The organism is Vibrio sp. V10_P2A27P122 (assembly GCF_963874335.1).
In the GTDB taxonomy this organism is placed as follows: domain Bacteria; phylum Pseudomonadota; class Gammaproteobacteria; order Enterobacterales; family Vibrionaceae; genus Vibrio; species Vibrio anguillarum.
The window spans coordinates 1-47,114 of the sequence record NZ_CAWNHY010000011.1; the positions used below are offsets into that span (position 1 = coordinate 1).

The 47,114-nt window shown below is 45.5% G+C and carries 41 protein-coding genes and 1 other RNA gene; 29 read left to right on the forward strand and 13 right to left on the reverse strand.

What is annotated here, in order from left to right; translation table 11 throughout:
• Window positions 1–209 precede the first annotated feature (209 nt).
• From leuO to ilvN, 4 genes are all read left to right on the forward strand, one after another.
• Window positions 210–1,169, forward strand: coding sequence for a transcriptional regulator LeuO (leuO, locus tag AACQ17_RS00630; RefSeq protein ID WP_026027287.1), 960 nt, complete (start codon window positions 210–212; stop codon window positions 1,167–1,169).
• Window positions 1,170–1,366: 197 nt separating this feature from the next.
• Window positions 1,367–3,175, forward strand: coding sequence for an AMP-dependent synthetase/ligase (locus tag AACQ17_RS00635; protein WP_029189879.1), 1,809 nt, complete (start codon window positions 1,367–1,369; stop codon window positions 3,173–3,175).
• A 431-nt stretch (window positions 3,176–3,606) separates the two neighbouring features.
• Window positions 3,607–5,346 carry an acetolactate synthase 3 large subunit gene (locus AACQ17_RS00640; protein ID WP_013856017.1) on the forward strand — a complete coding sequence of 580 codons (1,740 nt, stop codon included), beginning with the start codon at window positions 3,607–3,609 and terminating at the stop codon, window positions 5,344–5,346.
• Window position 5,347: 1 nt separating this feature from the next.
• On the forward strand, window positions 5,348–5,842 hold the full coding sequence (gene ilvN / locus AACQ17_RS00645) for an acetolactate synthase small subunit (RefSeq protein ID WP_010319822.1): 495 nt from the start codon (window positions 5,348–5,350) through the stop codon (window positions 5,840–5,842).
• 82 nt (window positions 5,843–5,924) lie between these two features.
• Here the strand turns inward: ilvN and serA are convergent, their stop codons facing one another.
• The 5 genes from serA to AACQ17_RS00670 all read right to left on the reverse strand — a co-directional run bounded on the left by serA (window position 5,925) and on the right by AACQ17_RS00670 (window position 9,245).
• Complete coding sequence (gene serA / locus AACQ17_RS00650) at window positions 5,925–7,154, reverse strand: phosphoglycerate dehydrogenase (protein ID WP_026028313.1); 1,230 nt, start codon at window positions 7,152–7,154, stop codon at window positions 5,925–5,927.
• Window positions 7,155–7,417: 263 nt separating this feature from the next.
• The gene (gene rpiA / locus AACQ17_RS00655; protein WP_094147882.1) at window positions 7,418–8,074 is read right to left on the reverse strand and encodes a ribose-5-phosphate isomerase RpiA; all 657 of its coding nucleotides are present in this window, start codon (window positions 8,072–8,074) and stop codon (window positions 7,418–7,420) included.
• Window positions 8,075–8,138: 64 nt separating this feature from the next.
• Window positions 8,139–8,729: a 5-formyltetrahydrofolate cyclo-ligase gene (locus tag AACQ17_RS00660; RefSeq protein ID WP_094147883.1), complete on the reverse strand. Its 591-nt coding sequence runs from the start codon at window positions 8,727–8,729 to the stop codon at window positions 8,139–8,141.
• A 2-nt stretch (window positions 8,730–8,731) separates the two neighbouring features.
• Window positions 8,732–8,916, reverse strand: a non-coding RNA gene (ssrS, locus tag AACQ17_RS00665) — 6S RNA.
• 20 nt (window positions 8,917–8,936) lie between these two features.
• Entirely contained in the window at window positions 8,937–9,245 is a 309-nt protein-coding gene (locus AACQ17_RS00670; RefSeq protein ID WP_010319818.1) for a cell division protein ZapA, read from the reverse strand.
• Window positions 9,246–9,488: 243 nt separating this feature from the next.
• On the opposite strand from AACQ17_RS00670, the gene AACQ17_RS00675 reads away from it, so the two are divergent.
• From AACQ17_RS00675 to AACQ17_RS00685, 3 genes are read left to right on the forward strand one after another with little or no spacing between them, the layout of a single operon-like run.
• Window positions 9,489–10,064 (forward strand): YecA/YgfB family protein, encoded by a 576-nt coding sequence (locus AACQ17_RS00675; protein ID WP_017046479.1) that lies wholly within the window; start codon window positions 9,489–9,491, stop codon window positions 10,062–10,064.
• A 12-nt stretch (window positions 10,065–10,076) separates the two neighbouring features.
• Window positions 10,077–11,258 carry a 2-octaprenyl-6-methoxyphenyl hydroxylase gene (ubiH, locus tag AACQ17_RS00680; protein WP_170935148.1) on the forward strand — a complete coding sequence of 394 codons (1,182 nt, stop codon included), beginning with the start codon at window positions 10,077–10,079 and terminating at the stop codon, window positions 11,256–11,258.
• A gap of 12 nt (window positions 11,259–11,270) precedes the next feature.
• Window positions 11,271–12,500 carry an FAD-dependent 2-octaprenylphenol hydroxylase gene (locus AACQ17_RS00685; RefSeq protein ID WP_094147885.1) on the forward strand — a complete coding sequence of 410 codons (1,230 nt, stop codon included), beginning with the start codon at window positions 11,271–11,273 and terminating at the stop codon, window positions 12,498–12,500.
• 74 nt (window positions 12,501–12,574) lie between these two features.
• On the opposite strand, the gene AACQ17_RS00690 is transcribed toward AACQ17_RS00685, so the two are convergent.
• Window positions 12,575–12,781: a DUF1107 domain-containing protein gene (locus AACQ17_RS00690; RefSeq protein WP_010319814.1), complete on the reverse strand. Its 207-nt coding sequence runs from the start codon at window positions 12,779–12,781 to the stop codon at window positions 12,575–12,577.
• A 638-nt stretch (window positions 12,782–13,419) separates the two neighbouring features.
• Entirely contained in the window at window positions 13,420–14,391 is a 972-nt protein-coding gene (gene ygfZ / locus AACQ17_RS00695; protein ID WP_094147225.1) for a tRNA-modifying protein YgfZ, read from the reverse strand.
• 147 nt (window positions 14,392–14,538) lie between these two features.
• Here ygfZ and AACQ17_RS00700 point away from each other — a divergent pair, with 147 nt between their 5' ends.
• Together AACQ17_RS00700 and AACQ17_RS00705 are read left to right on the forward strand one after the other, a co-directional pair.
• Window positions 14,539–14,799: an FAD assembly factor SdhE gene (locus tag AACQ17_RS00700; protein WP_010319812.1), complete on the forward strand. Its 261-nt coding sequence runs from the start codon at window positions 14,539–14,541 to the stop codon at window positions 14,797–14,799.
• Window positions 14,747–15,196 carry a protein YgfX gene (locus tag AACQ17_RS00705; RefSeq protein ID WP_308507428.1) on the forward strand — a complete coding sequence of 150 codons (450 nt, stop codon included), beginning with the start codon at window positions 14,747–14,749 and terminating at the stop codon, window positions 15,194–15,196. Before AACQ17_RS00700 ends, AACQ17_RS00705 begins: the two co-directional genes overlap by 53 nt.
• 54 nt (window positions 15,197–15,250) lie before the next feature.
• On the opposite strand, the gene nadB is transcribed toward AACQ17_RS00705, so the two are convergent.
• Window positions 15,251–16,858 (reverse strand): L-aspartate oxidase, encoded by a 1,608-nt coding sequence (gene nadB / locus AACQ17_RS00710; RefSeq protein WP_017046483.1) that lies wholly within the window; start codon window positions 16,856–16,858, stop codon window positions 15,251–15,253.
• Window positions 16,859–17,263: 405 nt separating this feature from the next.
• Between nadB and rpoE the strand changes: the two genes are divergently transcribed.
• The 11 genes from rpoE (at window position 17,264) to acpS (ending at window position 26,407) form a co-directional block, all read left to right on the forward strand.
• Entirely contained in the window at window positions 17,264–17,836 is a 573-nt protein-coding gene (gene rpoE / locus AACQ17_RS00715; RefSeq protein WP_026027282.1) for an RNA polymerase sigma factor RpoE, read from the forward strand.
• Window positions 17,837–17,870: 34 nt separating this feature from the next.
• Window positions 17,871–18,494 carry a sigma-E factor negative regulatory protein gene (locus tag AACQ17_RS00720; RefSeq protein ID WP_017046484.1) on the forward strand — a complete coding sequence of 208 codons (624 nt, stop codon included), beginning with the start codon at window positions 17,871–17,873 and terminating at the stop codon, window positions 18,492–18,494.
• Window positions 18,491–19,471 (forward strand): sigma-E factor regulatory protein RseB, encoded by a 981-nt coding sequence (rseB, locus tag AACQ17_RS00725; RefSeq protein ID WP_094147223.1) that lies wholly within the window; start codon window positions 18,491–18,493, stop codon window positions 19,469–19,471. The genes AACQ17_RS00720 and rseB overlap by 4 nt, the downstream gene beginning before the upstream one ends.
• Entirely contained in the window at window positions 19,468–19,938 is a 471-nt protein-coding gene (locus tag AACQ17_RS00730; protein ID WP_017046485.1) for a SoxR reducing system RseC family protein, read from the forward strand. The genes rseB and AACQ17_RS00730 overlap by 4 nt, the downstream gene beginning before the upstream one ends.
• Window positions 19,939–20,050: 112 nt before the next feature.
• On the forward strand, window positions 20,051–21,844 hold the full coding sequence (gene lepA, locus AACQ17_RS00735; protein WP_026027281.1) for a translation elongation factor 4: 1,794 nt from the start codon (window positions 20,051–20,053) through the stop codon (window positions 21,842–21,844).
• 91 nt (window positions 21,845–21,935) lie between these two features.
• On the forward strand, window positions 21,936–22,832 hold the full coding sequence (lepB, locus tag AACQ17_RS00740) for a signal peptidase I (protein ID WP_013856032.1): 897 nt from the start codon (window positions 21,936–21,938) through the stop codon (window positions 22,830–22,832).
• Between the two features lie 36 nt (window positions 22,833–22,868).
• Complete coding sequence (rnc, locus tag AACQ17_RS00745) at window positions 22,869–23,546, forward strand: ribonuclease III (protein WP_010319803.1); 678 nt, start codon at window positions 22,869–22,871, stop codon at window positions 23,544–23,546.
• Window positions 23,539–24,513, forward strand: coding sequence for a GTPase Era (gene era, locus AACQ17_RS00750; RefSeq protein WP_010319802.1), 975 nt, complete (start codon window positions 23,539–23,541; stop codon window positions 24,511–24,513). The genes rnc and era overlap by 8 nt, the downstream gene beginning before the upstream one ends.
• Window positions 24,514–24,560: 47 nt before the next feature.
• Complete coding sequence (gene recO, locus AACQ17_RS00755; protein WP_166537981.1) at window positions 24,561–25,289, forward strand: DNA repair protein RecO; 729 nt, start codon at window positions 24,561–24,563, stop codon at window positions 25,287–25,289.
• Window positions 25,286–26,017, forward strand: coding sequence for a pyridoxine 5'-phosphate synthase (pdxJ, locus tag AACQ17_RS00760; RefSeq protein ID WP_013856034.1), 732 nt, complete (start codon window positions 25,286–25,288; stop codon window positions 26,015–26,017). The genes recO and pdxJ overlap by 4 nt, the downstream gene beginning before the upstream one ends.
• Window positions 26,018–26,026: 9 nt before the next feature.
• Complete coding sequence (gene acpS, locus AACQ17_RS00765; RefSeq protein ID WP_013856035.1) at window positions 26,027–26,407, forward strand: holo-ACP synthase; 381 nt, start codon at window positions 26,027–26,029, stop codon at window positions 26,405–26,407.
• Between the two features lie 93 nt (window positions 26,408–26,500).
• Here acpS and barA read toward each other — a convergent pair whose 3' ends face one another.
• Window positions 26,501–29,281, reverse strand: coding sequence for a two-component sensor histidine kinase BarA (gene barA, locus AACQ17_RS00770; protein ID WP_094124176.1), 2,781 nt, complete (start codon window positions 29,279–29,281; stop codon window positions 26,501–26,503).
• 183 nt (window positions 29,282–29,464) lie between these two features.
• On the opposite strand from barA, the gene rlmD reads away from it, so the two are divergent.
• The 5 genes from rlmD to eno all read left to right on the forward strand — a co-directional run bounded on the left by rlmD (window position 29,465) and on the right by eno (window position 37,250).
• On the forward strand, window positions 29,465–30,787 hold the full coding sequence (rlmD, locus tag AACQ17_RS00775; RefSeq protein ID WP_094145835.1) for a 23S rRNA (uracil(1939)-C(5))-methyltransferase RlmD: 1,323 nt from the start codon (window positions 29,465–29,467) through the stop codon (window positions 30,785–30,787).
• Between the two features lie 63 nt (window positions 30,788–30,850).
• On the forward strand, window positions 30,851–33,073 hold the full coding sequence (gene relA / locus AACQ17_RS00780) for a GTP diphosphokinase (RefSeq protein WP_017046490.1): 2,223 nt from the start codon (window positions 30,851–30,853) through the stop codon (window positions 33,071–33,073).
• Between the two features lie 134 nt (window positions 33,074–33,207).
• Complete coding sequence (gene mazG / locus AACQ17_RS00785; RefSeq protein WP_094147221.1) at window positions 33,208–34,005, forward strand: nucleoside triphosphate pyrophosphohydrolase; 798 nt, start codon at window positions 33,208–33,210, stop codon at window positions 34,003–34,005.
• 223 nt (window positions 34,006–34,228) lie between these two features.
• Window positions 34,229–35,869, forward strand: a complete 1,641-nt coding sequence (locus AACQ17_RS00790; protein WP_013856040.1) for a CTP synthase — start codon at window positions 34,229–34,231, stop codon at window positions 35,867–35,869.
• 79 nt (window positions 35,870–35,948) lie between these two features.
• Window positions 35,949–37,250 (forward strand): phosphopyruvate hydratase, encoded by a 1,302-nt coding sequence (gene eno, locus AACQ17_RS00795; RefSeq protein WP_013856041.1) that lies wholly within the window; start codon window positions 35,949–35,951, stop codon window positions 37,248–37,250.
• A 116-nt stretch (window positions 37,251–37,366) separates the two neighbouring features.
• On the opposite strand, the gene AACQ17_RS00800 is transcribed toward eno, so the two are convergent.
• On the reverse strand, window positions 37,367–38,578 hold the full coding sequence (locus tag AACQ17_RS00800; protein WP_094147220.1) for a multifunctional CCA addition/repair protein: 1,212 nt from the start codon (window positions 38,576–38,578) through the stop codon (window positions 37,367–37,369).
• Between the two features lie 88 nt (window positions 38,579–38,666).
• On the opposite strand from AACQ17_RS00800, the gene AACQ17_RS00805 reads away from it, so the two are divergent.
• Together AACQ17_RS00805 and AACQ17_RS00810 are read left to right on the forward strand one after the other, a co-directional pair.
• Window positions 38,667–40,265: an ExeA family protein gene (locus AACQ17_RS00805; protein ID WP_094147219.1), complete on the forward strand. Its 1,599-nt coding sequence runs from the start codon at window positions 38,667–38,669 to the stop codon at window positions 40,263–40,265.
• Window positions 40,265–40,999, forward strand: coding sequence for a general secretion pathway protein GspB (locus tag AACQ17_RS00810; protein WP_017050467.1), 735 nt, complete (start codon window positions 40,265–40,267; stop codon window positions 40,997–40,999). Before AACQ17_RS00805 ends, AACQ17_RS00810 begins: the two co-directional genes overlap by 1 nt.
• 62 nt (window positions 41,000–41,061) lie before the next feature.
• Here AACQ17_RS00810 and AACQ17_RS00815 read toward each other — a convergent pair whose 3' ends face one another.
• The 3 genes from AACQ17_RS00815 to AACQ17_RS00825 form a co-directional block, all read right to left on the reverse strand.
• Complete coding sequence (locus AACQ17_RS00815) at window positions 41,062–41,670, reverse strand: TIGR04211 family SH3 domain-containing protein (protein WP_026029138.1); 609 nt, start codon at window positions 41,668–41,670, stop codon at window positions 41,062–41,064.
• Window positions 41,671–41,828: 158 nt separating this feature from the next.
• On the reverse strand, window positions 41,829–43,088 hold the full coding sequence (locus AACQ17_RS00820; RefSeq protein WP_026027278.1) for an inorganic phosphate transporter: 1,260 nt from the start codon (window positions 43,086–43,088) through the stop codon (window positions 41,829–41,831).
• 144 nt (window positions 43,089–43,232) lie between these two features.
• Complete coding sequence (locus AACQ17_RS00825; protein WP_013856047.1) at window positions 43,233–43,913, reverse strand: TIGR00153 family protein; 681 nt, start codon at window positions 43,911–43,913, stop codon at window positions 43,233–43,235.
• A gap of 204 nt (window positions 43,914–44,117) precedes the next feature.
• On the opposite strand from AACQ17_RS00825, the gene AACQ17_RS00830 reads away from it, so the two are divergent.
• Complete coding sequence (locus tag AACQ17_RS00830; RefSeq protein WP_029189885.1) at window positions 44,118–45,641, forward strand: CYTH and CHAD domain-containing protein; 1,524 nt, start codon at window positions 44,118–44,120, stop codon at window positions 45,639–45,641.
• 137 nt (window positions 45,642–45,778) lie between these two features.
• A complete protein-coding gene (locus tag AACQ17_RS00835; RefSeq protein ID WP_017047321.1) occupies window positions 45,779–47,104 on the forward strand; it encodes an IS4 family transposase in 1,326 nt (441 codons plus the stop codon).
• The last annotated feature ends 10 nt before the right edge of the window (window positions 47,105–47,114 follow it).

Below are 47,114 nucleotides of genomic sequence, written 5' to 3' on the forward strand. Positions count from 1 at the left end.
AAAAATACATCGTACTGATAAATAAGGACAATCTTCTTGTTTGGATAAAAAAAACTGATATTTTATCAATCTTGTTGCCAATCGATAAATGCTTAGCAGATAGTAGCCTCCACCCAGTTGTGTCTGGGTAAATATAATAAATGGCAGGTTATCTATTCTAAAAAATTACTTTTACGGTATTGACGATAACAACAAGAGGCGTCCCCAAAATGTTAGATAAAAAAGATGCAATGAGCGCTATTGCTAGTTACCGCATGGAAAGCACATTACGTGGTGTAGATTTAAACCTGCTTACGGTTTTTGATGCAGTAATGCAAGAGCAAAATATTACCCGTGCCGCTCATAATTTGGGTATGTCTCAGCCAGCAGTCAGCAATGCTGTAGCGCGTTTGAAGGTAATGTTTAATGATGAACTGTTTATGCGACAAGGGCGAGGTATTCAACCTACTCAACGTGCACGTCAACTGTTCGGTCCGATGCGTCAAGCACTGCAATTAATCCGTAATGAACTGCCAAGTTCGGTGTTTTCTCCTGAAACATCAACCCGCTTATTTAAATTAGCGATTTGCAGTCCTTGTGATATGCGTTTCGCGCCGAAAATTATGTCATCAGTTCATGAACAAGCGCCTTTGGTCCAACTTCATCTTGATGCGGAATTTAACCGTTTGTTAGCCGAGCGTATGCGTTACCAAGAGATCGATTTTGTGATTGATTACGCGCGTTTTGATGAACAAGGGTTCTCCAGTACGGAAATTTTCCAAGATGAATTAGTAGTGGTGGCATCTAAGTCTCATCCACGCATCAATGGCTCTGTTAACGCTGATAGCCTAACAGCTGAAAAGCATGCGAAGTTATCTCGCATCCATGGGCAACGTAGCTTTTCTGAGCAAGCATATCGCGAATTAGACTGTGTTCCTTATTATGAAGGGACCAGTTTGAGCAATGTGCTTTATGTGGTCGGACAATCTGAGTTGGTGACGATTGCACCTCGTTGGATGGTTGAGAATGCGGCTAACCGAGATCAGTTACAAATCCTCGATTTCCCATTTGCAAATGGTCAAATCAGTGGTTATCTCAGTTGGCATGAGTCTAGTGAAAAAGACAAAGGCCATATTTGGCTGCGTGATCAGTTAATGATGATTTGCGGCGAAGTTGTTGCATTAAACTAACGTGTACCCGTTAATTTGTACTGTGATCTAAACTTAGTGATACTCCTCTTTGAGCCTTGAATTGGTTATATCCATTCAGGGCTTTTTTGTCTGTAGAATTAATTGATAACTTTGACATCCGTCAGTTGCCTTTTTTGCTTCTAAATGTACACTTGTGCGCTCAAAAAGCTTACATGTGTAAGCTACAGGTAAAAAAGATGCCCAATTTAAATTTCCATATCGTAAAAAGAATTCGTGAACAGATTGTCAAAGGTGGCGAGTGCATTGCTCTAAAACACAAAATAGAGAAAGAGTGGCATGGGATCAGCTGGAAGCAATTTGGTCAACGTATTGATGCGATGTCACTTGCACTTTTAACGCAAGGTATAAAAATCCAAGATAAAGTCGGGGTTTTTTCGAATAACATGCCGCAGTGGACAATAGCTGACTTGGCTACTTTGCAGTTAAGAGCCGTTACGGTACCTATTTATCCAACTAATACGCCAGCGCAGGCCAGTTATATTATTCAAGATGCTGATGTCAAAGTGCTCTTTGTCGGTGAACAGGCACAATACGATGCGGCACTGGATTTTTTTGATGAGTGCGAACAGCTTGAATTAATTGTCGCCATGAGTGATGGCATTGATCTAAAAAGTTTTCAACATGGCATCCATTGGCAGACTTTTATTGAACAAAATACAGATGGCCAGCAAGCGGAATTAGAGTCTCGCCTTGAACAGGCGAATATGGATGATCTGCTGACGCTCATCTATACCTCTGGCACCACAGGTCAACCTAAAGGCGTGATGCTTGATTACCGTAATATTGGCGCTCAGCTTGAAGGGCATGATGAGCGGTTAAATATCTCTAAGGATGATGTGTCACTCTGTTTTTTACCATTGTCACACGTGTTTGAACGGGCGTGGACTTTTTACATTCTTTACAGCGGTGCAACTAACTGTTATTTGCAGGATACGATGCAAGTACGTGATGCATTGAGTGAGCTAAAGCCAACGGTAATGTGCGCGGTTCCTCGCTTCTACGAGAAAATTTTCTCCGCTATTCACGAAAAAGTCTCGAAAGCGCCGTTGCATCGAAAAGTGCTATTTACTTGGGCGGTCAATATGGGGGCTAAGATGGCTCTTTGTCACCAAGAAAAGCGCCAACCATCCTTCATGCTGAAAAAGAGTTACGCGTTAGCGGATAAAATCGTGTTGTCTAAATTGCGTGCATTGCTTGGTGGGCGGATTAATTTCATGCCTTGCGGTGGCGCGAAATTAGATGAAACCATCGGCCGATTTTTCCATGCCATTGGCATTAACGTGAAGTTGGGCTATGGCATGACGGAAACCACTGCAACGGTTTCTTGTTGGGATGATCGGTGTTTTAATCCTGATTCAATAGGCATGTCGATGCCAGGAGCTCAGGTCAAAATCGGTGACAACAATGAAATTCTTGTTCGCGGACCAATGGTTATGCGCGGCTACTATAAAATGGCAGAAGAAACGGCGTTAGCATTCGATGAACAAGGTTTTCTCAAAACAGGAGATGCTGGGCACATTGATGAGCAAGGTAATGTCTTCATCACTGATCGTATCAAAGAGCTGATGAAAACCTCCGGTGGTAAATACATTGCGCCACAAGTTATTGAGGGAGCGATTGGTAAAGATCACTTTATTGAACAGATTGCGGTGATTGCTGACACACGTAAATTTGTATCGGCTTTAATTGTACCTTGTTATGACAGCTTGGAGGTTTACGCCAAGGAGCTCAACATCAAATATCATGACAGATTAGATCTTATCAAGAACAACCAAGTGGTTGAGATGCTGGAAAAACGAGTCAATGATTTGCAAAAAGAGCTAGCCAAATTTGAGCAAGTGAAAAAGTTTAAATTATTACCTAAGGCTTTTTCAATGGACAAAGGTGAGCTGACGCCGACTCAGAAACTGCGTAGAAAAGTCATTAGTGATCGTTACCAAGATGAAATCGAGGAAATGTACAAAGAAAAGACTAAAGGTGAGTAAGATTATCTTAAGATAGTTTTTTCATTGTTTAAAAATCCTCCACTTGCTTTTCAGATAAAGCGTGGGGGATTTTTTATATTACGACGGAAGTTAAACCTCGCTTCCTCATAACGCTACATTGCTGCATGGTAATATTTTTTGCTTTATTTTTGCTAATTACTCATGGATTGAGCTGTTTTTAATGCCGGTTTTACGATAGTTACCTAATAAAATTCCATTTAACCAAACATTTGCCAAAGTGTGCGCTATTTGGCGTTCGACCCGATGATAAGAAAGAGTTACAGTTGTTGCGTTACCTTGTTTTTTGTTATGACAAAAGCAAGACATAGCCGAAAGTGGAAAGTTTTCGAATTAGGCTACAAATAAGCCCTAAACTATGTAAAACCAGGCCCATTGACTGACCATGTGTTGGGTACTGGTAAGGAGAAAAAATGGCAACGCAATCCAATCAACAGATGTTATCTGGCGCAGAGATGGTGGTTCAATCTCTGATCGAAGAAGGTGTAGAGCAAATATTTGGATACCCAGGTGGTTCCGTTCTTGATATTTACGATGCGCTGCACGCAAAAACCGACCAAATTAAACATGTCCTTGTTCGCCACGAGCAAGCGGCCACGCACATGGCAGATGGCTATGCTCGAGCAACCGGAAAAACGGGTGTGGTACTTGTTTGTTCTGGCCCAGGGGCGACGAATACCGTCACAGGGATTGCTACCGCTTACATGGACTCAATTCCAATGATTGTTATTTCAGGCAACGTGCCAAATAACCTCATTGGTAACGATGCGTTTCAAGAATGTGACATCGTTGGGGTTTCTCGTCCGATCGTCAAACACAGTTTTCTTGTAAAAAAAGCTGAAGATATTCCTGAAACCATTAAGAAAGCCTTTTATATTGCCTCAACAGGGCGCCCGGGGCCGGTCGTGATCGATCTGCCTAAAGATGTGATGAATCCTCAGATTAAACTCCCTTACACGTATCCTGAGTCGATCAAACTGCGCTCATACAACCCAACTACTTCTGGTCATAAAGGGCAAATTAAAAAGGCGCTAAAAGCGTTGTTAGAAGCCAAAAAACCCGTATTGTACATTGGTGGTGGCGCTGTGATTTCAGGCGCAGATCAGCACATTTTACAACTGGCTGAAACGCTAAATTTACCCGTAGTCAGCACGTTAATGGGGCTTGGTGCTTTCCCTGGGACGCATAAAAATGCGTTAGGCATGCTTGGAATGCATGGCATGTATGAAGCCAATATGGCGATGCACAATGCGGATTTGATTTTCGGTATTGGCGTGCGTTTTGATGACCGTACAACCAATAATCTAGAAAAGTATTGCCCGAACGCTAAGATCATGCACATTGACATTGATCCTTCGTCGATCTCTAAAAATGTGCCAGTCGATCTGCCGATAGTGGGATCAGCTGAACAAGTACTGGAAACTATGCTGCAATTGCTCTCTGAGCAAGGTGGCTGTAATGATTCGCAGGCGCTTGAACTATGGTGGCAAGATATCCAAAGCTGGCGCGACCGCCAATGCCTAGCTTATGAGAAATCCAGCGAACGCATTAAGCCGCAGCAAGTGATTGAAACTTTACATAAACTGACTAATGGAGACGCATATGTGGCCTCCGATGTTGGTCAGCACCAAATGTTCGCTGCACTTTATTATCCATTCAATAAGCCTCGTCGTTGGATCAACTCTGGCGGTTTGGGCACCATGGGTTTTGGTTTACCCGCTGGAATGGGGGTTAAATTTGCCATGCCAGAAGAAGAGGTAGTGATTGTCACTGGGGATGGCAGTATTCAAATGAATATCCAAGAGCTTTCCACCGCGTTGCAATATGATATTCCAGTGAAAATTATTAACTTAAACAACCGTTTTCTTGGCATGGTAAAACAGTGGCAAGATATTATTTACCAAGGACGTCACTCTAATTCTTATATGAGTTCTGTTCCCGATTTTGCAGCAATTGCAGAAGCTTATGGCCACGTTGGCATCCGTATCTCACAGCCTGATGAACTTGAAGCCGGGCTTAAAAAAGCACTCGATATGAAAGATCGATTGGTTTTTGTTGATATTAATGTGGATGAAACGGAGCACGTCTACCCAATGCAAATTAAAGGCGAAGGGATGGACAAAATGTGGTTAAGCAAAACAGAGAGAACATAATATGAGACACATTATTTCAATATTAATGGAAAACCAATCGGGTGCTTTGTCTCGCGTTGTTGGTCTATTTTCTCAACGTGGTTATAACATTGAATCACTAACGGTTTCGCCAACCGATGATGCAACATTGTCACGCTTAAACATCACCACTAAGACCGATGAAATGCAACTTGAACAAATTCAAAAGCAACTGCATAAGTTGATTGATGTGCTTAAAGTGCAAGAAGTGTCAGAGTGTGAACACATTGAACGTGAGCTGATGATGGTGAAAGTCAAAGCTAGCGGTTTTGCGCGCGCCGAAGTGAAACGTACGGCTGATATTTTCCGTGGGCAGATCGTAGATGTCACTGCGGCGCAATATACTGTGCAGCTTGCTGGAACCAGCGAAAAACTCGATGCCTTTATTCAAGCGTTGTCGGAAGTCACTGAAGTAATCGAAGTCGCGCGAAGTGGCGTGGTAGGTATTGCTCGCGGGGAGCGAGCGCTTAAAGCTTAATTTACTGAGCTCCCTATCGAAATAAGGAAGGCCACATTTTATGTGGCCTTTTTGTCGTTTGGTGCTTTTACTAGAGAAGTGCTTAGTGAAGAATACGCGCACGAATGGTGCCGCTGATGCTTTTCAGCTTAGTAAGAGCTTCCGCAGAGCGAGCGGTTTCTACGTCAATCACTACATAACCGATATCCGCTGACGTTTGTAAATATTGAGCGGCGATATTGATCCCTTCTTCGGCGAAGATGGTGTTGATTTGTGTCAGAATACCCGGACGGTTTTCGTGAATATGCAGTAAACGCGAACTATCACGGTGAATTGGCAGCGATACTTCAGGGAAGTTCACGCTTGACAAGGTTGAGCCGTTATCTGAATATTTTGCCAACTTACCGGCTACTTCAATACCGATATTTTCTTGTGCTTCTTGAGTTGAGCCACCAATGTGCGGTGTCAGAATGACATTATCAAAATGCATCAGTGGGGATTCAAAAGGTTCAGAGTTTGTGGCGGGTTCTTCTGGAAATACATCTATTGCCGCGCCAGCTAGATGGTTTGATGCCAATGCATCGCAGAGTGCGGGAATGTCGACTACCGTTCCGCGTGCTGCGTTGATAAAGATAGAGCCAGGCTTCATGCGTGCAAACTCTTCTTTACCCATCATATTTTTAGTATCTGGAGTTTCAGGCACATGCAGAGAAATGACATCACATTTATTCAGTAGCTCACTCATGGTATGTATTTGCGTTGCATTACCGAGTGAGAGTTTGTTTTCTATGTCATAGAAATAGACTTGCATACCGAGGTTTTCGGCAATGATACCGAGCTGGGTGCCAATGTGGCCATAGCCAATAATACCTAAGCGTTTACCGCGAGCCTCATAAGAGTTATCAGCACTTTTTTTCCAAATACCACGATGCGCCAATGCATTTTTTTCAGGAATCCCACGCAGTAGTAGCAGTGTTTGGCCTAAAACGAGTTCAGCAACACTGCGAGTATTCGAAAATGGTGCATTAAAGACAGGAATACCGCGTTTTGCGGCTGCATTCAGGTCAACTTGGTTGGTGCCAATGCAGAAGCAGCCGATAGCAACTAACTTCTCTGCCGCGTTGATTACCGCTTCGGTCAAATTAGTGCGCGAACGAATTCCGATGAAGTGAGCATCTTTCACCGCTTCGAGCAGTTGTTCATCACCCAGAGAACCTTTGTGATACTCAATATTGCTGTAACCGGCAGATTGCAGTACTTCAACCGTTGAAGGGTGTAGCCCTTCGAGGAGTAAGATTTTGATTTTGTCTTTTTCGAGTGAAACTTTGGCCATTATTCTCGTCCTTAAAAATGGGAAGGTGGGCAAACACGGCGCACATAAAGCAAAAGGGCTAATGTAAAGAGGAAGATTAACCATTTTGTTGGAAGACAAACGTTTTCCTTGTGCGTCTTCTGACCAATAAAGTAACAAACTTTTTTTGTTTTGGGTAAGAAAATTACGAAATAAGGCATGATTTTCTAGGGCATAGCGAAGAAAAACGGCACCCATGGGTGCCGTTTGTAATGAAATAACGGAAAGTAGCCTTATTTTGTGACTTACTCTTCGATTTTGGCACCATCTTCCGTGCCAGTGATGACGACATCAGCACCTCGGTGAGCGAATAAACCGACGGTTACTACGCCGACAATCCCATTAATTTTATCTTCTAACGCTTTAGCATCAGTAATTTTTAATCCGTGCACATCCAAGATAACGTTACCGTTATCCGTTATTACGCCATGGCGATAGGCTGGATCACCACCAAGTTTAACCAGTTGACGTGCCACATAAGAGCGCGCCATTGGGATCACTTCAACTGGAAGTGGGAATTGACCTAGAATATCGACCGCTTTTGTACCATCAACGATACAAATGAATTTATCCGCAATAGCGGCAACGATTTTTTCTCGAGTGAGCGCAGCGCCGCCGCCTTTGATCATATCGCGCGCAGGGTTGATTTCATCTGCGCCATCAACATAAATATCGAGTTGATCAACATCATTGCAGTCGAACACTTCAATACCTAGGCCTTTTAGCTTCTCTGTTGAGGCGATAGAACTTGAAACCGCACCCTTAATATCATCTTTAATCGAACCCAGTGCATCAATGAAGTGATTCACCGTTGAACCCGTACCCACACCAACGATGCTGCCTTTTTCTACATATTTGAGTGCGGCCCAGCCGGCGGCTTTTTTCATTTCATCTTGAGTCATGCCAATCTCCTGATATCGATTTATAGTGACGGTAATGTTGCGGGGCGATTATAGCCTCAATAATTTATGATTCCCATTGCCAGATTTGGCTTGGAGTCACTATTTGAGGTAAAGGTATATCCCATGCTTCGCTCGGCAGATGAGTCACTTGTTGGCAATCATGAGCTAAACCTATGGGTAGGGCACCTTTACCCGTTTTAAACCAAGTTTCTAACGTACGATCATAATAGCCGCCGCCCATCCCGAGCCTTTGCCCTGTTTGATCAAAGGCCACCAATGGTGTGCAGATGATATCTAGCTCATTTACTGGTTTGATCAATGTTTGGTTGAGCTTGGGTTCGGCAATGCCGTATTTATTTCGCGTCATTATGGTTTGAGCATCATAGCGCAAGAACAATAAATTCCCACTCGAGAAGGGGTGTAAAACGGGAAGATAGGTCTGTTTGCCTTGTTGCCATAACCACGCTATGAGCGGTTGTGTTTCAAGCTCACCATCGGTTGCCAAGTAGAGGGCAATGTGCTGACTCGTTAAAACTTCAGGCAGTGTTGAAAAACGAGAGATAAGTTCAATTGAAGCGTGTTTTTGCTGCGTAGGTGATAGCTGTTTACGCCGCTGGCGGATGACTTGACGAAGTATGTGTCGAGTGTTTTGCATAAGGATACCCCAGAGTGCCGTTGCGGATTTTGGCCCTTGAACCAGCTGGTTCAAGGCGGATCAGCAATGGTAACCGCAGGCTTCTCGGTACGAGCCGAGCTTGCTCAATAGCTACCAAGTACTAACCCTTTGGTGTTGCTTATCGGCTCAGGGACTTAAATCCGGCTGACAAACACTCTAGGGTAAATTTGGTTACGCTGGTAAAGACTATTGCTGTCCTAGCTTCACTTTACTGATGGCATCTTCAAGAGATGCTGCGAGCTGTTCCATGCGCTCGGTTAATTGATTTTGTTGGCCTAGGCTCTCATTGTTTTTGGTTTGCAATTCATAACAAATGTTGAGCGCAGCAATCGTGAGTAGCTTTACCTCATTGGTAACTTTAGTACGCTCTGCCATCTCTTTCAATCGGTTATCAAGATCTTGCGCCGCTTGGATTAAAGACTGCTCTTGTCCCGCAGGGCAATTCACACGAGTCAATTTTCCTAAAATTTCTACGTCTACCGCTTGATTACTCATGATGGATGAACTCTTATCGCGCTGTCTAAGATGGTGCCACTCACATGCCCATCGAGGTGGAAACTATAGGTAAAGCGGCCCTAAGATTCAAGCTTTTCAAAGCGAGCAGTAAAAAATGAGGGACTAAAAACACAGTTATTAGGCAAATTGAGTAAAAGCTACCCACAATTAACGCTTTGAGCATTTTCGCATTGGAAGCTAAGTGGTAGGATCGCGCTTATTTGATTTTATTACGAGCTTCCCATGAGCGAAAAAAAACTACCGGATTATCTTTCTCTTGCCACTGCCCTTCAATCTGCAGCACTTGCGGTTAACCCTGCTGAGTTGCATGGGTTGCTAACGGGCATGCTGGCCGGTGGTCTGGGCTTAAATGATAAGAGCTGGCAGCCACTTATTTTTGATTACACTAACGAAGGTATGGGTTGGCCAGATCGTCCGTTGACATTGGCTGAACAAGTACTCACCTTTACAATCGAAGAGCTCACTGGTAGCGGGATGGAGTTGTCACTACTGTTGCCAGATGAAGAGGCGAGTGCCAGTGTATTTGATTTGGCTGATGGCGTAGCCGACTGGGTAAATCACTTTATTTCTGGGCTTGGCTTGATTGGGGTTGTTTTGAAAAAAGCGTCCGCAGAGACTAAAGAGGCCTTGGCTGATCTAGAAGAAATTGCCAAGCTCGGTATCGATGAAGAGGATGACTTGGATGAGCAAGCTCAACTTTTGGAACACGTCATCGAGCATATAAAAGCTTGTGTGTTAACAATTCATGCTGAATTTGGTATCAAACCTCTACAAGAAACTCAGCCGACCGTGCATTAAAGAGAGATGACTGTGAAGCAATTTGATGTGATTATCGCTGGTGGGGCGATGGCCGGTGCAACACTGGCGTTGGCCTTAGATACGCTTTCTCAAGGAAAGCTTGCGATTGCTGTGGTCGAAGCGCATCCGCTGGATGATAAGCTCGCCCATCCCGGCTTTGATTCGCGTTCAATTGCTTTATCCTACGGTAGCGTGCAAATTTTGCAAAATCTCTCCTTGTGGCAGTCGCTGCAAGAGGTCGCCACCCCAATTACACATATTCATGTGTCGGATCGGTCTCATATTGGGATGACCGATATCACTTGTCAGCAACTCGATTTAGAAGCATTAGGTTACGTGGTTGAATTAGCCGATGTTGGGCAGATTTACGCGCAAAAAATGCAGCAGAGCCCGCATATTGAGTTATTTTGCCCAAGCGCGGTTCAGCAAGTGGAACGCAGTATGGATAAGGTCACTGTCACCCTTAACGATCAACGAACGATCCAAGCTAAGTTATTGGTCGCAGCCGATGGGGCGATATCGATCTGCTGCGAGCAAATCGGCCTCATCCAACAAGAGCATGATTTTGAACAGGTCGCGGTTATTGCTAATGTTGTGAGCTCAAAAGCTCACCAAGGACGAGCGTTTGAACGATTTACCGCCGATGGTCCTGTCGCGTTATTACCAATGAGTGATAATCGACTCTCTTTAGTTTGGTGTTTACCTCCCGCGAAAGCCGAGCGAGTTTTTTCACTCAGTGATGAGGGTTTTTTAGCACAGCTTCAAGATGCGTTTGGTTGGCGTTTAGGGCGAATGAATAAAGTGGGCACTCGTGCCTGCTATCCATTACAACTGCGTTATCGAGAGCAGAACATTTCACATCGTTTTGCCATTGTGGGCAATGCTGCTCAGACATTACATCCGATTGCGGGACAAGGTTTTAACTTAGGTATTCGAGATGTAGCAAGCTTGGCGGATGAGCTTATCAAGCAGCAAGCCGATGTTGGCTGCTATCACGGCTTACAGGCTTTTTCCCAACGCCGAGAAGCGGATCGTGATGCCACCATTAAGCTGACATCATCCCTGGTGCATCTCTTTTCCAATGATTGGCTAACCACTCGTATTGGTCGCAATGTAGGCCTCATGATGATGGATAATTTACCGTGGCTGAAAATGCCGCTACTGCGCCGAACGCTTGGCGTAGTGAATAGATAAAAGGGTCTGTATATGATGCAAAGTGTCGATATTGTCATTGTGGGTGGCGGAATGGTTGGCCTTGCACTGGCCGCCGCATTAAAGCATAGCGAACTGCGCATCGCCGTGATTGAGGGCCGAGTACCCAGCCTTGAACTTGCAGAGCTGCCGGATGTGCGAGTCTCCGCCTTAAGCCGTTCCAGTGAAATCATGTTGCGAAACCTTGGTGCATGGCAAGGTATTACTTCTCGTCGCGCTGCGCCTTATTCGGCGATGGAAGTGTGGGAACGCGATAGTTTTGCGCGGATCGAATTTAGTGCCAATCAAATGACTCAGCCGGATCTGGGACACATTGTTGAGAACCGCGTCATTCAATTAGCCTTACTCGAACAAGTACAAAAGCAAGCGAATGTGACACTCTTTATGCCCGCTCAATGCCAATCGTTGGCTGTCGGAGAAAGTGAAGCGTGGCTAACGCTCGATAACGGTCAATCACTCACCGCAAAATTGATAGTAGGAGCCGATGGCGCAAACTCTTGGGTTCGTCAGCAGCAAGACATTCCATTAACCCATTGGGATTATGGACACAGTGCGCTGGTGGCAAATGTCCGCACGGTGGAACCACATCAATCGACGGCAAGGCAAGTGTTTACACCACAAGGTCCGCTGGCCTTTTTACCTATGTCTGATCCTCATATGAGCTCAATCGTTTGGTCTACAGAGCACAACCGAGCGCAGCGCTTGCTCAGTCTGTCTGAGCTCGAATTCAATAAGATACTGACCGCTGAGTTTGATCATCGTTTAGGTTTGTGTGAGGTGGTCGGTGAACGTGCTGCTTTCCCACTTAAAATGCGTTATGCCCGAGATTTTGCTTTACAACGAATCGCACTCGTTGGTGATGCGGCGCACACCATCCATCCGCTAGCCGGGCAAGGTGTTAATTTAGGTTTACTTGATGCTGCAAGCTTAGCTCAAGAACTACTCGCGTTGTGGCATCAAGGTGAAGATATTGGCTTGCTCAAAAATTTGCGAGGTTATGAACGTTGGCGAAAAACAGAAGCCGCCAAAATGATTGCCGCGATGCAAGGTTTCAAAGATCTTTTTGAAGGTGATAACCCGGCGAAGAAACTGATCCGTGGCATTGGCATGCAGTTGGCTGGACAACTTCCTGGAGCCAAAGATGAGATTATGAAAAGAGCACTGGGTTTAAAAGGTGATTTACCTGATATTGCCAAGAGTAAAATGGTGCTGCTTGAGCCCTAACAGTGATTAACCTAATGATGGCAAAAGGGCTGGCTTATGGCCAACCCTTTTAAAATTCTTTAATGAAACTCGTATTATGCGTAGGCGCAGCGTAGTCTCATGATTTCCTGATTCACTTCCTTCACCGTCTGAAAGTGGCGCTTGTCTGCGCGCTCTGGCAAGATCAGTTTGCCATTATCGAATTCAAATTTTCCAACCCCGTAAATATAGATTCTTCCTTTAAAAAGCCGACTTACGTGTTTAGCTATCATACCTGGCGTATAGCGCTTAAACAGTCTCATACTTCGATCCTTCTGTTATTCTAACACTGCAAATTATAAATAAATTGCGCCTCTAATAGTGTGATTGCCATAGAGGAATATGCAGTTATTGGTGACTCTTTTGGATATTTGTGCTGCCGTAGGCAAAATGTTGGATAAATACCCATGTTTGCGTGATTATCTCCTCAAAATAGTGCTAACAAAAAATGCTCAGTGCACCATTCACTTGGTGCATATTAAGCACGACAAATATTACACTTTAAAGAATAGCTGCTGTTTATGGAAAGTGTTAAATTTTGGTTAAGAATAGCCTAAAAAAAGCCCGCTTAAATAATAGGCGGGCGAATAGTCACAGATGCATTACACAAAAAGTGGATGTCCTGAAACAATCAGTGGATTCACTTTTTTGCTGGTCAGGGCAACTTCTCGTTTGTCCTGACCAGCATTGTTAAGAGTACGTCAAAATAAACCTTGTGACTATTTATGTTTCAGTAATGACTAAAAATTCACCTCTAATATTGTGTGATTTAGAGAGCGATCACGTGCCAATGTAATGGATTACATTGTTGCATTCTTTTTCCTGAAATTTATTCGAGATAGGCGAGTGTTACAAAGCATACGCCTCGTAAAGAGGCGCATGGTCAATATGAGGAAGAAGCTTATTCGTCAGTAAGAGAGTAGGGGAGAGCTTGCATAAACCAACGAGTGTTTGGTTGGCTTGCAAGACGAAACTCAGTTTCTGGCTCGAGATTGTTTGGTAAGACGATTAAACCGATAGCGGTATTATCAGCAAACGTGTAATGAACCATTAATTGCCCAGCACTACGCCAGTTTTCTCCAACTGAGCGTTCGATCATGATTGGTTGATCATTACTTAGCGGTTGCTCAATGTTGCCTTGAAGGATGTACATTGCACGCTTATTAATACCTCGATATTTAGCGCGAGCGACGGTTTCTTGGCCTGTATAACACCCTTTATTAAAGCTGATACCATTAAAGGCCTGAAGATTAACGGCTTGCGGTATGTGCTCATTTTGATCCGCTTGACCAAGGACGGGGACTGCTTCTTCGATATCAAAGCGAGTCCACGTTTCCTCGGTGACTTTCAGTGCTTCACTTTGCGTCATGAGCTGTTGCGCGGTTTGCTCTGAAACAAGTAATAGCCAACGTTGGGATGAAATTTTGATGGCGCTACCGCCGTCAATCAAACGCACCTCACCTTCATCCGCCGTTAATGTATTGATATATTGCTCAGCTTGTTCGCCCATAACACCCAGAGCGATGTCTTGGCTCTGGCTGATATTGACCTTAGAAAAAATAGCGTATTTTTTCAGCTCTCTTAATTCAGCCTCTATCGCTGATAAAGGCTGGAACATCGCATAACCATCGTGATGATGGAACAGGCGAAAGACGGACCACACTTTGCCTTTCGCATCACAATGGGCGCCTAAGGTTGACTGTGTTGGTTCAAGAGTGACGACATTACAGGTCACTTGGCCTTGCAAATAGGCTTTTTTATCATTGCCTGAAATGATGATAGCGCCCCAGGATGCAAGATGAGTCAGCATAAGTGGTGGAAGTGAGTCATTGGCGGTTACTGCGAGAGGTGTCAATGTGTTTTGCCAGTCCATAGTCGTTACCTAAAGAGAATCTTGAGCCCCATGTTAATCCGGAAATTTTTTTTTGTCAGCTTGAACAGGGACTGTGACTCATCTACTAGTTGTATCTTCATCCAGTTGATACACTCAACGCAAATAAACATAAGGTGAGGAAAACCGATGTACACCACTGAAGAAAAAGCAAGAATCAAGTGGGCATGCCGTCGTGGAATGTTAGAGCTCGATGTGGTTGTGATGCCGTTCTTTGAAGAGTGCTTTGATTCTCTGAATGAAAATGAGCAACGAGATTTCGTTTCCCTACTTGAGTCTGACGACCCTGATCTATTTACTTGGATTATGGGGCATGGTCGTAGCGAAAATCTTGGGCATGCGGCCATGGTGGATAAAATTGTTGCCCACAACCTCAGCAAAGTGCGTTAATTTCGTATTATTTCCTTCCCATTTTGCCCGCATTACTAACTTCATTTTTTTGATGATAGCCGTGTGGGCATTATTGATATCGCCGATTCCACTTGTAACGCTCCCCTTATTTTACGCACCTCTTATCACGGCGCAAAAGAGTACCTCACTGTTAGTCCCTAGCTTAATCGGCCAATTCAAGCTCACGAGTCACGGTGAGTGGCAATGTGCCGACCAGAACCTGTCCATTGAAAAGGTTTCTACACAGTTTGCGTTTATGGTGTTGATCATTTATGCACAACAAGGTAAGCGCTATCTGTTGTGGCGCGACAGTTGTGTGGAAGCGGATTATCGCCGCTTATTGGTGCAGCTTCGGCAGGTTACCCATAGCCAATCACCAACAATAAAGGAGCGATAAACGCTCCTTTATTCATTCGGTCAACTTGACGCTAACAGATGATCGTTGGCGAGCTTACTCGTCTGGCGTTAAGATCGTTGGACCACTATTTTCGGCTAACTCTGGATAATCGAGCGTGTAGTGCAAACCGCGGCTCTCTTTGCGTTGCATAGCACAACGCACCATCAACTCTGCCACTTGCAGTAAGTTACGCAGCTCAAGCAGGTTATTTGAAACGCGGAAATGACTATAGTATTCGTGGGTTTCTTGTTGCAGTAATTGAATGCGGCGTAGTGCTCGCTCTAAGCGCTTATCTGTGCGGACAATCCCCATGTAATCCCACATAAATAGGCGCAGTTCATGCCAGTTATGTTGGATTACGACCTCTTCATCAGAGTTATTGACCTTACTTTCATCCCAACCGGGTAAGCTTGGTGGGAGCTGAGCCGTTGGTAATCCTTTTAAAATATCCTTTGCCGCTGACCAGGCATAAACGACGCATTCTAATAGAGAGTTCGACGCCATTCGGTTAGCACCGTGCAAACCGGTGTAGCTAACTTCGCCGATCGCATACAGGTTATGCAGATCCGTTTTACCTTGTTTATTGACAATAACGCCACCACAAGTGTAGTGCGCCGCAGGAACAATCGGAATCGGCTCTTTGGTCATATCAATGCCCAAATCCATCAAGCGTGTATAAATGGTTGGGAAATGTTTTTCAATAAAATCGGCCGGTTTGTGGCTGATGTCCAGATACATACAATCAGCACCTAAACGCTTCATCTCATAGTCGATGGCGCGAGCCACGATATCACGAGGAGCCAGTTCGGCACGTTCATCAAAATCGAGCATGAATCGTGAACCGTCTGGGCGTCTTAAAAAAGCGCCTTCGCCACGTAATGCTTCTGTCAGTAGGAAATTACGTGCTTCAGGGTGGAAAAGACAAGTTGGATGGAATTGATTGAACTCAAGGTTCGCCACTCGGCATCCTGCACGCCACGCCATTGCGATACCATCACCTGAGGAAACATCAGGGTTAGAGGTATATTGATACACTTTTGAGGCGCCGCCCGTGGCTAAAACGACAAACTTAGCGCGGATCGTTTCAACGTGTTCCTCATTGCGGTTCCAAATATAAGCGCCAACCACTCTTTTTTTATCACCACCGATTTTATCTTCGGTGATTAAATCCAGTGCATTGTGACGTTCAAGGATAGTAATGTTGGGGTGATTATGAACATTGTCTTGCAAGGAGGTTTGCATTGCCATGCCAGTGGCGTCAGCCGCGTGCAAGATGCGGCGATGACTATGGCCGCCTTCACGAGTTAAGTGATAGCGAGGTGCTTCATCACTGTCATTCTCTTCTCTGTCAAAAGGAACGCCGCCATCGATAAGCCACTGAACACACTCTTTAGCATGCTCGGCGATGAAACGGACAGTATCCTCTTCACAGATCCCTGCGCCCGCAATTTGAGTGTCTTCGACGTGTGACTCAATACTGTCTGATTCGTCAAAAACAGCGGCAATCCCCCCTTGGGCGTAATAAGTGGCACCTTCACTGCGTGGTCCCTTACTCAGTACAATGACTTTACTGTGTTTTGCTACGCGTAGTGCGAGCGATAAACCCGCTGCGCCACTGCCTACGACTAATACATCGCATAGATGTTCACGGTTTGCGTTCATAAAACTTTTAAATTCCCGAACTAGAGTAGAGTTGTCCAACTCTCATTTTAAATATGCATTGCATGTATCTATACTCTTGAAGTGATTCAGCCGCAAGGTTTATCCACTAACGGTATCGCTATGGCTTCAAGCCAATAGCAGTAGAGAAAGATTTGATGCAATACTTTGTAAATGCCATTGTCTTTCGTCTTATCGACCCTCACTATATTGGGGATCCCCTATAGTGAAATTAGATCACATTTATTGAATAATGCTTGGCAAATATTTTTAGACAGAATGGAACTTTCTATTCTCCCTTGAGTCACAATAGTGCTCATGTAAGCGGTGGTGTCAATACTACATTTTGCATAATGAATGCCCATATCTGAGAAGGTAAGGGGAATAACAATAGGAGTACAGGCTCGAATGAACGAGCAACTGACCGATCAAGTATTGATTGAGCGAGTTCAGAGTGGAGATAAGCAAGCGTTTAACCTTTTGGTTTTAAGGTACCAAAATAAAGTCTGCAACCTTATTTCTCGGTATGTGAGCAATTCCGGAGATGTAGCCGATGTCGCACAAGAAGCGTTCATCAAAGCGTATCGGGCTATCCCAAGTTTTCGCGGAGAGAGTGCCTTTTACACTTGGCTATACCGTATTGCTGTTAATACCGCTAAGAATCACATTGTAGCCCAAAGTCGTAGACCGCCCGCTAGCGATGTTGATGCTGAAGATGCTGAATATTACGAAAGTGGCAACGCATTAAAAGAAATATCGAACCCTGAGAACATTACGTTGTCGAAAGAATTGCAGCGGGTCGTTTTTGGTGCGATAGAAGCGTTGCCTGAAGATTTGAAAACTGCGATGACCTTGCGTGAACTGGATGGTTTAAGTTACGAGGAAATAGCAGAAGTCATGGATTGTCCTGTAGGAACGGTGCGTTCTCGCATCTTCCGTGCTCGTGAAGCGGTAGAAAAGAAAATTAAACCTCTTTTATAGCGCTCAAACTGGTAACGAAAATGGTGAATAAATAATGGCTGACAAAGAAAGACTTTCAGCACTCATGGATGGGGAAATGGTCGATAAAGCGCTCATTCAAGAATTAGAGCTCGACCAAGAAAGTTTGCAAACGTGGAAAAATTACCATTTGGTTGGTGATGTGATGCGTGGAGATGCCCCAGTCCGAGCTGAGTGGGATATTGCACAGAGCGTTGCATTAGCATTGGATGACGAGCCCGCACACAGTCGTTTACAATCTGCTTCGGTTATTGATTTTCGTGATGCAAGCCGTGAGTCTCAGCCGACGCCAGCTCAAGCTCGTCGGCAGTTACCGGCTTGGCTTTCCCAATTTGGCCAGGTTGCGGTTGCTGCGTGTGTGTCGTTTGTGGTGATTTTAGGTGTTCAACAATACGGTGGCCGTGATTCAGGAGTGAATCAAAACGACCAATTACCCGTACTGCAAACCATTCCGTTGGCTGGCAGCGCAGAGCCAGTGAGCTTAACGCGTGATTCAGTAGAGCGCCAAACCAGCGAAAGCCGCGTGCAAGAACAACGTCGCCGCGTAAACGCATTATTGCAAGACTACGAGCTGCAACTTCGCCTGAACAGTGAAAGTGCAAGCCCACATAACGATGTACTTGAATCGGTAGTTGAATGAATAAATTCCTGATCAGTGCACTGGCGCTGTTCAGTTTGAACTCTACATTAGCCTTTGCAGAAGACCAACCTGCAGAGGCTTTGTTGCTTCAAATGAACGAGGCCAGTCAGCATTTAAATTATGAGCTGTCTTACATTCTGATTAAGAAAAACAGCATCGATCCACTGCTGTATCGTCATGCAAGTCAAGGCGATCAGCAATTTGCGCATCTCGTTTATCTCAGCGGCCCGATCCGTGAAGTGATTCGCCGTGGCAATGAAGTGAGTTACATTGAACCTGGGGTAGAACCGTTCACCATTGAGTCAAGCACTATGGTTGCGCCTACGATTCCGATGCTAACCAGCAATGTCACCGAATTAGGCCGTTACTACGATTTCGTCAAAGTTGGCCGTGCACGTGAAGCGGGTACGGCTTGCCAAGTGGTGCGAGTGGTGCCGAAAGATGGCTTACGCTATTCCTATATTTTGTGGGTAGATGAAACCAGTAACTTGCCATTGCGAGCTGATTTAGTCGATCGCGACGGCGAGGTGCTTGAGCAATATCGCACTATCTCTTACGCCATTAGCGACAAATTAGCACAGGCAATGCAAGGGCTAAATGACGTTGAGTTACCCGAGGTATTGACGTTACCGAAAGGCAACCTTACGGAAAGTTTTTGGCAAGTGAGTTGGAAACCTGAAGGCTTTGAACCCAAAGAGCTTAACCGTTATCGTATGGCGATTACTGAGCGTTTGGTAGAGAGCCAGATGTTCAGTGATGGGCTATTTAGTTTTTCTGTCTATATTTCCGATAGTGACAACCATTCGCTGAAAGGCCAACTGGTTCGTCAAGGTCGCCGTACCCTGCATAGTGTGGTGAAAGGAAACAATGAAATCTCAGTGGTCGGTGATATTCCACCGGCAACGGCGCAGCGCATTGCTCAATCGGTGACGTTTGTCCAGCCTGCGGCGACCTCAACAGAGGCAACCAAACCATGATGACGGCGTTAGCAACAGTCACCGCTGTTCAACCTGATGCTAAAGGGTTTCACGTTGAACTCAGTTGTCAGCAGCAGACAAGTTGCAGCAGTTGTTCGTCCTCCAAAAGTTGTGGTACTGGGATCGTATCGAAAGCGATTGGTAACAAAGCGCTGTTATGGCAACTCGATACGAAAAAACCAGTGAAGCAAGGCCAGACGGTTGAAATCGGTTTCCCCGAAAAAAGCTTGCTTCAATCGGCAGCCTTAGTGTATTTGGTGCCGCTTTTTATGATGATGTTTGGCGCTTGGCTGGGTGAGAGCCTCTTGGCCCCTTGGCTCGGTTTAGGTGAGGGCATCGTGATCATCACGGCCGCTGTTTTTATCGCGCTGGGGATCGGAATTGCCAAACGTTGCTCTGTGGTTCTTGAAAAACGATCGCAGCAAGAGGTGGTTTTGGTCCGAGTCCTTGGTGAACCTATCGCCTAATTTATGATGCGAACCCTACCGAAATTGGGTAGAATCGGCCAACTTTATGGAAACGCCGCTTGATGTGGCTTTCTTATGTCCCTTTTTTCAAGAGTTTAGTCATCCCAAATCTATGAAGCACATTCGTAACTTTTCGATTATCGCCCACATCGACCATGGTAAGTCGACCCTATCTGACCGTTTGATCCAAGTTTGTGGTGGATTAAGTGATCGTGAAATGGAATCTCAAGTTCTAGACTCTATGGACCTTGAGCGTGAGCGTGGCATCACCATCAAAGCACAGAGTGTGACGCTCGATTACAAAGCAAACGATGGCGAGACATACCAGCTCAACTTTATCGATACTCCTGGACACGTTGACTTTTCTTATGAAGTTTCCCGTTCTTTAGCCGCCTGTGAAGGTGCTCTATTGGTGGTGGATGCTGGTCAAGGCGTTGAAGCGCAAACATTGGCTAACTGTTATACCGCCATTGAAATGGACCTTGAAGTTGTCCCAATCCTAAATAAGATTGATTTGCCAGCCGCAGAGCCTGAACGCGTAGCGGAAGAAATTGAAGATATTGTCGGCATCGATGCTATTGACGCAGTGCGCTGCTCTGCGAAAACAGGCCTTGGCGTGGATGAAGTGCTAGAAAAAATCGTTTCTGGTATTCCGGCTCCTGAGGGCGATCCTGCTGCGCCGCTGCAAGCGTTAATCATCGATTCTTGGTTTGATAACTACTTAGGTGTTGTCTCTTTAGTGCGAGTGAAAAATGGTGCGCTGAAGAAAAATGACAAGATTAAAGTGATGAGCACAGGCCAAACTTGGGGTATTGACCGTTTAGGTATTTTTACGCCAAAACAAGTCGACAAAACCATGTTGAACACTGGTGAAGTGGGCTGGGTGGTTTGTGGTATTAAAGACATTCTCGGCGCTCCTGTAGGTGATACTCTGACCAGCGCGAAAGATCCGTGTGAAAAAGCATTGCCAGGCTTTAAAAAAGTGAAACCGCAGGTGTATGCGGGGCTTTTCCCTGTCTCTTCTGATGATTACGAAAACTTTCGTGATGCGTTAGGTAAACTGAGCCTAAACGATGCCTCGTTATTCTATGAGCCAGAAAGTTCGGCCGCCCTTGGTTTTGGTTTCCGTTGTGGTTTCTTGGGTATGCTCCACATGGAGATTATTCAAGAGCGTTTAGAGCGCGAATACGATCTTGACCTTATCACCACTGCGCCAACGGTAGTCTATGAAGTGAAGAAGACCGATGGCACGATGCTTTATGTTGATAGCCCTGCTAAATTGCCTGCGGTGAACGACATTGAAGAGATTCGTGAACCGATTGCGCGTTGTAACATTTTGACCCCTTCTGAATATTTGGGTAACGTCATTATGTTGTGCGTTGAAAAACGTGGCGTGCAGGTTGATATGGTCTATCACGGTAACCAAGTAGCCTTGACTTATGATGTGCCGATGGCCGAAGTGGTGCTTGATTTCTTTGACCGCTTGAAGTCAACTTCTCGTGGTTATGCATCACTTGATTATGGTTTCCAACGCTTTGAAGCTTCAAGCATGGTCCGTGTGGATATCTTGCTGAATGGTGACAAAGTGGATGCGCTAGCCATCATCACTCACAAAGACAATTCGCAAACGCGTGGTCGTCAAGTGGTTGAGAAAATGAAAGAGTTTATCCCTCGCCAAATGTTTGATATTGCGATTCAAGCGGCGATCGGTAACCACATTATTGCTCGTTCAACCGTGAAGCAGCTGCGTAAAAACGTACTGGCGAAATGTTACGGTGGCGATATTAGCCGTAAGAAGAAACTGCTTAAGAAGCAGAAAGAAGGTAAGAAGCGCATGAAGCAAATTGGTAATGTTGAGTTGCCACAAGAAGCCTTCCTTGCCATTTTGCACGTAGGTAAAGATTAAGCATTGCTTTGTTCTTATGCATGCAGCAGTCACCATTTAAGTGAAAGAGTTTCGGCTCTTTCACTTTCGTATTTTTAGATAAGGGAACTCCATGGCGAATACATTTTCACTCATCTTGGTGATCGTCACATTAGTGACTGGCATAGTTTGGGTGCTGGAGAAGTTGGTGTGGGCGAAAAAACGCCAACAGAAGATGGCCGCTATTGAAGCGCAAACCAACGGCTTGGATGACAAACTCAGTGCCAAAATTTCCGCGCAACCTTGGTGGATTGAAAACAGTGTTTCCATCTTCCCTGTGATTGCTTTTGTGCTGGTGCTACGCTCTTTTGTGTACGAACCTTTTCAGATTCCATCTGGCTCAATGATGCCAACGTTGCTGGTGGGCGATTTCATCTTAGTTGAGAAATACGCTTACGGTTTGAAAGACCCAGTATGGCGTACTCAACTGGTCGAAACTGGTAAACCAGAGCGTGGTGATGTCGTGGTCTTTAAATACCCACCGCAACCAAGCATTGACTACATCAAGCGCGTGGTCGGCATGCCGGGCGACACAGTTCGTTATAGCAGCAACAAAGAGATTTGTATTCAAGCTCAAGGTTCAACAGAATGTAAACAGGTCAAACTGTCCAATGTTGAAGAGAGTGAGTTCAACCAAAATGGCATCCCTTTAATTCAAGTGAATGAAAAGTTAGGTCAGGTTGAACACCAGATTTTGATCAATCCATTGCGTCGTGATCGTGTTGATGCTTATCAGCCACGCCATGGCGTTAATGAATGGGTTGTTCCTCAAGGTCAGTATTTTGTGATGGGTGATAACCGTGACAACAGTGCTGATAGCCGTTACTGGGGCTTTGTTCCAGAAGCAAACTTAGTCGGTAAAGCGGTCGGTATTTGGATAAGTTTTGAGTTTGAACGTGGTGCCGATAGCGTTTTACCTTCGTGGATCCCAACTGGTGTGCGTTTTAACCGCATTGGTGGCATTAACTAGGCTAGCTTTGGCTAGCCATCACTACATCGAGAGAGCATGAATTCTCCAATTAGTAAATTAGAAACTAAACTCGGTTATTCATTTAATGATCCCGAGTTTATTTCCTTAGCACTGACACATCGCAGTGCAAATGGTAAGCACAATGAACGTCTTGAGTTTCTGGGCGATTCAATTTTAAGTTTTGTCATCGCTGATGAGCTGTACCACCGTTTCCCTAAAATTAACGAAGGGGATATGAGTCGTATGCGCGCTACGCTTGTGCGTGGTCACACATTGGCTGAACTGGGCAGAGAATTTTGCCTAGGAGATTACTTAAAATTAGGTCCAGGTGAGTTGAAAAGTGGTGGTTTCCGCCGTGATTCAATCCTTGCTGATGCCGTAGAAGCCATCATTGGTGCGATTTATTTAGACAGCGATACCGAAGTAGTACGACGTATTATTTTGAGCTGGTATCAAGAGCGCCTTGACGCCATTGAGCCGGGCGTATCGCAAAAAGACCCAAAAACTCGCCTACAAGAGTTTCTGCAAGGTAGAAGAAAGCAACTGCCTATCTACACAGTGACTAATATTAAAGGTGAAGCACACAACCAAGAATTTACGGTATCGTGTGATGTAGCAGGAATGGGAACGCCTGTAATTGGTAAAGGCACCAGTCGTCGTAAAGCTGAACAATCGGCGGCTGAAATTGCACTAGAGCAACTGACAAATGGCTGATAACGAATTTGATTTGGATGCGTACTTCGCATCAAACACCAACAGCAATGAAGCAACTCCCGAAAGTGGTGAGCAGCACTGTGGTTTTATCGCCATTGTGGGTCGCCCCAATGTCGGGAAATCAACCCTGCTGAATAACTTACTGGGACAAAAGATATCCATCACATCGCGCAAGCCTCAAACCACTCGTCACCGCATTATGGGTGTCGATACAGAGGGACCGTACCAAGCGATTTACGTTGATACTCCGGGGTTACACATCGAAGAAAAGCGTGCGATTAACCGCTTGATGAACCGTGCGGCAAGTAGTTCACTCAGTGATGTTAACTTAGTGCTGTTCTTAGTCGATGGCACTCAGTGGACCGCCGATGATGAAATGGTGCTCAACAAACTACGTAATGCTAATTTCCCTGTAGTGTTGTGTGTCAATAAAGTCGATAACGTGAAAGATCGTAACGATGTAATGATGCATATGCTAGAGCTATCGAAGAAAATGGAATTTGTTGATGTCGTGCCGATTGCGGCAAAACATGGCAAAAACGTCGATGTATTGCGTAAACATGTGCGTGAGCATTTACCTCAAGCCACGCATCACTTCCCTGAAGAGTATGTGACTGATCGCTCGCAGCGCTTCATGGCTTCCGAGATTGTGCGTGAAAAACTGATGCGCTTTACTGGTGAAGAGCTGCCGTATTCAGTAACCGTTGAAATTGAACGTTTTGACTATAACCCTGAAACCGATGGTTTTCATATCAACGCGTTGATCCTCGTTGAACGCAGCGGCCAGAAAAAAATGGTGATCGGCAAAGGTGGTGAAAAAATCAAAACCATCGGCCGTGAAGCGCGTTTAGATATGGAAGAGTTGTTTGGTCGCAAGGTTTACCTAGAAACTTGGGTGAAAGTGAAATCCGGGTGGGCAGATGATGAACGTGCCCTTCGTAGCCTTGGTTATATTGACGATCTATAACCTCTATTCGAGGTGGGCGAGAACATCGCTCACCTTTGAGTGCTGATATGTCAGACGGTTTACAGCGCTGTTTTGTCCTTCATCGACGTCCTTATAGCGAGTCGAGCCTAATCCTTGATGTGTTTAGCGAGGAGTATGGCCGCGTCACCTTAATGTCCAAAGGCGCACGCAGTAAACGATCGAACTTAAAAGGTGCACTGCAACCTTTTACCCCCTTATTGCTCAAATGGTCAGGCTACGGTTCAATGAAAACCTTGCGCCAAGCAGAACCGATTAGCCTTGGCTTACCGCTCAGTGGTATTCATCTCTATTCTGCAATGTACGTCAATGAGCTGATTGGCCGCGTGCTTGCGCAAGAAGTGCCTTGCCCAGGTCTGTTCCATGATTATCTGCATGCACTCACCGAGTTAGCTCAGTGTGAAAATCCAGAACCAGCACTGCGCCGTTTTGAACTCGCGTTGCTAGCTTCAATGGGTTATGGCGTTGATTTCTTGCATTGCGCCGGAACGGGAGAAGCCATCGATCCTCGCATGACTTATCGCTATCGCGAGCAAAAAGGTTTTATCGCTTCTGTTAGGCGCGATAACCTCACGTTTATGGGCGATGAGTTGATTGCCATTAGTGAGCGGCGCTTTGTCAGTAAAGAGCAGCTTCAAGCGGCAAAACGCTTTACACGCATAGCGTTAAAGCCGTATCTTGGCGGCAAACCTTTAAAAAGCAGGGAGCTTTTCCTGCCCATGTCTAGTTTTTCCAGAGTACGGAGTATAGGAAAATGAGCGCAATTTACTTAGGCGTTAATATCGATCACATCGCCACGTTACGAAATGCCCGCGGTACCAAATACCCAGATCCCGTGCATGCTGCTGAAATGGCAGAGCGTGCCGGAGCCGATGGCATTACCATTCACCTACGTGAAGACCGACGCCATATCAAGGATCGCGATGTGCGTATTTTACGCGAGACGTTGCAAACTCGAATGAACCTTGAGATGGCCGTTACCGACGAAATGATTGATATTGCTCTGCAAACTCAGCCTGAATTTGTGTGTTTAGTGCCTGAAAAGCGTGAAGAACTAACGACGGAAGGTGGGCTGGACGTATTAGGACAGCTTGACAAAGTGAAAGCGGCAACCGAAAAACTGACCGCTGCAGGCATCAAAGTCTCTCTGTTTATTGATGCTGATCGTGAGCAGATTAACGCGGCTAAAACTTGCGGTGCACCGTTTATTGAATTGCATACTGGTCATTACGCCGATGCAACAACCGAAGCGGATCAGCAAGATGAGTTAAAGAAAATTGCGGCGGCTGCGAGCTATGCGAGTGATTTGGGCATTACGGTGAACGCTGGTCACGGTTTGACTTACCACAACGTAGCTGCCATTGCTGCACTGCCTGAAATTTACGAACTCAACATTGGGCACTCGATTATCGGGCGTGCTGTATTTGATGGTTTGGAAAAATCGGTCGCCGATATGAAAGCCATCATGCAAGCGGCTCGCAAATAAGGTCTACCGATGGCGATTATCGGCTTAGGGACTGATATTGCGGAAATTGAACGCATAGAAAAAGCATTGTCACGCAGTGGCGATGCTTTTGCCGAGCGGGTGCTAACCCAAGATGAATTGGCGGTGTTCTATTCGCTCAAGAAAAAAGGGCGCTATTTAGCGAAACGTTTTGCCGCTAAAGAAGCGGCATCTAAAGCGCTTGGTACGGGTATTGCGCATGGCGTTAGCTTTCAGGATTTTACCGTCACCAACGACGCCAACGGAAAACCCGTGCTAACACTATCAGGTAAGGCTAAGCAGTTGGCTGCCACAGCCAGTGTGAATCACATTCACCTAACCATTTCTGATGAGCGCCATTATGCGGTGGCGACGGTGATTTTAGAGTCTTAATCTGTCAATCTTCTCTGCTTGCTGACAAGCAAATACTGCTGAGCGGCAAGCCCCTTTTTTCATTCGGTTAAATTGTTTCTTGGGTTAAATTGCTCATTCGCTTAAATACGGTTTAGCGGTAGCGACCACTTTGTCCATCTCATCTTGTAATTCAAATAACTCCGGTTCGACATCGCTGATGGATTTGCCCGATCGCAATGCCTGTTCGAGCGCTGCGCACACTTTTTTCAAGCGGGGTACGCCACTGTATGAGCAACTGCCGTGCAGTTTATGAATATGGTGCAGTAGATCTTGGGTAGGGTATTCATCATCTTCCAACGCCATGCTGACGACTTGGCTCACCTGTGGAATCGAATCAACTAGCATCTGTAGCAGCTCTTTGGCCAAATCTTCCTTGTTGGCTGATTGTTTGAGTGCATTTTGCCAGTCAATGATAATGGTGTGATTAGGCTGCTCAGCTTCCTGTGACGGCGACGGTATAACTTGTTCTGTGAGTTGTAATTTCTCCAACTGTTTACGGTTGGCGTAGGGGTTCCAGTGTGCTAACACTTGCTGCAAGATGTGCTCTTCAATTGGCTTAGTGAGGTAATCATCCATTCCTTCTTTCAGCAGACGATCGCGCTCTCCGATCATTGCATGAGCCGTTACCGCAATCACGGGCGTTTGGTGATTGAGTACCGTTTTCTTAATTTCTTGGCAAGCGGTGACCCCATCCATCTGTGGCATTTGGATGTCCATCAAAATCATATCAAATTTCTGTCGGCTTGCTTGTTCGACCGCTTCTTGGCCATTCGTACAAGCGATGACGGTTTCAACACGTTCTTGCAGCAGGGCCATGATCAGTTTGAGGTTGGCAGGGTTATCATCCACCGCCATTACTTTCAGGGGCAGTGTATCGAGTGTGATCGGTAGATCTTGAATGGCAGGCTGTACCGGTTGGTGCGCGATTAACAGTTGCAGCAATTTTTTACGCGACAGTGGCTTGGTAATGCACTGCACTGGATGATGCTGCATTAAATAATCGGATAGTGCGAGCTCGGTACTTGGTGTACCGATAATCACGTTGTCGGCAAGCTGAATAGCCTTTGTGACCCACTGCTCAACCAAATCTAAATCAGTCTCTCTACTTGGGGCTAAATTGAGTAATACATAATCGAAGCGATCCGTCTCTTCTGGCATCACTGCTCGATATGTGACGCTCAACCCTGCCTGCACCAACATTTGCTGGATGATGGAGGCGGCTTGCATATTGGGTTCAACGAGCAACAGCTGTTTATTGCTCAAAATATGTGGGTCAAGCCAGTCGCTCATCGGCATTTCAGTGGTATTAAGACGCAGCGTAAACCAGAAGGTGGAACCTTGGTGAAGACGGCTGGTGAGGCTAATTTCACCGCCCATGTGGCTGACCAATTTCTGAGTAATAACCAAACCAAGTCCAGTACCGCCGTAGCGACGAGAAATACTGGCATCGGCTTGGCTAAAGGCTTGGAACAGTTGTGCTTGTTGGCGCTCTGAAATACCAATGCCGGTGTCGCGCACCATAAATTGCAGCTCAACCACATTGTCGCGTTGTGAGCGCAATTCAACACTGATGTCGATGTTGCCACGTTCGGTGAACTTAATCGAGTTACCGACAAGGTTGGTCAACACTTGTTGGATACGAAGTGGGTCACCGACCAAGCCTGCTGGGATTTTTTGATCCACTTTAAGAGTAATTTCCAATCCTTTTTCATGAGCACTGGTCGCTTGGAGGTTAACCACCTCTTCCAAACTTTCTTGAAACTCGAACGGAATATTTTCCAGCGCTAACTTACCGGCTTCTAGCTTGGAGAAATCCAAAATGTCATTGATGATGTTCAATAAGTTATTGGCCGATTTTTCAATGGTTTGTAAGTAATCTGCTTGGCTATTCGTCAACTGGGTTTTGAGCATTTGGCGGGTGAAGCCAATGACACCGTTAAGCGGCGTGCGCAACTCATGGGACATGTTGGCAAGAAATTCTGATTTTATGCGCGCGGCTTCTTGGGCGCGTTTTTTGGCAATGTCCAATTCAACGTTTTGGATTTCCAACTGCTCTAAGGTTTCTCGCAAATCCGAGGTGGCTTGGTCGATACTGTGCTGCATTTCGACGTGATATTCCGATAGCGATACCGCCATCGCGTTGATCCCTTTTTTGAGCGAATCTAACTCACCGTGCATTTTGCCTTCGATCCGCACATCAAGGTGGCCGCGACGAATTCTATCCACCATGTTTTTCATGTGTGAGATAGGGCGAGTCACATCGTGCAGGAGTCGGAATGCGAACATCCCTGATAAACCGAGCCCAAGCGCAAGCACTAAAAAGGCGGAAAAGACCTCTTGATACTGTTGTAAACGCAATGAAGAGAGATCCAACTCTATCGCGATATAGCCGAGCGCAGGCGTTGATGTATTGGCATTTATGCCTTCGGTTAGACGGTTTTCAGCCAAAATTGGCGTGCGCAGTATTAAAGTGTTCTCGGTGAGATTTGAGCTGCTTAAAATCGGAATGGGCTTATCTTTTGGATAAGTTAAGCTTTCAAAGTTAGGGTGAAAATTCGAGGTAACAAACAGTTCGTGGTTGGCGTCAAACACCGCAATACTGCGGACAAATTTAGAGTTCTTCCGATGCGCGTAGCTGATAATGCGGCGTACCGACTCACGGCTTTGGTTTTTTAAGGCGTCTTCACTAGCAATGGCCAAAGGCTCGATGATGCTCGCCCCCGCATTGATCACCTGTTTTTCCAGATCATGGTAGCGATTGAATGAGAAAAAAGCACTGAGCAACAAGCCGATAATTAAGGTTGGAGCTAAGGTTAAAGTAATAACGCGCGCGCGTAAGCCATATCTGGTCATTATTGTCTAAACATCGTGGTGTGGATATGGGAAAATAGCCCGCAATTTGATGAGCAAGCCTGTACGAAAATCGTTTAATTGACGGCTAGCTTAATCAAGTCGAGTAAGTTCGACAATCATCCCCGCACTAAATAGTGACGCTAGGGCAAAAAACATCGATTTAATTTTACTTAGGCACAGAGCATGGCACGTTTTTTCCAACCGAAAAAGAAAGCGCAATTAGAAACAAAACATCAAACGGTATTGATTGAACGTCTTGATCATCAAGGTTCTGGTATCGCTTATCAACACAATAAACTGCTTTTTGTTGATGGCGCGCTGCCCGGTGAGCAAGTGCTGATGCAGCTAACTGAAAGCAAAAGTAAATACTCTCGCGGTCAGTTGATTAAAGTCTTAACGGCCAGTGAACAACGCGTGACGCCATTTTGTCGCCATTACGGTCAATGTGGTGGTTGCGATCTGCAGCATTTAGAGCACAGTGCGCAGGTGGCGCACAAAGAGCAAACACTCTCGCAATTGATGAGTAAATTCGCCGGACAAACGTTGGCATTGAGCCCCGCAATAAGTTGCGCCAATAAAGGCTATCGCCGCCGCGCCCGCATCAGCGTGTTGTGGGACAAAAAGCAGCAACAGCTGCAATTTGGCTTTCGCAAAAAGCAGAGCAAGCAAATCGTTAACGTGACGGACTGCCCAGTGCTAGAACCACAACTCAACACGCTACTTACACCTATCCAAGCGCTGTTAACGCAATTTAAATCTCAGCAAGCGATTGGCCATGTTGAATTGGTGCTGGGTGATCAAGGCGCGATGATGGTGTTGCGCCATCTTCAGCCGCTGCCAAGTGAAGATCACGCGGCGCTGCTGGCGTTTGCTCAGCAGCATCATCTCACTTTGTATGTGATGCCAGAAAGCGATCAGCTCGAACGTCTTCACGGAGAGATGGCAAGCTACTGTGAAACCGGATCAGTTATCGAATTTTTGCCCTCCAACTTTATTCAAGTCAATCGTCAAGTAAACCAAAAAATGGTGGCTCAAGCATTGGAATGGTTAGCCTTGACTGAGGATGACCGAGTGTTGGACCTATTTTGTGGCGTAGGGAACTTTAGTTTGCCGATGGCCCAATACGCTCAATCGGTGGTGGGCATTGAAGGTGTGGATGAGATGGTTGAGCAAGCGACACAAAACGCGCAGCGCAATCAAATCGACAATATCACGTTCTACCAAGCAAATTTGGAACAAGATATGTCAACGCAAGCGTGGGCAAAGCAAAAATTTGCTAAAGTACTACTCGACCCAGCGCGAGCCGGGGCGGCAGGCATTGTCGACCAATTGGCTAAGCTCGGTGCTCAGCGCGTGGTGTACGTTTCTTGTAACCCGGCAACACTGGCAAGAGACAGTCAAAGTTTACTCAGCCAAGGTTATAAGTTGGTAAAACTTGGCATGTTGGATATGTTTCCACACACCAGTCATTTAGAATCGATGGCGCTATTTGTAAAAAGTCGGTAGACAGAGAACTAACTCAGTCGAAGTTAGTCGAATACCACAAACTATAAAACTAGGACGAATCAGATGGTTGCGGTACGAAGCGCACACTTGAATCCAGACGAACAGTTTGAGCTAGATAAATGGATTGCGAGTTTACATCAAGATAAAAGCACAGCTTCTAAACTGACGGACGTATATCGTCAGTGTGAAACGTTATTAGAAGGTCATGCCAAAGGACCGCTACTGCTGTGGCGCGGCCGTGAAATGATCGAAATCCTGATTACCTTATCGATGGATCGCGCCACTTTAGTCGCGGCTCAGCTCTTTCCTATCGTCAGTAGTGGGCTTTTTGACCGTGAAGTATTAGAAGAGACCTATGGTAAAGGCATAGTGAAGCTGATTGATGGTGTCGAAGAGATGGCGGCACTCGGTCAGTTAAATGTTACCTTGCAAGGCAGTGAAGCTTCAGAGCAGGTGGATAACGTTCGCCGCATGCTGCTTGCGATGGTAGATGATTTTCGTTGCGTGGTGATCAAATTAGCGGAGCGCATTTGTAATTTACGTGAAGTAAAAGATGAACCTGACGAAATTCGCCGTGTAGCGGCTAAAGAGTGCGCCAATATCTATGCCCCTTTAGCAAACCGCTTGGGCATTGGTCAGCTCAAATGGGAAATTGAAGATTACGCATTTCGCTACCAGCAGTCCGATACCTACAAACAAATTGCTAAGCAGCTTTCCGAGCGCCGCATCGTGCGTGAACAATATATTCACGATTTTGTCGAAGATCTGCGCGCCGAGATGAAGCTTTCTCATATCAATGCCGAAGTGAGTGGCCGTCCGAAACACATCTATAGCATCTGGCGCAAAATGCAGAAGAAAGGGTTGGCTTTCGATGAACTGTTTGATGTGCGTGCAGTTCGCATTATTGCTGATCAACTGCAAGACTGTTACGCCGCCTTGGGCGTTGTTCATACCAAATACAAACACCTGCCTAGCGAATTTGATGATTACGTTGCTAATCCGAAACCGAATGGCTATCAATCCATTCATACGGTGATTTTAGGGCCAGAAGGCAAAACCATCGAAATTCAAATTCGTACTAAGCAGATGCATGAAGAGTCTGAACTTGGGGTTGCTGCGCACTGGAAATATAAAGAGGGCGCAACGGTTGCCCGCAGCGGTTACGATGAGAAAATTACTTGGTTGCGTAAGCTTCTTGATTGGCAAGAAGAGATGTCTGATTCGGGTGAGATGATCGACGAGCTGCGTAGCCAGGTGTTTGATGATCGCGTTTACGCCTTTACACCTCGTGGTGATGTGGTTGATTTACCCATGGGAGCCACGCCGCTCGATTTTGCCTACCATATTCACTCTGAAGTGGGGCATCGCTGTATCGGTGCCAAAGTTGCGGGTCGTATTGTTCCATTTACTCATAAATTATCTATGGGTGATCAAGTCGAAATCATCACTCAGAAAGAGCCGAATCCGTCGCGTGATTGGCTAAATCCAGCAACGGGGTTTGTTCATTCAGGCCGTGCGCGCGCCAAGATTAACGCTTGGTTCCGTAAACAAGGCCGCGAGAAAAACCTTGAAGCCGGACGAGAGATCCTCGAGTCAGAATTGGCCAAAATCGGTGCTACGTTAAAAGATGCCGATAAATACGCGCTCAAACGTTTTAACGTCAATACGCCTGACGAGCTGTACGTCGGCATTGGCAGTGGTGATCTGCGAATCAACCAAATCGTCAATCACATCAATGCCTTGGTGAATAAGCCGACCGCTGAGCAAGAAGATCAACAAGCACTGCAAAAATTGCAAGATGCGCAAACTCGTCCAGCTCAGCCACATCGAGCGCACAAAGATGCCGTTGTAGTGGAAGGGGTAGATAACCTCATGACACACCTAGCGCGCTGTTGCCAACCTATCCCGGGTGATGAGATCAAAGGTTACATTACTCAAGGGCGTGGTATTTCAGTCCATCGCAGTGACTGTGAACAGCTAGAAGAGCTGAGCCATCACGCACCTGAACGCATCATTGATACCGTTTGGGGGCGCGGGTTTGTTGGAACCTATATTTTGACTTTGCGCGTTGAAGCGATGGAGCGAGGTGGGTTACTCAAAGACATCACCACCTTGCTTGCGAATGAGAAAGTGAAAGTCATCAGCATGAAAAGTCGTAGCGACTACAAAAGACAGTTGATCATCATGGATTTTGATCTTGAAGTGAGCAACATCGAAGCGCTGTCACGAGTATCAATGCGAGTAGAGCAGATCAAAGATGTAATGTTGGTAAAACGCCTAGGCTAAATTTCATATCACAGTAACACTCTTATTGGCGTGAATCGCAATTAAATCGCGACGCAAGCGCCTTGGGTTTTCAAAGGCGAGTGGCAATGACTGCTCGCTTTTTTATTTTAAATATTGATGTAAGGAGCGGATAAATGAGCCACCCAATCGAACAACTGGAACAGATCATGGCACAGTTGCGTGACCCAAAAACAGGTTGTCCTTGGGATATCAAGCAAACTTTTGACACGGTTGTTCCTTACACAATCGAAGAGACCTATGAAGTGGTGGAAGCGATCCACAACCAAGATTGGCCTAATCTCAAAGAAGAATTAGGTGACTTGCTGTTTCAAGTTATTTTTTATAGTCAAATGGCGAAAGAGCAAGGGTTGTTTGATTTCTCGCAAGTTGTTGAAACGGTGAATGAAAAACTTACGCGCCGCCATCCTCATGTTTTTTCGGGTGCCAAGTTTGAGGATGAAGCGCAAATCAACGCCAATTGGGAAGCTGAAAAAGCCAAAGAAAAGGTACAAGCAGGAAAAAAAGATCAAAGTATTCTAGACTCAATACCACACGCTTTTCCGTCCCTTTTACGTGCTACAAAGATTCAAAAAAAGTGTGCCCAATATGGCTTTGATTGGGATTCTATCGGCCCAGTGGTTGATAAAGTCCAAGAAGAGATCGAAGAAGTCATGGAAGAGGCGTTGCAAATCAACCCTGATCCAGTTCGAGTTGAGGATGAAATGGGCGATCTATTATTTGCCACCGTTAACTTTGCTCGGCACTTAAAAATTGATCCAGAAGTGGCGTTAAATAAAGCAAATCGAAAGTTTTCACGTCGATTTAAATGCATTGAAATGTTGGTGGCACGTCAGCACAAAACCTTGACCGATTTTTCTCTCGAAGAATTGGATGCGATGTGGAATGAAGTGAAGCGCTTGGAGTCGAAGTAATACCCTGTGTTGGCAATCCACAATAAAACCCACCCATTGAGACAAATTTGACTCATTTGAGTGGTGTGATAAGCCATATCAAGCGGTGCTCTTTGATTTGAAGCAAAAAATAAAAAATGACAGTGTGATAGATTTCACGTTGTAGCGAATAAGGGCTTCTGGTATATTTTTATCCCGTCCAGAAGAAATCCATTTCCCTCATTCAACCAATTTCAGGTTAAACATGACGACAAATTACATTTTTGTTACTGGCGGGGTTGTATCCTCTCTAGGTAAAGGTATTGCGGCAGCATCTCTTGCGGCGATTTTAGAAGCTCGTGGTCTTAAAGTGACTATGATGAAGCTTGACCCTTACATCAACGTTGACCCAGGCACAATGAGCCCAACTCAACATGGTGAAGTGTTTGTCACGGAAGATGGCGCTGAAACTGACCTTGACCTTGGTCACTACGAACGTTTTATTCGTACCAAAATGACCAAGCGCAATAACTTTACTGCTGGTCGTGTTTATGCCGATGTATTGCGTAAAGAGCGCCGTGGTGACTACCTAGGTGCAACGATTCAGGTTATTCCACACATCACCAATGCGATTAAAGATCGCGTTATCGCAGGCTCTGAAGGTCACGATGTCGCTATCGTTGAAGTAGGCGGAACCGTTGGTGATATCGAGTCATTGCCATTTATGGAAGCGATTCGTCAGCTTGCGATTGAAGTGGGCCGTGAACACGCGATGTTTATGCACCTGACTTTAGTTCCTTACCTTGCCGCTGCTGGTGAAGTGAAAACCAAACCGACTCAACATTCAGTTAAAGAGCTGCTTTCTATCGGCATTCAGCCTGATATTTTGGTTTGTCGTAGCGATCGCGTTATCCCAGCGAACGAACGTAAGAAAATTGCTTTGTTCTGTAACGTGCCTGAAAAAGCCGTTATCTCGATGAAAGATGTTGATTCTATCTACAAGATCCCTCAACTGATCAAAGCTCAAGGTTTGGATGATATCGTTTGTAACCGTTTTGGTATTAAAGCACCGGAAGCGGATCTTTCTGAATGGGAACAAGTGATTTACGAAGAGGCTAACCCAACCGCTGAAGTGGTGATCGGGATGGTCGGTAAATACATTGAATTGCCTGATGCTTACAAATCGGTTAACGAAGCACTGAAACACGCAGGTTTGAAAAACCGTTTGAGCGTGAAAATTAAATACATCGATTCTCAAGACGTTGAAACCAAAGGTGCAGAAGTGCTGACTGGTTTGGACGCAATCCTAGTACCTGGCGGTTTTGGTGATCGCGGTATCGAAGGCAAAATTCTTGCTGCGCAATATGCCCGCGAAAACAAAGTTCCTTACCTAGGGATTTGTCTAGGTATGCAAGTGGCGCTGATCGAATACGCGCGTAACGTTGCGGGTATGAAAGGTGCGCATTCAACAGAATTTAACAAAGAGACTCAATACCCTGTGGTAGGCTTGATCACCGAATGGGTAGATGACGAAGGTAACGTAGAAGAGCGTACTGAAAAGTCTGATCTTGGTGGTACTATGCGCCTTGGTTCGCAGCTATGCCACTTAGAGAAAGGCACCAAAGCGTATGAGCTTTACGGTAGTGCAACCATTCATGAACGTCATCGTCACCGTTATGAAGTTAATAATAAACTTCGTCCGCAGATCGAAAAAGCTGGCTTGAAAGTATCAGGTCTGTCTGCTGATAAGAAGCTAGTTGAAGTGATTGAGAACCCTGCTCACCCATGGTTTGTAGCAGCTCAGTTCCACCCAGAATTCACGTCAACCCCTCGTGATGGTCACCCACTATTTGCAGGCTTTATTAAAGCGGCAGGTGAGTTCCAACGCGGTGAATCAGAGAAGTAACAAGGATACGGGCAGTTGCAATTGTTGTGCTGCTGCCCTTTATAGTTTTGACATTTAAATTCAACGAGAGGAAACATTAATGTCTAAGATCGTTAAAGTTCTAGGTCGCGAAATCATCGACTCACGTGGTAACCCAACAGTAGAAGCTGAAGTTCACCTAGAAGGCGGTTTCGTAGGTATGGCAGCTGCGCCATCTGGTGCATCTACTGGTTCTCGCGAAGCTCTTGAGCTACGTGACGGTGACAAATCACGTTTCCTAGGTAAAGGTGTTCTTAAAGCGATTGCAGCTGTAAACGGCCCAATTGCTGATGCTCTAGTTGGTAAAGATGCTAAAGATCAAGCAGCTATCGACCAAGTGATGATCGACCTTGATGGTACTGAAAACAAATCTAACTTCGGTGCGAACGCAATCCTAGCGGTTTCTCTAGCGAACGCAAAAGCGGCTGCGGCTGCGAAAGGCATGCCTCTATACGAGCACATTGCTGAGCTAAACGGTACTGCTGGCCAATTCTCTATGCCTCTACCAATGATGAACATCATCAACGGTGGCGAGCACGCAGATAACAACGTAGACATCCAAGAGTTCATGATCCAACCTGTTGGCGCAAAAACTCTTAAAGAAGCAGTACGTATGGGTGCAGAAGTATTCCATAACCTAGCTAAAGTTCTGAAGTCTAAAGGCTACAACACTGCTGTTGGTGACGAAGGTGGTTTCGCTCCTAACCTAAAATCTAACGCTGAAGCGCTAGAAGTTATCGCAGAAGCGGTTGCAGCGGCTGGCTACGTGCTAGGTAAAGACATCACTCTAGCGATGGACTGTGCAGCATCTGAGTTCTTCGACAAAGACGCTGGCATCTACAACATGAAAGGTGAAGGCAAAACGTTCACTTCAGAAGAGTTCAACCACTACCTAGCGGGCCTTGTTGAGCAATTCCCAATCGTTTCTATCGAAGACGGTTTGGACGAGTCTGATTGGACTGGTTTCAAACACCAAACTGAACTTCTAGGCGACAAAATTCAGCTAGTGGGTGACGATCTATTCGTTACTAACACTAAGATCCTTAAAGAAGGTATTGAGAAAGGTATCGTTAACTCAATCCTTATCAAGTTCAACCAAATCGGTTCTCTAACTGAGACTCTAGCTGCAATTAAGATGGCTAAAGATGCTGGTTACACAGCGGTAATCTCTCACCGTTCTGGCGAAACTGAAGATGCAACTATCGCTGATCTAGCGGTAGGTACAGCTGCAGGTCAAATCAAAACGGGTTCTATGAGCCGTTCTGACCGTGTTGCTAAGTACAACCAACTAATCCGTATTGAAGAAGCGCTAGCTGGTCGTGCTCCTTTCAACGGTCTTAAAGAAGTGAAAGGCCAAGCTTAATCCCACGGGATACAGCTTAGCATCATTACTTTAAAGAACGCCCTGCAATGCAGGGCGTTTTGTTTTTTCTGCTATCGCAACTCGCATTTTGAATTGCGAGTTAAGAAGGGAAAGATTTACACCGCGCTAATCGCTGCGATCCGTCGTTTATCCAGTTCTTCTTTGATCGCTTTCCCTTGAAAACCATCACGGATCACCTGTTGTACATCGACACTCAGTGCGGCTTGATAGGCTTTGAGAAAAATATCGCGTTGCGGATAAGGGGTCTCTTCACAACCTAATCGACCCGCATGATCGGCTTGACAACAGAGTAAAACGTCCTGCAAGCGCTCAGGCTTGCGCCATGCATCGAGTTTATCGAGTATTTTGAGTTTGGTGCTGGGTTTTAATTCTGCCGCTCGATGAATATTGGAATGCTGCTCGCAGACGAGTAGTGCCAACTCTTTACACTCATTTGGAATACGCACCCGCTCGCACAAGGCTTTAATGATGTTAATTCCTGTGTGACAGTGCATTTTATGGCTGGGCCATTCGCTTTTAGGTGTGACTCCTTTACCTAAGTCATGCACTTGCGCTGCAAAACGAACCGCTATCGATGAAGAGAGCTTCGCCGCTTGCGCTGCAACCATTAAGGTGTGTACTCCGGTATCAATTTCAGGATGCCATTTTTCCGGTTGAGGAACACCAAACAGGCGATCCAGTTCGGGTAATACCACTTTAAGTGCACCGCATTCATATAAAACAGAAAGAAATATTTCTGGATGCTGAGTGGCCAGTGATTTCTGCCACTCTTGCCATACGCGCTCGGCGGTTAAGTGTTGCAACTCACCTGATTGCGTTATTTGTTTCATCAGTGCCATGGTTTCATCGGCAATGGTAAAACCTAAATGTGCGAATTTGGCCGCAAAACGAGCGACGCGAAGGACACGTAGTGGATCTTCGATAAAAGCATCAGAAACATGGCGCAGTAGGCGATTGTGCAGATCGCGCTGGCCGCCATAGGGGTCAATAAGCTTACCAGCGTTATCTTGTGCGATGGCGTTAATGGTCAGATCGCGGCGAGCGAGATCCTCTTCCAAAGTCACATCGGGTGCGTAGTAGCAGGCAAAGCCTGTGTAGCCAGCGCCAGTTTTGCGCTCAGTGCGAGCAAGGGCATACTCTTGTTTCGTTTTCGGGTGAAGAAATACGGGAAAATCTTTTCCTACAGGAGTAAAACCAGTGGCCAGCATTTGCTCTGGGCTGCTGCCTACTACAACCCAATCTTTGTCATAGATATCAATATGGAGCAACTGATCGCGTACCGCGCCCCCAACTAAGTATACTTGCACCGGATTACCTTAAATATGCTGAAACGCCATTGGCGATTGATGTTAGTAATGGTACTTTTCATCACAGTGAAATGATAGAGACGAGAGAATGTATAAGGAATTTTTTGGATTTACCGAGCCGCCATTTTCAATTGTACCGAGCTCTCGTTACCTATTTTTGAGCCATCGTCATCGTGAAGCGATGCAACATTTACAAGCAGGGCTGGGTGATGGTGGTGGTTTTGCGCTATTAACTGGCGAAGTGGGGACTGGCAAAACAACCATCGCAAGAGCGATGCTTGCAGCACTCGATGATAGTACTCAGGCGGGGTTTATTTTAAATCCAACTTTTTCGAACATCGAGTTGCTTGAAGCGATTTGTGATGAGTTTGCGCTGTCTTACCCACCTTCAGGGAGTTTAAAAGCGCTTAGCCAAGTAATTTATCATCATTTACTGCATAACCACGCGCAAGGGAAACAGACGCTATTAGTGATAGATGAGGCGCAGCATCTGGCCGCCGATGTACTGGAACAGTTGCGACTACTGACTAACCTTGAAACGGAGAGCCGTAAGTTGCTTAAGGTTTTACTGATTGGTCAGCCTGAGTTACAACAAAAATTGCAATTACCTCAGTTACGCCAACTTGCGCAACGTATTACCGGTCGTTATCACTTGCTGCCTCTCAATGTTCAAGAGACAGAGCAGTACATCCACTTTCGTTTAGCGTTAGCCGGCGGTCACAAGGATTGGTTTGATCAGAAAAGTATCAAATGGATAGCGGAACAGACCCACGGTATTCCGCGTTTAATTAACTTAGTGTGCGATGCGAGTTTCAAGTTAGCCTATCAGCAAGGCGTGAAAGCGCTCTCATTTGAATTAGTGCGTACTGCGGGTCAAGAGGTCATGAATTTTCAGTCTTCGGTCTATCAGTCGCCTCATGCTCGCCTCGTACCGTCTTCAATATCGTATCGCTCTCCTCTCATTGCGGGCTTAATGTTAGCTGTGTTCATTGCGTGGTTTAGCCCGCCATGGATTGATCGCATGATGCGCTTTGCGTTGCCTTCCCCTGAATTACCTAAACCGATCACTCAAGTGGTGATCAGTGCTCAATTGGAACAAGATCTAGAACGCTCGAAGGCATTGGAATCGGCCATTAGCGATCTTTATAAAGTGTGGGGTTACAGTGCATCTTTGGCCGATAGTTTTTGTGATGCTCAAGCACAAGGACGCTTTCAATGTCAGCGTATGCAGGGTGATTTCAACCAATTAAAGCAGTTAAATTTGCCAGTGGTGCTCACTTTAGCTGCGGAGCAAACACAAGCTTATGCGGTGCTGTACCAGATCAATGCTGAGCAGGTGCAATTGTTAATGTCAGGAAAGCATGTGCAAATTAACCAAAGTCAGCTCAATGACGTATGGACAGGAGAATATCACTACATTTGGCAGCACGATTTACTCCGAACGTTGAAACAGGGCATGCAAGGAGATGATGTTGAACTGCTTGACCAAAAATTGTCTCAGTTACTTGGAGAGCAAGCCACAGGGCATCAACAATTTGATGGTGAGGTAAAGCGCAAAGTAGCTTTTTTCCAACGCTGGCAAAAAATGGACAGCGATGGTATTGCTGGGGCTCGCACTATAAGTCGGCTTGAGCTATTGACTCAACACAACGCACCTCGCCTTCTCATTACTAAGGAGCAAGGATAATGTCGCAAGTGCTTAAAGCATTAGAGCAATCAGAGCTGAGCCACCAGAGCAAAAGCTTGCCTCACTCTTCTCATGTAGCAGTGTTTAATCAATCCTTGCCATCTTCATGGTGCTCGAAATCATCGCTTACCGTGTTGTTTGCTCCATCGTTACTCTGCTGCGGTTATCTTATTTATCATTCATACCAAGCTCGAATCGATGAGCTAGAACAATTGAAGCACAATGCGCCACAAGTTGTGCAACAAGAGGGGGTTTACCAAGTTCTGGAATACCCTGACTTTGGTGAGTTACAAACTAATACACCACGAGTGAAAACACTTACCGAGACAAGCCAGTTGACGACTCGTGAGCCGCGAGATAAAAACGCAGATCAGGAGTTTGGCCTTAATGATCTCGACTTAAGTCAATTATCCCCGGAATTGGTACAACGAGTTGAGTTGGCGATTCAAGGCAAAGATCAAGTCGTACTGGTAGGAGACACATCAAAAGGTCATCTTCTGCTCACAGAACATCTTGATACCTTTTCAGGACGTATCCCAGCGCTGAATTTCCAGACTCACGTTTATTCAAGTCGCACAGATAAACGATGGGTAAAAATTAATGGCGTAGAGCGAAAGGTAGGCGATGATGTGGTGAATGGCGTGCAATTAGTCGAGATCAATCCGCAATCAACCTTGATACGTTTCGATGGTGAATTGATTGAAATCCCAGCTCTTTATGATTGGAAAGGATAAAAAAACGGTCACCTTTCTCTGGTGACCGTTTTTCAAGTGATAGATCCAGTCAGTTAGGGAGATTATGCCCAACCAGAAGGGTGTTTCTTACGGCGTGGGATAATGTGTGGCAAAATTAGTCCAAGTAACAGACCAATACCCGCTACGCCGCCCCCATAAGTAAAGTATTTAAGCAGTAGATCCTCTTTCTGAGTATCCAGCTTAGCGCGCAGTTCGCGAATTTCAGTTTGTGAATCAGTGAGCTGCTTACTGATATCACTGTAGTTTTGTTCTAACTCTGAAATTTGTTGATTGCGAGCCTCTAATGAATTGGCCAATCCGGCTTTTTCACTGTCTGCATTTTGCTTTGCATTGGCCAATTTACTTTTCACTTCGGCCAGCTCACTCTCCAATTTCGGCAAACGCATCGCCATGCTTTCTTGGCGAGTGACAAAACGGCTTTCAACCCAACCCGTGCGGCCTTTCTCATCGGCAATCTGGCTATAACCAGTATCGTTATTAACATCAAGCAGCTTTACTTTGTCTCCTGCATCGATGCTACCGAGAATGCGAAATTGGTTACTTGGACCTGAATGAATATAAGTAAAGAGTTTGTCCGCAATATAGCGGTCTTGCGCAAACGTTGGCGCAGCCAACATGGTCAGTAAAACCATGCAGATCAGTTTTTTCACGATAAGTCCTTTAGCTATCAAATGAGGTATTAAAATGCTTTCGACAAATATTAAGAAGTTTCGTTGATTGGTGCAACAAAGAAGGGAGGCTAAGCCTCCCTTTCTGTGCGTTTGAGTCAATTAATGACATTGCACTTACAATCTATTGACTTATTGTATTAGCCAAATATTGCTTGCAGGGCATAGAAGAAAATGACCGCAAGTAAAGCGCCTGCTGGCAAGGTGACAATCCATGAAGCAACGATATTACGCACCACACCTAGATTCAATGCCGCAATTCCACGAGCAAAACCAACCCCTAATACCGCACCAACAAGTGTTTGTGTGGTTGAGATTGGAAGGCCAGTACCTGATGCCAATACGACCGTTGACGCTGTTGCCAACTGAGCGGCAAAGCCACGGCTTGGCGTCAGTTCAGTGATACCCGTACCGACCGTCGCCATCACTTTGTGACCAAGGGTAGCTAGGCCAACCACAATACCAAAACCACCCAGTGGCAAAATCCACCAAGCAATTGAGCTTTTAGCACTAACAGCACCCAAGCTTTCAACAGTTGAAACCACCGCAGACAGAGGACCAATCGCGTTAGCTACATCATTTGAACCATGCGCAAAAGCCATTGCACACGCAGTGATCACCATCAATACGCTAAAGATGCTCTCAACACCGGAAAACCCATGGTCTTCTTCGCGGTTGGCAAATTTTCTCTTGATGTAGTAGTAACCACCGACCATAACAAGGCCTGATAGAGCCGCCGAACATAACCATGCTTCACCGGTACTCAAGTGTAAGCCTATATGTTTAAGGCCTTTTTTGATGGTAACCAGTGCGATCACCATAGTGGTGATGAACATATAAATAGGAACAAAGCGTTTGGCATTCATCAGTGGATTTTCAGTATCGAAAATCAATCGTTGAGCACTGACGAAGATTAAGTAGGCGAACAAACCAGAAATGACTGGAGTGACAATCCAACTGCCTACGATGCCTTTTACTGAGGCCCAATCAACCGCTTCTGGGCCGACAGATATGCAGGCAAATCCGATAATAGCGCCGATGATAGAGTGAGTCGTTGATACAGGCCAACCCATGTATGAAGCCAGCAATAGCCATGTTCCGGCGGCGAGAAGCGCAGACATCATGCCATAAACAAGAACGTCGGGTTGGTGAGCGAAAAGTGCGGGTTCGATGACGCTGTTACGAATGGTTTCGGTTACTTCACCACCCGCTAAATATGCACCAGCGAATTCAAAAATCATCGCAATGATAATAGCTTGTTTTACGGTTAGCGCTTTTGAGCCTACTGAAGTTCCCATTGCATTAGCAACATCATTTGCACCAATACCAATCGCCATCATGAAGCCAAAAGCGGCTGCAACAAGAATCAGGACAGTGCCGTAGTTCGCAAGGATATCCATCGTAATACCTAGTCTTTTGATAACAAGCGGAGCATAACTGGACTCATTTTCTCGAAGCGAGTCAAAACCATCAGCGGAGAAAATAATCAACGCCTAAGCTGATGGATCAAGTTTTGCTCTTCGTTATTTGGTTAACTTACTGATTTAAGAGCGAGAAAGCATTAGTTCAAGACGAGCGCCAACGCGCTGAGCTTGATCGGCAATGCCGCCCACCCATTCTAGAATTTTGTACAAGAACATTACATCGATCGGATTCATTTTCGACTCAATAGCCATTAATTGTTGGCGGAGTCGAACCTGCATCGCATCGGTGTCATCTTCAATCACATCCAGTTGATTGATCATTTCCGCCACCAGTGTGACTTCACGACCTTTAAATCCTGTTTCCAATAACTCATCGAGCTCATTGATCACTTTTTGCGCTTGATTTGCTGCATCAAGGCAGCGTTTTACGTAGGCAATGAAGTTTTCTTGAAGAGGCTCTGGGATGATCAATTGACGACCGTAGACACGGCCTGCAATATCTTTTGCAAGGTTGGCCAGTTTATCTTGCTGAGTTAACAGCTCTAGCATGTCAGTACGATCGACAGGCATAAATAAACCGCGTGGTAGTTTAAGACGAATTTCACGCTTGAGTACGTCCGCTTCTTTCTCTAAATGAGAAATTTGGGCTCGAATTTCACCTGCTTTCTCCCAGTCACCCTTTGAACAAACTTCAAAGAAATTGACTAAGTGAGAGCAACATTCATTCACACACACAACGTGGCGCTGCAAAGGCTTTATAGGGGACTTTGCAAATAACCCCATAATTGTATTTACTGGCATGGTCGTTCAACCTAAAAAATATAACCTTAAAATAACATACACCATTCATGGCGAAATGTTGAGCGATGGCTATAAAGGCGCGCATGTTAACCCATTAAATCTCTCATTAAAACTGTTTTAGATCATCATTCCGGTGATATTTGTTACTTGCCCCACTGTGCATTAGGCCATATTCTTTCGCTATCTGCTTTGAAAGGGTTAGTTATGGAAACCGAGATAGAACTGAAGTTTTTTGTTTCACCAGAATTTTCGGAAATTTTGCGTTACAAGATCTCTGAAATCAAAGTACTTCAGCACAGTTGTCGAGCGTTAGGGAACACTTACTTCGATACACCTGACAACTGGTTGCGTCAACACGACACAGGGCTTCGTATTCGTCGCTTTGATGATGTGTATGTTCAAACTGTTAAAACGGCGGGTCGAGTCGTTGCAGGGTTGCACCAAAGACCAGAATACAATGCTGAGCACAACAGCAATGAACCGAACTTGACGCTTCATCCGGAAGATATCTGGCCACAAGGTAAAGATATTACGACCTTACAATCTGAACTGATGCCTCTATTTTCGACCAACTTCACACGCGAGCAGTGGCTGATTGGCATGGCCGATGGCAGCCAAGTTGAAGTGGCTTTCGATCAAGGTTTTGTTGTTGCAGGTGAAAAACAAGAACCTATCTGCGAAGTGGAGCTGGAGTTGAAATCGGGGCAAACGGATGCCTTGTTTACGTTAGCTCGCCAGTTTTGTGAGCACGGTGGTATGCGTCTGGGTAACTTGAGTAAAGCGGCGCGAGGCTATCGTCTTGCGTCTGGTTATCAAGGTGATGAAGTTCACGCCTTAACCTTGGTCAATACAGTCAGTACTGACAGCGTGGAAGAGTGTTTTATTCACTCGCTAGAGCATGCATTATCCCATTGGCATCACCATGAACAGATCTACACCGAGCGCGATTCAATTCCGGCGTTACATGAGATAAGCCACGCCACCAGTTTTTTACGCCAGATCTTGAGCATTTATGGCGGCATTGTGCCACGTCGCGCCAGCGCTATTTTACGTCAGGAATTAAAATGGTTGGAGCAAGAGTTATCGTGGTTAAAAACTCATGACTACCTAACAAATCTGCTTGAAGATAAAGGCCACGCACTGCGTAAACTGGACGCTCGTAAATTTATCATCGCCGAGTTAAAAGAGCAGCAAGAGGCACTACCTAATCGGGAAGAAAACTTAAAGCTGCTCAGTTCGGCGCGTTATACTGGGTTACTGCTTGATCTCAGTCGTTGGATTTTGAGCCGTGGATGGCAACCCTTCTTGGACGATAAAGCCAGAGAAAAAATGGCGCGTAACGTCGGTTCGTTTTCGGTGAAGCAGTTGGATCGCACATGGGCCGAGTTAATGGAAGCTTTTCCTCCTAAAGTTGAGCTAAGCCCTCAAGAGTATATTGATCAGCAGTATCGTTTAATGCGTAATCTCTACACTGGCATTGGTTTTGCGAGCCTTTATGATATTGAAGAACGCAAAAACTTCCGTCTCCCTTGGGCTGATTTACTGCAAGGAATAGATGATTTATTAATGCTCAAGCCGCTAGAGAATTTGATCGACAAGTTGCAAGAAGACGAACAAGAACAACTCAAGCGATGGTTGATTCGCCAACAAAACTCCATTGTTCATGCGATGGAGCAGACGCGACAAATTGGCATTGAAGCCGAGCCTTATTGGCGTAAAAGTCGCTAATCAACATGGCTCACAGCCAAAATGAAAAAGAGATACTGCGGTGTAATGCCGATCAGTTAAGACTTTAATCGGCAGATCAGTTGAATGATCCTACCTTTATGTAAAAATCCGATAGACCTTGTTTATCGGATTTTTTTATGCACGTTTCTCAAGCCCTCGATATCATCAATAGTTATAAACCCAATCAAGTTGAAACACTCGCAGACCTCTTGCCCATTGAGCTCATCAATAGTGCTTATGAGCTTACTGATACCGTTACTCTAAGAAAACGAAAGCTCACTTTAGAGTCGATGGCATGGTTACTGGTTGGCATGGCTATCTATAACGATAAATCCATGGCTGACATTGTCAATATGCTCGATATTGTTGACCGCACAGGTAAGCCATTTGTTGCTCCAAGTGCATTAACACAGCGAAGAAAAAATCTTGGTGAATCAGCGGCTAAAGCGCTTTTTGAGTGTACGCAAAGTCATTGGTTCAAACAGGCTAACTTACCAAACTGGAACGGACTTACGTTACTGGGTGTTGATGGGGTTTTATGGAGAACAGAAGACTCGAAAGACAATGCTGAAGCGTTTGCCAAGCCTACCAATCGTGATGGTAAAGAAACACAGTACCCACAGGTGCGCATGGTCTGTCAGATGGAGCTGAGCAGTCATTTAATCACAGGCAGTGCTTTTGACTGTTATACCGTCAATGAAATGAAGCTGGCAGAGCAGCTTATCGAAACGACCCCCGATAACAGCTTAACGCTCTTCGACAAAGGCTTTTACTCCCTAGGTTTACTTCAAGCATGGCGTTCGCACGGCATCAATCGCCATTGGCTTATCCCGATGAAAAAAGGGCTGATTTATGAAGTTGTTCAGTCTTTTGGCCGACAAGATAAACTGATAAAACTGAAGAGTAATCCGCAAGCGCGTAAGAAATGGCCAGAGCTAGAAGAAGAGGTTGTGGTACGTTTAATCACGAGAGTCAAAGAGGGGAAGCAATACGATGTTCTCACCTCAATGGCTGACCCTATGCTTTATCCCAAATCAGATATAGTCGGTTTATATGAATACCGTTGGGAAATTGAACTGGGGTACCGAGAGCAAAAACAATACATGCTGGGTAACCGCCTTACACTGCGAAGCCGACTCCCAGAGCTCGTGAGACAAGAGCTCTGGGGAATACTACTGACATACAACTTAGTCAGATATCAAATGGTGCAGATGTGTAATACGTTGAATGGAGACTACTTGCCATACCAACTTAGCTTCAATGGAGCGTTAGCCCACATCATGCGCCTAATAGTGGGGCTTCCCTACTCGTCACCGGGAGCCATACCGAGGCAACTCCAAAACTTCTATGCAATGAGTGGGAGCTTAATACTTGAGCCAAGGCGAGAAAGAGCCTTCCCTAGAGTCGTGAAGAAAAAGCCAAGCCGATATCCTAGAAAATACAATGCCGCTCACCTTAAGTGAACGGCATTAG

What these genes read in the sequence shown, in the direction of transcription:
- leuO (WP_026027287.1), top strand. Translation starts at nt 210, where the DNA reads ATGTTAGATAAAAAAGATGCAATGAGCGCTATTGCTAGTTACCGCATG.
- AACQ17_RS00635 (WP_029189879.1), top strand. Translation starts at nt 1,367, where the DNA reads ATGCCCAATTTAAATTTCCATATCGTAAAAAGAATTCGTGAACAGATT.
- AACQ17_RS00640 (WP_013856017.1), top strand. Translation starts at nt 3,607, where the DNA reads ATGGCAACGCAATCCAATCAACAGATGTTATCTGGCGCAGAGATGGTG.
- ilvN (WP_010319822.1), top strand. Translation starts at nt 5,348, where the DNA reads ATGAGACACATTATTTCAATATTAATGGAAAACCAATCGGGTGCTTTG.
- serA (WP_026028313.1), bottom strand. Translation starts at nt 7,154, where the DNA reads ATGGCCAAAGTTTCACTCGAAAAAGACAAAATCAAAATCTTACTCCTC.
- rpiA (WP_094147882.1), bottom strand. Translation starts at nt 8,074, where the DNA reads ATGACTCAAGATGAAATGAAAAAAGCCGCCGGCTGGGCCGCACTCAAA.
- AACQ17_RS00660 (WP_094147883.1), bottom strand. Translation starts at nt 8,729, where the DNA reads ATGCAAAACACTCGACACATACTTCGTCAAGTCATCCGCCAGCGGCGT.
- AACQ17_RS00670 (WP_010319818.1), bottom strand. Translation starts at nt 9,245, where the DNA reads ATGAGTAATCAAGCGGTAGACGTAGAAATTTTAGGAAAATTGACTCGT.
- AACQ17_RS00675 (WP_017046479.1), top strand. Translation starts at nt 9,489, where the DNA reads ATGAGCGAAAAAAAACTACCGGATTATCTTTCTCTTGCCACTGCCCTT.
- AACQ17_RS00685 (WP_094147885.1), top strand. Translation starts at nt 11,271, where the DNA reads ATGATGCAAAGTGTCGATATTGTCATTGTGGGTGGCGGAATGGTTGGC.
- AACQ17_RS00690 (WP_010319814.1), bottom strand. Translation starts at nt 12,781, where the DNA reads ATGAGACTGTTTAAGCGCTATACGCCAGGTATGATAGCTAAACACGTA.
- ygfZ (WP_094147225.1), bottom strand. Translation starts at nt 14,391, where the DNA reads ATGGACTGGCAAAACACATTGACACCTCTCGCAGTAACCGCCAATGAC.
- AACQ17_RS00700 (WP_010319812.1), top strand. Translation starts at nt 14,539, where the DNA reads ATGTACACCACTGAAGAAAAAGCAAGAATCAAGTGGGCATGCCGTCGT.
- AACQ17_RS00705 (WP_308507428.1), top strand. Translation starts at nt 14,747, where the DNA reads ATGCGGCCATGGTGGATAAAATTGTTGCCCACAACCTCAGCAAAGTGC.
- nadB (WP_017046483.1), bottom strand. Translation starts at nt 16,858, where the DNA reads ATGAACGCAAACCGTGAACATCTATGCGATGTATTAGTCGTAGGCAGT.
- rpoE (WP_026027282.1), top strand. Translation starts at nt 17,264, where the DNA reads ATGAACGAGCAACTGACCGATCAAGTATTGATTGAGCGAGTTCAGAGT.
- AACQ17_RS00720 (WP_017046484.1), top strand. Translation starts at nt 17,871, where the DNA reads ATGGCTGACAAAGAAAGACTTTCAGCACTCATGGATGGGGAAATGGTC.
- rseB (WP_094147223.1), top strand. Translation starts at nt 18,491, where the DNA reads ATGAATAAATTCCTGATCAGTGCACTGGCGCTGTTCAGTTTGAACTCT.
- AACQ17_RS00730 (WP_017046485.1), top strand. Translation starts at nt 19,468, where the DNA reads ATGATGACGGCGTTAGCAACAGTCACCGCTGTTCAACCTGATGCTAAA.
- lepA (WP_026027281.1), top strand. Translation starts at nt 20,051, where the DNA reads ATGAAGCACATTCGTAACTTTTCGATTATCGCCCACATCGACCATGGT.
- lepB (WP_013856032.1), top strand. Translation starts at nt 21,936, where the DNA reads ATGGCGAATACATTTTCACTCATCTTGGTGATCGTCACATTAGTGACT.
- rnc (WP_010319803.1), top strand. Translation starts at nt 22,869, where the DNA reads ATGAATTCTCCAATTAGTAAATTAGAAACTAAACTCGGTTATTCATTT.
- era (WP_010319802.1), top strand. Translation starts at nt 23,539, where the DNA reads ATGGCTGATAACGAATTTGATTTGGATGCGTACTTCGCATCAAACACC.
- recO (WP_166537981.1), top strand. Translation starts at nt 24,561, where the DNA reads ATGTCAGACGGTTTACAGCGCTGTTTTGTCCTTCATCGACGTCCTTAT.
- pdxJ (WP_013856034.1), top strand. Translation starts at nt 25,286, where the DNA reads ATGAGCGCAATTTACTTAGGCGTTAATATCGATCACATCGCCACGTTA.
- acpS (WP_013856035.1), top strand. Translation starts at nt 26,027, where the DNA reads ATGGCGATTATCGGCTTAGGGACTGATATTGCGGAAATTGAACGCATA.
- barA (WP_094124176.1), bottom strand. Translation starts at nt 29,281, where the DNA reads ATGACCAGATATGGCTTACGCGCGCGCGTTATTACTTTAACCTTAGCT.
- rlmD (WP_094145835.1), top strand. Translation starts at nt 29,465, where the DNA reads ATGGCACGTTTTTTCCAACCGAAAAAGAAAGCGCAATTAGAAACAAAA.
- relA (WP_017046490.1), top strand. Translation starts at nt 30,851, where the DNA reads ATGGTTGCGGTACGAAGCGCACACTTGAATCCAGACGAACAGTTTGAG.
- mazG (WP_094147221.1), top strand. Translation starts at nt 33,208, where the DNA reads ATGAGCCACCCAATCGAACAACTGGAACAGATCATGGCACAGTTGCGT.
- AACQ17_RS00790 (WP_013856040.1), top strand. Translation starts at nt 34,229, where the DNA reads ATGACGACAAATTACATTTTTGTTACTGGCGGGGTTGTATCCTCTCTA.
- eno (WP_013856041.1), top strand. Translation starts at nt 35,949, where the DNA reads ATGTCTAAGATCGTTAAAGTTCTAGGTCGCGAAATCATCGACTCACGT.
- AACQ17_RS00805 (WP_094147219.1), top strand. Translation starts at nt 38,667, where the DNA reads ATGTATAAGGAATTTTTTGGATTTACCGAGCCGCCATTTTCAATTGTA.
- AACQ17_RS00810 (WP_017050467.1), top strand. Translation starts at nt 40,265, where the DNA reads ATGTCGCAAGTGCTTAAAGCATTAGAGCAATCAGAGCTGAGCCACCAG.
- AACQ17_RS00820 (WP_026027278.1), bottom strand. Translation starts at nt 43,088, where the DNA reads ATGGATATCCTTGCGAACTACGGCACTGTCCTGATTCTTGTTGCAGCC.
- AACQ17_RS00825 (WP_013856047.1), bottom strand. Translation starts at nt 43,913, where the DNA reads ATGCCAGTAAATACAATTATGGGGTTATTTGCAAAGTCCCCTATAAAG.
- AACQ17_RS00830 (WP_029189885.1), top strand. Translation starts at nt 44,118, where the DNA reads ATGGAAACCGAGATAGAACTGAAGTTTTTTGTTTCACCAGAATTTTCG.
- AACQ17_RS00835 (WP_017047321.1), top strand. Translation starts at nt 45,779, where the DNA reads ATGCACGTTTCTCAAGCCCTCGATATCATCAATAGTTATAAACCCAAT.